At 62.2% G+C, this 54,815-nt stretch carries 53 protein-coding genes and 1 tRNA gene; 37 read left to right on the top strand and 17 right to left on the bottom strand.

Annotated elements, in window-relative coordinates:
- The first annotated feature begins 497 nt into the window (after positions 1 to 497).
- From AC0L3I_RS14085 to AC0L3I_RS14055, 7 genes are all read left to right on the top strand, one after another.
- Positions 498 to 1,586: a hypothetical protein gene (locus AC0L3I_RS14085; RefSeq protein WP_473527266.1), complete on the top strand. Its 1,089-nt coding sequence runs from the start codon at positions 498 to 500 to the stop codon at positions 1,584 to 1,586.
- A 35-nt stretch (positions 1,587 to 1,621) separates the two neighbouring features.
- Positions 1,622 to 2,767: a hypothetical protein gene (locus AC0L3I_RS14080; RefSeq protein WP_473527265.1), complete on the top strand. Its 1,146-nt coding sequence runs from the start codon at positions 1,622 to 1,624 to the stop codon at positions 2,765 to 2,767.
- A gap of 24 nt (positions 2,768 to 2,791) precedes the next feature.
- Positions 2,792 to 4,702, top strand: coding sequence for an AAA family ATPase (locus tag AC0L3I_RS14075; protein ID WP_473527264.1), 1,911 nt, complete (start codon positions 2,792 to 2,794; stop codon positions 4,700 to 4,702).
- A 219-nt stretch (positions 4,703 to 4,921) separates the two neighbouring features.
- Positions 4,922 to 6,226, top strand: a complete 1,305-nt coding sequence (locus AC0L3I_RS14070; protein ID WP_473527263.1) for a DUF6638 family protein — start codon at positions 4,922 to 4,924, stop codon at positions 6,224 to 6,226.
- A 34-nt stretch (positions 6,227 to 6,260) separates the two neighbouring features.
- Positions 6,261 to 7,403 carry a DUF2333 family protein gene (locus AC0L3I_RS14065; protein ID WP_473527262.1) on the top strand — a complete coding sequence of 381 codons (1,143 nt, stop codon included), beginning with the start codon at positions 6,261 to 6,263 and terminating at the stop codon, positions 7,401 to 7,403.
- A gap of 161 nt (positions 7,404 to 7,564) precedes the next feature.
- Positions 7,565 to 7,960 carry an ester cyclase gene (locus AC0L3I_RS14060; RefSeq protein ID WP_473527261.1) on the top strand — a complete coding sequence of 132 codons (396 nt, stop codon included), beginning with the start codon at positions 7,565 to 7,567 and terminating at the stop codon, positions 7,958 to 7,960.
- Positions 7,961 to 8,276: 316 nt separating this feature from the next.
- Positions 8,277 to 9,956, top strand: coding sequence for a formate--tetrahydrofolate ligase (locus AC0L3I_RS14055; RefSeq protein ID WP_473527260.1), 1,680 nt, complete (start codon positions 8,277 to 8,279; stop codon positions 9,954 to 9,956).
- 72 nt (positions 9,957 to 10,028) lie between these two features.
- Here the strand turns inward: AC0L3I_RS14055 and AC0L3I_RS14050 are convergent, their stop codons facing one another.
- The gene (locus tag AC0L3I_RS14050; RefSeq protein ID WP_473527259.1) at positions 10,029 to 10,676 is read right to left on the bottom strand and encodes a cysteine hydrolase family protein; all 648 of its coding nucleotides are present in this window, start codon (positions 10,674 to 10,676) and stop codon (positions 10,029 to 10,031) included.
- A gap of 131 nt (positions 10,677 to 10,807) precedes the next feature.
- Between AC0L3I_RS14050 and AC0L3I_RS14045 the strand changes: the two genes are divergently transcribed.
- The 3 genes from AC0L3I_RS14045 to AC0L3I_RS14035 all read left to right on the top strand — a co-directional run bounded on the left by AC0L3I_RS14045 (position 10,808) and on the right by AC0L3I_RS14035 (position 12,873).
- Complete coding sequence (locus tag AC0L3I_RS14045; protein ID WP_473527258.1) at positions 10,808 to 11,797, top strand: helix-turn-helix domain-containing protein; 990 nt, start codon at positions 10,808 to 10,810, stop codon at positions 11,795 to 11,797.
- 90 nt (positions 11,798 to 11,887) lie between these two features.
- Positions 11,888 to 12,367, top strand: a complete 480-nt coding sequence (parS, locus tag AC0L3I_RS14040) for a type II RES/Xre toxin-antitoxin system antitoxin (protein ID WP_473527275.1) — start codon at positions 11,888 to 11,890, stop codon at positions 12,365 to 12,367.
- Positions 12,364 to 12,873: an RES family NAD+ phosphorylase gene (locus tag AC0L3I_RS14035; protein WP_473527257.1), complete on the top strand. Its 510-nt coding sequence runs from the start codon at positions 12,364 to 12,366 to the stop codon at positions 12,871 to 12,873. Before parS ends, AC0L3I_RS14035 begins: the two co-directional genes overlap by 4 nt.
- Positions 12,874 to 12,920: 47 nt before the next feature.
- Here the strand turns inward: AC0L3I_RS14035 and AC0L3I_RS14030 are convergent, their stop codons facing one another.
- Positions 12,921 to 13,478, bottom strand: a complete 558-nt coding sequence (locus AC0L3I_RS14030; RefSeq protein WP_473527256.1) for a sugar O-acetyltransferase — start codon at positions 13,476 to 13,478, stop codon at positions 12,921 to 12,923.
- Between the two features lie 160 nt (positions 13,479 to 13,638).
- Here AC0L3I_RS14030 and AC0L3I_RS14025 point away from each other — a divergent pair, with 160 nt between their 5' ends.
- The 5 genes from AC0L3I_RS14025 (at position 13,639) to AC0L3I_RS14005 (ending at position 20,153) form a co-directional block, all read left to right on the top strand.
- A complete protein-coding gene (locus AC0L3I_RS14025; protein WP_473527255.1) occupies positions 13,639 to 14,100 on the top strand; it encodes a DUF4126 domain-containing protein in 462 nt (153 codons plus the stop codon).
- On the top strand, positions 14,097 to 15,473 hold the full coding sequence (locus tag AC0L3I_RS14020) for an FAD-containing oxidoreductase (RefSeq protein ID WP_473527254.1): 1,377 nt from the start codon (positions 14,097 to 14,099) through the stop codon (positions 15,471 to 15,473). Before AC0L3I_RS14025 ends, AC0L3I_RS14020 begins: the two co-directional genes overlap by 4 nt.
- A gap of 201 nt (positions 15,474 to 15,674) precedes the next feature.
- Entirely contained in the window at positions 15,675 to 16,745 is a 1,071-nt protein-coding gene (locus AC0L3I_RS14015; RefSeq protein ID WP_473527253.1) for a M14 family metallopeptidase, read from the top strand.
- A gap of 262 nt (positions 16,746 to 17,007) precedes the next feature.
- Positions 17,008 to 19,197: an anthranilate synthase gene (locus AC0L3I_RS14010; RefSeq protein WP_473527252.1), complete on the top strand. Its 2,190-nt coding sequence runs from the start codon at positions 17,008 to 17,010 to the stop codon at positions 19,195 to 19,197.
- 26 nt (positions 19,198 to 19,223) lie between these two features.
- Complete coding sequence (locus AC0L3I_RS14005; protein WP_473527251.1) at positions 19,224 to 20,153, top strand: cation diffusion facilitator family transporter; 930 nt, start codon at positions 19,224 to 19,226, stop codon at positions 20,151 to 20,153.
- A gap of 17 nt (positions 20,154 to 20,170) precedes the next feature.
- Here the strand turns inward: AC0L3I_RS14005 and AC0L3I_RS14000 are convergent, their stop codons facing one another.
- Together AC0L3I_RS14000 and AC0L3I_RS13995 are read right to left on the bottom strand one after the other, a co-directional pair.
- On the bottom strand, positions 20,171 to 20,380 hold the full coding sequence (locus AC0L3I_RS14000) for an antitoxin (protein ID WP_473527250.1): 210 nt from the start codon (positions 20,378 to 20,380) through the stop codon (positions 20,171 to 20,173).
- Between the two features lie 24 nt (positions 20,381 to 20,404).
- Positions 20,405 to 21,484, bottom strand: coding sequence for a hypothetical protein (locus AC0L3I_RS13995; protein ID WP_473527249.1), 1,080 nt, complete (start codon positions 21,482 to 21,484; stop codon positions 20,405 to 20,407).
- Positions 21,485 to 21,582: 98 nt separating this feature from the next.
- Between AC0L3I_RS13995 and AC0L3I_RS13990 the strand changes: the two genes are divergently transcribed.
- The 4 genes from AC0L3I_RS13990 to AC0L3I_RS13975 all read left to right on the top strand — a co-directional run bounded on the left by AC0L3I_RS13990 (position 21,583) and on the right by AC0L3I_RS13975 (position 24,400).
- Positions 21,583 to 22,017 (top strand): DsrE family protein, encoded by a 435-nt coding sequence (locus tag AC0L3I_RS13990; protein WP_473527274.1) that lies wholly within the window; start codon positions 21,583 to 21,585, stop codon positions 22,015 to 22,017.
- 69 nt (positions 22,018 to 22,086) lie between these two features.
- The gene (locus tag AC0L3I_RS13985) at positions 22,087 to 22,887 is read left to right on the top strand and encodes an SDR family NAD(P)-dependent oxidoreductase (protein WP_473527248.1); all 801 of its coding nucleotides are present in this window, start codon (positions 22,087 to 22,089) and stop codon (positions 22,885 to 22,887) included.
- 46 nt (positions 22,888 to 22,933) lie between these two features.
- Positions 22,934 to 23,242, top strand: a complete 309-nt coding sequence (locus AC0L3I_RS13980) for a putative quinol monooxygenase (RefSeq protein ID WP_473527247.1) — start codon at positions 22,934 to 22,936, stop codon at positions 23,240 to 23,242.
- 69 nt (positions 23,243 to 23,311) lie between these two features.
- On the top strand, positions 23,312 to 24,400 hold the full coding sequence (locus AC0L3I_RS13975) for an AbrB family transcriptional regulator (RefSeq protein WP_473527246.1): 1,089 nt from the start codon (positions 23,312 to 23,314) through the stop codon (positions 24,398 to 24,400).
- Positions 24,401 to 24,446: 46 nt separating this feature from the next.
- Here the strand turns inward: AC0L3I_RS13975 and AC0L3I_RS13970 are convergent, their stop codons facing one another.
- From AC0L3I_RS13970 to AC0L3I_RS13960, 3 genes are read right to left on the bottom strand one after another with little or no spacing between them, the layout of a single operon-like run.
- On the bottom strand, positions 24,447 to 24,761 hold the full coding sequence (locus AC0L3I_RS13970) for a nuclear transport factor 2 family protein (protein WP_123149353.1): 315 nt from the start codon (positions 24,759 to 24,761) through the stop codon (positions 24,447 to 24,449).
- On the bottom strand, positions 24,761 to 25,537 hold the full coding sequence (locus tag AC0L3I_RS13965) for an esterase family protein (protein ID WP_123149352.1): 777 nt from the start codon (positions 25,535 to 25,537) through the stop codon (positions 24,761 to 24,763). Before AC0L3I_RS13965 ends, AC0L3I_RS13970 begins: the two co-directional genes overlap by 1 nt.
- Before the next feature lie 5 nt (positions 25,538 to 25,542).
- Positions 25,543 to 26,709, bottom strand: coding sequence for an ATP-grasp domain-containing protein (locus AC0L3I_RS13960; protein WP_473527245.1), 1,167 nt, complete (start codon positions 26,707 to 26,709; stop codon positions 25,543 to 25,545).
- Between the two features lie 516 nt (positions 26,710 to 27,225).
- Between AC0L3I_RS13960 and leuA the strand changes: the two genes are divergently transcribed.
- From leuA to AC0L3I_RS13940, 4 genes are all read left to right on the top strand, one after another.
- Positions 27,226 to 28,902, top strand: a complete 1,677-nt coding sequence (leuA, locus tag AC0L3I_RS13955) for a 2-isopropylmalate synthase (protein ID WP_473527273.1) — start codon at positions 27,226 to 27,228, stop codon at positions 28,900 to 28,902.
- Positions 28,903 to 29,200: 298 nt separating this feature from the next.
- On the top strand, positions 29,201 to 30,979 hold the full coding sequence (locus AC0L3I_RS13950; RefSeq protein WP_473527244.1) for a tetratricopeptide repeat protein: 1,779 nt from the start codon (positions 29,201 to 29,203) through the stop codon (positions 30,977 to 30,979).
- A 122-nt stretch (positions 30,980 to 31,101) separates the two neighbouring features.
- A complete protein-coding gene (locus AC0L3I_RS13945; protein ID WP_473527243.1) occupies positions 31,102 to 31,923 on the top strand; it encodes an alpha/beta fold hydrolase in 822 nt (273 codons plus the stop codon).
- 121 nt (positions 31,924 to 32,044) lie between these two features.
- Positions 32,045 to 32,668, top strand: coding sequence for a hypothetical protein (locus tag AC0L3I_RS13940; RefSeq protein ID WP_258122543.1), 624 nt, complete (start codon positions 32,045 to 32,047; stop codon positions 32,666 to 32,668).
- Positions 32,669 to 32,880: 212 nt separating this feature from the next.
- On the opposite strand, the gene AC0L3I_RS13935 is transcribed toward AC0L3I_RS13940, so the two are convergent.
- The gene (locus AC0L3I_RS13935; protein WP_123149405.1) at positions 32,881 to 33,795 is read right to left on the bottom strand and encodes a metallophosphoesterase family protein; all 915 of its coding nucleotides are present in this window, start codon (positions 33,793 to 33,795) and stop codon (positions 32,881 to 32,883) included.
- A 53-nt stretch (positions 33,796 to 33,848) separates the two neighbouring features.
- On the opposite strand from AC0L3I_RS13935, the gene AC0L3I_RS13930 reads away from it, so the two are divergent.
- Positions 33,849 to 34,349 (top strand): NUDIX domain-containing protein, encoded by a 501-nt coding sequence (locus AC0L3I_RS13930; RefSeq protein ID WP_473527242.1) that lies wholly within the window; start codon positions 33,849 to 33,851, stop codon positions 34,347 to 34,349.
- A gap of 1 nt (position 34,350) precedes the next feature.
- Here AC0L3I_RS13930 and AC0L3I_RS13925 read toward each other — a convergent pair whose 3' ends face one another.
- Positions 34,351 to 35,340, bottom strand: coding sequence for a glutathione S-transferase family protein (locus tag AC0L3I_RS13925; RefSeq protein WP_473527241.1), 990 nt, complete (start codon positions 35,338 to 35,340; stop codon positions 34,351 to 34,353).
- A gap of 283 nt (positions 35,341 to 35,623) precedes the next feature.
- Here AC0L3I_RS13925 and AC0L3I_RS13920 point away from each other — a divergent pair, with 283 nt between their 5' ends.
- From AC0L3I_RS13920 to AC0L3I_RS13895, 6 genes are all read left to right on the top strand, one after another.
- Positions 35,624 to 36,160 (top strand): GNAT family N-acetyltransferase, encoded by a 537-nt coding sequence (locus AC0L3I_RS13920; protein WP_473527240.1) that lies wholly within the window; start codon positions 35,624 to 35,626, stop codon positions 36,158 to 36,160.
- A 70-nt stretch (positions 36,161 to 36,230) separates the two neighbouring features.
- Positions 36,231 to 36,992 carry a 3-hydroxyacyl-CoA dehydrogenase gene (locus AC0L3I_RS13915; RefSeq protein WP_473527239.1) on the top strand — a complete coding sequence of 254 codons (762 nt, stop codon included), beginning with the start codon at positions 36,231 to 36,233 and terminating at the stop codon, positions 36,990 to 36,992.
- Between the two features lie 6 nt (positions 36,993 to 36,998).
- On the top strand, positions 36,999 to 38,171 hold the full coding sequence (locus AC0L3I_RS13910; RefSeq protein WP_473527238.1) for a CaiB/BaiF CoA transferase family protein: 1,173 nt from the start codon (positions 36,999 to 37,001) through the stop codon (positions 38,169 to 38,171).
- Between the two features lie 39 nt (positions 38,172 to 38,210).
- Entirely contained in the window at positions 38,211 to 38,990 is a 780-nt protein-coding gene (locus AC0L3I_RS13905) for a HugZ family pyridoxamine 5'-phosphate oxidase (RefSeq protein WP_473527237.1), read from the top strand.
- A 155-nt stretch (positions 38,991 to 39,145) separates the two neighbouring features.
- On the top strand, positions 39,146 to 39,484 hold the full coding sequence (locus tag AC0L3I_RS13900; protein ID WP_123149342.1) for an ArsR/SmtB family transcription factor: 339 nt from the start codon (positions 39,146 to 39,148) through the stop codon (positions 39,482 to 39,484).
- 247 nt (positions 39,485 to 39,731) lie between these two features.
- Entirely contained in the window at positions 39,732 to 40,535 is an 804-nt protein-coding gene (locus tag AC0L3I_RS13895) for a TrmH family RNA methyltransferase (protein ID WP_473527236.1), read from the top strand.
- Between the two features lie 16 nt (positions 40,536 to 40,551).
- Here AC0L3I_RS13895 and AC0L3I_RS13890 read toward each other — a convergent pair whose 3' ends face one another.
- Both AC0L3I_RS13890 and AC0L3I_RS13885 read right to left on the bottom strand, forming a co-directional pair.
- A complete protein-coding gene (locus AC0L3I_RS13890; protein ID WP_473527235.1) occupies positions 40,552 to 41,727 on the bottom strand; it encodes a coiled-coil domain-containing protein in 1,176 nt (391 codons plus the stop codon).
- Positions 41,728 to 41,875: 148 nt separating this feature from the next.
- Positions 41,876 to 42,415, bottom strand: a complete 540-nt coding sequence (locus AC0L3I_RS13885; protein WP_245319184.1) for a DUF1134 domain-containing protein — start codon at positions 42,413 to 42,415, stop codon at positions 41,876 to 41,878.
- A gap of 447 nt (positions 42,416 to 42,862) precedes the next feature.
- On the opposite strand from AC0L3I_RS13885, the gene chpT reads away from it, so the two are divergent.
- Both chpT and AC0L3I_RS13875 read left to right on the top strand, forming a co-directional pair.
- Positions 42,863 to 43,492, top strand: coding sequence for a histidine phosphotransferase ChpT (chpT, locus tag AC0L3I_RS13880; RefSeq protein ID WP_473527234.1), 630 nt, complete (start codon positions 42,863 to 42,865; stop codon positions 43,490 to 43,492).
- 247 nt (positions 43,493 to 43,739) lie between these two features.
- Entirely contained in the window at positions 43,740 to 44,108 is a 369-nt protein-coding gene (locus AC0L3I_RS13875; protein WP_473486851.1) for a response regulator, read from the top strand.
- Positions 44,109 to 44,226: 118 nt separating this feature from the next.
- Here the strand turns inward: AC0L3I_RS13875 and ctrA are convergent, their stop codons facing one another.
- On the bottom strand, positions 44,227 to 44,922 hold the full coding sequence (ctrA, locus tag AC0L3I_RS13870) for a response regulator transcription factor CtrA (RefSeq protein WP_123149336.1): 696 nt from the start codon (positions 44,920 to 44,922) through the stop codon (positions 44,227 to 44,229).
- A 451-nt stretch (positions 44,923 to 45,373) separates the two neighbouring features.
- Between ctrA and AC0L3I_RS13865 the strand changes: the two genes are divergently transcribed.
- On the top strand, positions 45,374 to 45,751 hold the full coding sequence (locus tag AC0L3I_RS13865) for a flagellar export protein FliJ (protein WP_029349790.1): 378 nt from the start codon (positions 45,374 to 45,376) through the stop codon (positions 45,749 to 45,751).
- Between the two features lie 452 nt (positions 45,752 to 46,203).
- On the opposite strand, the gene sciP is transcribed toward AC0L3I_RS13865, so the two are convergent.
- Positions 46,204 to 46,479 (bottom strand): CtrA inhibitor SciP, encoded by a 276-nt coding sequence (gene sciP, locus AC0L3I_RS13860; protein ID WP_006203587.1) that lies wholly within the window; start codon positions 46,477 to 46,479, stop codon positions 46,204 to 46,206.
- 273 nt (positions 46,480 to 46,752) lie between these two features.
- Between sciP and mnmA the strand changes: the two genes are divergently transcribed.
- Positions 46,753 to 47,943, top strand: a complete 1,191-nt coding sequence (gene mnmA, locus AC0L3I_RS13855) for a tRNA 2-thiouridine(34) synthase MnmA (protein WP_473486852.1) — start codon at positions 46,753 to 46,755, stop codon at positions 47,941 to 47,943.
- A 48-nt stretch (positions 47,944 to 47,991) separates the two neighbouring features.
- Here the strand turns inward: mnmA and AC0L3I_RS13850 are convergent, their stop codons facing one another.
- Complete coding sequence (locus tag AC0L3I_RS13850; RefSeq protein WP_095491711.1) at positions 47,992 to 48,957, bottom strand: Gfo/Idh/MocA family protein; 966 nt, start codon at positions 48,955 to 48,957, stop codon at positions 47,992 to 47,994.
- Positions 48,958 to 49,303: 346 nt separating this feature from the next.
- Here AC0L3I_RS13850 and AC0L3I_RS13845 point away from each other — a divergent pair.
- Positions 49,304 to 49,380 (top strand) — tRNA-Met (locus AC0L3I_RS13845).
- Between the two features lie 678 nt (positions 49,381 to 50,058).
- Here the strand turns inward: AC0L3I_RS13845 and AC0L3I_RS13840 are convergent.
- Positions 50,059 to 50,985 (bottom strand): ABC transporter substrate-binding protein, encoded by a 927-nt coding sequence (locus tag AC0L3I_RS13840; RefSeq protein WP_473527233.1) that lies wholly within the window; start codon positions 50,983 to 50,985, stop codon positions 50,059 to 50,061.
- Positions 50,986 to 51,249: 264 nt separating this feature from the next.
- Between AC0L3I_RS13840 and AC0L3I_RS13835 the strand changes: the two genes are divergently transcribed.
- Positions 51,250 to 52,113, top strand: a complete 864-nt coding sequence (locus AC0L3I_RS13835; protein ID WP_473527232.1) for a hypothetical protein — start codon at positions 51,250 to 51,252, stop codon at positions 52,111 to 52,113.
- 47 nt (positions 52,114 to 52,160) lie between these two features.
- On the top strand, positions 52,161 to 52,748 hold the full coding sequence (locus tag AC0L3I_RS13830) for a YceI family protein (protein ID WP_077380229.1): 588 nt from the start codon (positions 52,161 to 52,163) through the stop codon (positions 52,746 to 52,748).
- A 131-nt stretch (positions 52,749 to 52,879) separates the two neighbouring features.
- Here AC0L3I_RS13830 and AC0L3I_RS13825 read toward each other — a convergent pair whose 3' ends face one another.
- Complete coding sequence (locus tag AC0L3I_RS13825) at positions 52,880 to 53,614, bottom strand: FCD domain-containing protein (protein ID WP_419694515.1); 735 nt, start codon at positions 53,612 to 53,614, stop codon at positions 52,880 to 52,882.
- Positions 53,615 to 53,723: 109 nt separating this feature from the next.
- Positions 53,724 to 54,578 carry an S-formylglutathione hydrolase gene (gene fghA / locus AC0L3I_RS13820; RefSeq protein ID WP_473527231.1) on the bottom strand — a complete coding sequence of 285 codons (855 nt, stop codon included), beginning with the start codon at positions 54,576 to 54,578 and terminating at the stop codon, positions 53,724 to 53,726.
- Between the last annotated feature and the right edge of the window lie 237 nt (positions 54,579 to 54,815).

Raw genomic sequence — 54,815 nt, 5'->3', positions numbered from 1 at the left:
TTGGGGGGGCTTTGTTCTTGTTTTTCTTCGCGGGCCCCCCCCCCCCCCCCCCCCAACACCCCCCCCCCCCCCCCCCCCCCCACTCACCCCCCCCCCCCCCCCCCCGCGCGCCCCCCCCCCCCCCCCCCCGCTTCAGTTCTCGTTGTTATGCGTGTCGTTGTCCCAAAACCGCTGCGCACTTTTGGGCGACATGCATCAAGCCTGACCAGCGCTATTCCGCGTTGCGTGCGCATCGAACGGTGCGAGGAGGAGGGGAAAGAACCGGCAAGAAGAACCGCGATCGGGGAGCTATTCGTTGCTTTGTGACGGCAGTTATGCTAGTAGTTTGGCCATGGTGCTGATTGCGCCGACGACCCGCCGCCGAGGCGGTTTTTTTGTGTCGGGTTTCGGCGCTATCCTTCGCAAACTCCTAATCTTCCGCCTTCCCTTCCCCCCATGCCACACATATATTCGCGGCGGTTCGCGACACGAAACAGATGCCGAAGCGGGAGGACCCTATGGCGACATTGCAGAATTTCGATGCCGAAATTGCCAAGACCAAGCAGGTCGTGCAGGACATGCGCACGAAAATCGAGCAGTCCGGCACGGTGCTCGACACGCTCGCCAAAACCGACAAGAAGATCGGCGACGCCAATTTCGACCTCGAGAACGCCCGCATCGAGGATGTGCTGAAGCAGCAGAAGGTGATGGAAGGCAACATCGCCGACCTGATCATCGGGCTGGAGGACGCCACCAACGTCTTCGGCGCCGAATTCGAGAGCATGAAGAACTACACCGGCTGGGAAAGCCTCGTCGGCATATTTTCCGACCAGAGCAAGCAACGCATGCGCACCGACCGCGTCCGTAACATGTCGCTGGCCGGCAATCTGCAGGAGCTTCTGGCGAAATCCGACACCATTGTCGGCATCCTCAAGGCGCAGAAGCAGATCCTCGACCAGCGTTACAAGACCTCCGAGGCCAGCCTGTCGCAGGTGATCGAGCGCCGCAAGGCGACCATGTCCAATCTGGAGACCGTGCAGAAGCGCATCGAGGAGCTCAATCCGATGCTGCTCGACATCGAGAACAAGATCGCCGCCTCGACCAGCCAGAAGGAGCGCACCGAGCTCGAAGGCGAGCGTTCGAAACTGGCCACGGAATACAACGAGAAGCAGGCCAAGGAGCAGGAACTGCTGGCCGAAAGCCAGACGCTGGAGCGCTACACCTCGATGTTCCAGACCTTCGTCGATTCGCTCAACAACCAGATCGCGGCGCAGTCGACGCTGATCAACAAGCTAACCATCGATACCGAGCAGCGCATCGTCCTCTACAAGGCGCTGGAAGACTCGCTGAAGACCGCCGCCCAGCAGGACGTCGCCCACAAGATCAACACGCTGGGCAGCCAGGTCGACAACACCGCCGAGGAGACCATGGCCGGCATCGGCGCGGCCTCGCAGAAGCACATCGGCGATCTCCTCGAAATGCACGAGAAGAACATGGTGGCGACCGCCGACATCCAGCGCCGCAAGAAGCTGGCCGACGATGCCTTTGCCCGCCGCTTCGACGACGTGCTGAAGAAACACAATGCGGCAAACTACGTGCAGTCGTAATTGCTGCACCCGCATCGCTCCGAAGGGCTGGCTGCATGACCCCCGAAAACGAAGCGGCAACGCGTTATTTCTCGGCGATCACCGCGGCACTCAGCGGCCTCGAAGTATTCATGCGCGACGATCGCTCGCCGCTCTACCGGCACGGCATCGTCGCCAAGATCGTCGCCGAATACATCGCGCGGCTCGACAACTCCTTTTCCTGCTGGCGCAACCGGCTGGGCTTCGTGGAGACGTTCCGCATTTCGCGCGCCGAAAGCGGCTTTCCGGTCTTCCAGAACGTGCTCGAACTGGAAAACGATCGCCGCCAGGCCGATACGCGTCTCGCCAACATACCGCTGGCCGACGAGTTGCGCGAGGAAATGGCCGACTTCATCCTGCGCCACAAGGAATTCCCCGAGGCGCTGCAGAAGTCGATGGCCGAGCGGCTCTATCTGGAGGGCGTCAGGAGCGAGACGACCTTCGGGCCGTTCACCTTGGCGCAGACGGCAAAAGTCTCGGTCAATCCGAAGACCGGGCGACCCTACTATCTCGTCCATTGGGCCGCCTTCGACGGCAGTGCCAACCTGCCGCTGGTCTACATGGTGACGGTCGAGGATTCCTCCGAAGAGATGATCGGGCAGCTTGTCGACCGCAATGGCAAGCTCAACGACAAGGTCGACATTCCGCTTCCCGTTGAAGGGCTGCTCAATCCTGAGCTCGCCCACCGTTTCGACGACTTCACCGAGAAGAATTCCGCCTACAGCCTGTCGCCGGCGACGATCGCGGTCAACCTCGACAAGGATTTCGAGCCGCTCCACCCCAAGCAGTTGCGCCGCGTCGTGCTCGGCCCGTTCTACTCCGCAGGGATCACCGACAACAATTCGACGGTGACCGACATTCTGGCCAAGGTGCGCAAGCCGGAAAACGCCTGGCTGCTGACCTGGACCATCCAGGAGGTCTATTCCAAGGCCGAAAAGCCCGGTCGTAAGGGTCTCTTCTCAAGCGAAAAGACGACACAGGAATTCTTCATCGACACCGACGATCTGGAGGCCGCGCGCCAAGGCGTATCGAGTTACGAGAAGCACGCGCTGATCCCGCATGAGGCCTACCAGGCGCTCTACGCCGCCGGCGAGGCGCAGAAGATCTTTTCCGGCTACAAGGTCCACATCCTGTCCAAAGGACAGGTCATCAGTGACGTCTGACCGTCAAACCGCGGAGCATCCTTCATGGACACCGGCCTGACCACGATTTCGGAAGCGGCAATCGAAAAGCACCGCGCCACGGCGCAGAGCTTCATCACCCGCATCGTCGTGCTGGAGGATCCGTCGCGGGAATCCGGAACGGCACTTGCCGGCACCAACCGCCGCTTCGTCTCGACCGTCTCGGTCGGCTCGGCGCGCCGCACACGCGAGGTCGAGCTTTCCAAGACCGTCGCCGCCGTCCATCCCGACGACCAGTTGCTGAGCATTGCACAGCACATGCTGCTGTTTCGCACCCGGCGCGGGCTGGCGATCGCGCTTGCCATCGCTGATGTCTTCGCCGAAGGCTCAGATCTCGAGAGCTTGAAGGCGAAAAACGCCCGCGCCCCGCTCGAAGGCGACGAGGCCGCCACCTTCAAGAAGCTGCTGTCGGCTTCGGCCTATATTTCGGCCTTCAGCCTCGCCTCCTATCTGTTCCAGCTGATCGACAGCGACGGCGAGGCGCCGAACGATACGCCCGAGCCGGACTTCCTGTTCGACACGCCGCAGGATGCAGTGAAGTCGATTGTTGCCGGCCTCGACAGGGCGATATCAGGCGCGAAGGACGACGCCGACCTGATGACCCGGGCGCGCGCCTTCGCCCGCGTCGCCATCGACGGGCTTTTGGCGCGAAAGGGCCGCTTCGACGGCATCGGTTCGTTCGAGAACGCGCATATCCGCATCGACGTCGACGACTTCACCCTCGACGGCTTCGACGTCGCACCGGGCAAGCGGTCGAAGCCGCTGGTGATGACCTTCAAGAAGCCGGAGGAGGTCGTCGGCAACCACATCGCCAAGTACCAGTCGGTCAAGCTCGCCAAGATGCTGATAGCTTACGATTTCGAACGCGAGCTGAACCCGTTCGTCGAGCTCGGCGGCTTCCTGTTCACCTTCATCGGCGACGGCGCGCCCGGCACCGGCAAGACGACGCTGATCCAGATGATCGCCGGCCTTGTCAACGGCTACTGCCAGGTCGCCGGCTATCCCTTCGCCTACGAGAATTTCGGCGTCGACCAGATTTCCTCCTACCAGGGCAAGTCGGGGCAGAACTGCCGCCAGTTCATCAACAATGTGCTGAACCCGCGCGTCATCGGCTTCGGGACCATCGACGATATCGATCAGGTGGCTGCCCGACGGTCCGACGATCGCGCCTCGGCCGGCCAGCAGGAAATCACCGGTGTCCTGATGGACGCGTTCGGGGGTGCGGCCACCGTGGTGCGCGGCAACTGCTCTTTCGGCATGTTCTCCAACTATCCCGAAAACGTCGACGACGCGCTGCGCCAGCGCGCCGGCGCCCGCTGGCTGGTCGATGGGCCCCAAACGCGCGACGACTACATCGACATCTTCGTGCTGCTCGCCGGCAAGAACCACAAGATCCCGCTCGGCGACCACAAGCTCTACGCCGCCCAGGAAATCCAGCGCGCAGTGATGGAAGCCTACGAAGAGCACGAGAAGCCCAGGGAGGACGGGCTGATGAAGGTCTATGAGCGCTACATGAAGGAGAACGGCGCACCGAAGTCGATGGCCGACATCGGCACCTATCTGCACATGATCAAGGAGGCCGAGCCGCGCTTCACCGGCCGCGCCATCAGGAACGTCACCGATGCGATCAAGATGCGCGCCATGGACATCGAGCTGCCGGACGAATGGTTCGAAAAGCCTGAAGTCTTCATGCACAAGAGCTACGACGACAAGAAGGCGATGATCGAGAAACTGCGCGGCCCGTTCTCGATGGACATGGTCATGCAGGAGGTCAACCGCTACGCCGACTCGGAGTTCCGCTATTCGGACAAGTCGGACGACGCGGCGGTGACCAAGATGATCCGCGACACCCGCCTGCGCGATCGCGCGGTGCGCGAGATCGAAGAGCTGAAGAAGAAGGGCCTGTGGAATGCGTGAGATGCTCCGACGCTCCCTTCTCCCCTTGTGGGAGAAGGTGTCGCCGAAGGCGAAGGATGAGGGGTGCTCCAGCTTGGCGCCGATGGCGCTCCGTCCAGCACCCCTCATCCGTCTCGGCGCTGCGCGCCGATCCACCTTCTCCCACAAGGGGAGAAGGGATGCCCGCGCCCCTCATCCGCCCTTCGGGCTCCTTCTCCCCGTAAACGGGGAGAAGGAAGAATGAGCCCCGCCAGGAAATCCGACCTTTTGCGCGAGAACGAGCTGATCTACGGCCGGCTGCTGACCATCGACGAGCCGCATCTCATCCAGCGCTACAACAAGGCTTTGATCGCCTTCGGCCTGAAGCCGACGAAGCTGAAAAGCTTCGAGATCGACCGCACAGGCTTCTCGCCGCAGGTGGCCGAGGAATGCGGCGACTATAACTACCTCGATCCCAACGAGATCAACCGCCGTTTCATCATCCTGACCCCGTCGCAGATCGATCTGCCGGTGGTCCACACCGCCTTTTCCAACACCTCGCAACTGATGTTCGAGTTCATGTCGACGAACCAGCGCGCCATCGACGCGCTGACCATCAAGGATGTCATCTACGGCGAGATCGAGGATTCGGTTCCCAAGGTCGACGACATCGAGGATCTGCTGTCGATCAACCAGGTCGAGTTCAAGGTGCTGTCGGCGGAGGACGTGCTCGGCAAGGCCGCCGAACTCGGCAAGCTCGTCGACCAGCTGAAGCAGGAGCCGGACGCCTGGCGCGACAACGCCATGCTCACCCGCATGGTCGAGCTTGCCAAGATCTGCGGCGACATCCGCGAGAACGCGCTGGTGCCGGATCAGGTGATCTTTCGCCACAGCGCCTATTGGACCAGCCATTTCGGCGGGCTCTATGTGTTCATCGACCCTGATATGACGACGGTGATCAGCGACCCGGCAGCACCCGGCTTCCGCCGCTCGCGGCCGTGGCAGGTAAGCTACCTCTCGATCAACGATGCCGACAGGGTGTTCAAGTTCCTCGCCGCGACCGGCCGCATCGAACTGCCGCGTGCCTCATGGATCGAAACATCAGGCTATCTCGAACATCGCGCTGAGATGGTGGTGCGCGCGCTGATCCGCGACGCCGAGCCCGACCGCAACCTGACCGACGTCGACAAGGTCTGGCTGCAGACCTGGATCCACGGCCATGCCGACCTGATCACCAGGGACGGTAATTTTCCCTTTCTCAACGCCGCCAAACGCGAGATCGCTCACCTCGGCTATCTCAAGATCGAGGACGTGTTCCCGCAGCAGCGTTTCCTGGCGATCCGGGCCAAGCCCGGCCATCCCGACGCCTGGCTGACCAACCAGTTGATCTCGGATTTCGTGCCGCAGGACTTCGTCTCGCGCTACGTGTTCAACAAACCGGGCTTCTACAGGGACTATGACGGCTTCAGCGACGCCTGGCGATCGCATGTTGTGGACGTTCTGAAAACCACATATCTGAAAGACAAGGTGGCGTTTCGCACACGCCTCTACGGCCTTACCGATTGAATGACCGGCTGACTGACGAGGGGGTGACATCGCCATGCTTGATCCGATCGTGAATTTCTTCACACGGATTTTCCAGTGGATCGGCCGCGGTATCGGCTTCGCCATCGGCGTGATCCTGTGGCCGTTCATGTGGGCTGGGCGCTGGTACACGCAGCGCGGCTGGATCCTGAAGGCGGTGCTCGGCCTCGCTCTGCTCATGCTGGTCGGCCTCTACGGCTACTTCATCTGGAACACGCAGGTCTGGAGCAATTTCAATCCCGCGTATGCGCAGGCATATAATTTCACACAGCCGGCCGGAACCGCCCCGCCGCAGCCCGCTCCTTCTGCCACCGGGGAAACCGCTGGCGTCGAGGGAGAAGTCAAGACCTGCACCAACTCGGCCATTGTCCAGGTCGCGGCCGATCTCATCGATTTCAACGTCAACGAGAACGCCTGGATCTCGTCGATGATACTCTACAAGCTCGGGTTCTTCGGCATGGACTGGGACCACACGCCGTTTCTCGACAACAAGGCCTCCTTCCAGCGCGGGGTCAATCAGGCCATCCGGCGCACCGCGGTCGAGCTTGTCGACACGCTGGGCCGCGTCCGCGGCACCAGCCAGATCGACCAGAACCTTCAGGATGCGCGCGGCGCCATCACCTTCGACGAGGAAACCTGGTATTTCGGCCTCAGGCCCTTTGGTCCGAAAACCCCGACGCCGAGTTTCTATCGCACGGCGGCGAGCAGCCTTCGCGCCTTCAACGACCGGCTGATGAAATGCGAGGTTGTCTTCAACGCGCGCGCCGACAATCTGTTGCAGTTCGTCGACCGTATCGCGAGTGACATAGGCTCGACGTCGGACATGATCCGCGACCGTTCGCAGAACTTCAACAGCGGCTGGTTCGACACGCGCGCTGACGACCGCTTCTGGTTCGCCTACGGCCAGCTCTACGGCTATTACGGCATCCTGACGGCGGCGCATCACGACTTCCAGCAGATCCTCGACAATCGCGGCCTCACGCCACTGTGGAACAGCGTAGAAGGCCAGCTCAAGGCAGCGCTCGCCATCCGGCCTTTCATAATCTCCAACGGCCGCGAGGACGGCTGGATCATGCCCACCCACCTCACCACGATGGGATTCTATGTGCTTAGGGTGCGATCGAACCTCGTCGAGATCAGGTCCGTTCTGGATCGGTGAAGCAAGCGACTGGTGGAAGACGCCCTGGCTTGAAATCACTGCCGGTACTGGTCGGGATCCAGCAACCTTCTGTCGCAGTGGTTCAGTTGCGCATTGCAGGGAGCGGAACCTGATCGTCTCGTCGTCGTTCAATCGTGGGCGGCAGCCAGCGAGGACACGCGATGGATATCCGCGAAATTGCTCGAAATTTCTATGCCACGATCGATGCGCAAGACTGGGATAAACTGGCCAGTCTGGTCTCTCCGGATTTCGCCGTTCATCTCGCCAGCGCCAACCCGATCGGCTTCGACGACTGGCGCAAATCGCTGACCGAGTTCTTTGTCGGATTCCCGGACGGACATCACGTCATCGACGACTATGTCAGCGATGCCGTCAAGGTGGTCACGCGCGGCCGCTTTCAGGGCACGCACACCGGCATCTTCCATGGCGTCGAACCGAGCGGAAATTGCGTCTCGGTTGGTGTAATTAACATTGATCGCGTCGAGAACGGCATCGTGGTCGAACATTTCGGCCAGCTTGACGGCTTGGGGCTGATGCACCAGATCGGCGCATTCTAGCGCGACCGCTCGAAGCGCCGACCAGCGCTCGAACCCTGTCGCATTCCGTGCATTCCGCGGCTGTTTTGAGACGGCAGAACGACGCGTGCTCTGGCTTCTATACGGCGCGACAACCGGACGCGAAGACCCGGGACAGGTCGACCGGGAAACACCAGAACCTTTCTTCATAGGAAACATAGTTGCATGCAAGTTGACGCCACGGCAGCGACAGGGTTAGAACGTGCCCTCGCCTGCAGTGCCGGGCTGTTTCGAACAGGCTTGCGACCACACTGATCAAACCCGTCCCCTCCACCGTCCAATCCAGAGGAAAGCCGCCATGGCCGAAGTGAAGTCCGACATCGAGATCGCGCGCGCCGCCGACAAGAAGCAGATCCAGGAGATCGGCCAGAAGATCGGCATTCCGAGCGAGCATCTTTTGCCTTACGGCCACGACAAGGCGAAGATCTCGGCCGAGTTCATCAAGTCGGTGAAGGCAAACAAGGACGGCAAGCTGATTCTCGTCACCGCCATCAACCCGACGCCGGCCGGCGAAGGCAAGACGACGACGACGGTGGGCCTCGGCGACGGTCTCAATCGCATTGGCAAGAAGGCCATCGTCTGCATCCGCGAGGCCTCGCTCGGCCCGAATTTCGGCGTCAAGGGCGGTGCTGCCGGCGGCGGCTATGCGCAGGTAGTGCCGATGGAGGACATGAACCTCCACTTCACCGGCGATTTCCATGCCATCACCACGGCGCATAATCTGCTTTCGGCGCTGATCGACAACCACATCTACTGGGGCAACGACCTTGGCATCGACATCCGCCGCGTCGTCTGGCGCCGCGTCATGGACATGAACGACCGGGCGCTGCGCGAGATCATCTGCTCGCTCGGCGGCGTCGCCAACGGCTTTCCGCGCGAGGGGGGCTTCGACATCACCGTCGCCTCGGAAGTCATGGCGATCCTGTGCCTCGCCACCGACCTGAAGGACCTGGAAAAGCGCCTCGGCGACATCATCGTCGCCTATCGCCGCGACAAGTCGGCCGTCTATGCCCGCGACCTCAAGGCCGACGGCGCCATGGCCGTGCTGCTCAAGGACGCCATGCAGCCCAACCTGGTGCAGACGCTGGAGAACAATCCGGCCTTCGTCCATGGCGGCCCCTTCGCCAACATCGCGCATGGCTGCAACTCGGTCGTCGCCACCACGACGGCGCTGAAGCTCGCCGATTATGTCGTCACCGAAGCCGGTTTTGGCGCCGATCTCGGTGCCGAAAAATTCTTCGACATCAAGTGCCGCAAGGCCGGGCTGAAGCCGGCGGCAGCGGTCATCGTCGCCACCGTGCGGGCCATGAAGATGAATGGCGGCGTCAAGAAGGAAGACCTCGGCAAGGAGAACGTCGAGGCGGTCAAGAAGGGCTGCGCCAATCTCGGCCGTCACGTCGAGAATATCAGGCAGTTCGGCGTGCCGGCGGTGGTCGCCATCAATCATTTCTATTCCGACACCGACGCCGAGATCCAGGCGATGAAGGACTACGTCGCCTCGATGGGCGAAGAGGCGGTCCTGTGCAAGCACTGGGCCAAGGGATCGGCCGGCATCGAGGAGCTCGCCAGCAGGGTGGTGGCGCTGGCCGAATCCGGCGTGTCGCAGTTTGCGCCGCTCTATCCCGACGCCATGCCGCTGTTCGAGAAGATCAACACCATCGTCCAGCGCATCTATCGCGGTTCCGAAGCGATCGCCGACAAGTCGGTTCGCGACCAGCTCCACGCCTGGGAGCACGCCGGCTACGGCAACCTGCCGGTCTGCATGGCCAAGACGCAATATTCCTTCTCGACCGACCCGAACCTGCGCGGCGCGCCGACCGGCCACACCGTGCCGGTGCGCGAGGTCAGGCTGTCTGCCGGCGCCGGCTTCATCGTTGTCATCTGCGGCGAGGTCATGACCATGCCCGGCCTTCCGAAGGCGCCGTCCTCGGAAAAGATATTCCTGAACGAGATGGGCCAGATCGAAGGGCTGTTCTGAGAATTCTGAAGGCCGGAATGACGAGGGCGCCGCATCGCTGCGGCGCCCACTTTGCTTCTCCGCGACAATTTTCTAAGCGGCGCTCCGCGCCAGCGCGCGCTGGTTGGAAGCGTGGATCGTGTCGCGTTCGGGCAGCGTGCCGGTCTTCAGGCAGTCGATCCATTCGGCGGTCCTGAGAACGGCGGCGAAGCGCGACTGCAAGATAACAGTCACCACGCGGTGGATATCCTCGGCCGAAGCGTAGCCGGCGCTGTTGGCATAGGGCACAGAGCCGGTGGCGTCGGACAGGAACTCCACGGCAAAACCCATATGGACAGCGTGGATGACTGTCGACAGATCGCAGTTATGCGTCATGTAACCGACGACGGTGACCGTATCGATGCCGTTGGCGCGCAACCAGTCCTCTAGGTCGGTACCGGTGAAGGCGCTCGGCAAGGTTTTTTCGACATAATGATCGCGGCTTTGCCGTGATATCTCGGGATGCAATTCGGCGCCATGGCTGCCCTTGGCGAAGACCGGTGACGTTTCCGGCGCCAACTGCTTGATGACCACCACCTTAACGCCCGCCTCGGCCGCCGCGTCCATGGCGCGCGCCACATTGGCGACACTGTCGCGGAAGGGCGGGTGCTTGATGGCGAGGTTGCCACCGTCATAGTCGTTCTGGATGTCGACGACGATGAGGGCACGGCGTGGCGCCTTGCCTTTTGCTGATTCCGACATGGGGTTTTCCTTTCCCGTTTGACATTGATGGGTCGAGGATAGGCTCGGCATTGGATCGCAAAAAGTGTCCCGATTGACATTGATCGAAAGAATTGGGACAATCCAGGCACCAACCCTCATTGGTGCTCGTCATGGCCGATCCGATCGTTGCCGCCATCGCCTTCGATGGCATCAGCCCGTTCCACCTTTCCGTGCCGTGCCTTGTATTCGCAGAGGATCGCACGGCGCTCGGCCTGCCGCGCTTCGACTTCCGCGTCTGCGCGATTGAGAACGGGCCGATCCGCACCGATGCGGGGCTGACCATCAGCGTCCCCCACGGGCTTTCCGCGCTCGATGGCGCCGACATCGTCATCGTGCCTAGCTGGAAGAACCTCGAAGTCCCACCGCCACCGGCACTGATCGAGGCGCTGCGTCGCGCGCACCGGCGCGGCGCGCTGATTGTCGGACTGTGCTTGGGAACGTTCGCTGTTGCGGCGACCGGACTGCTTTCGGGCCGGCGAGCCGCGACGCACTGGGCCTACACGGATCAGCTGCAGGCACTTTATCCCGACATTCTCGTCGAGCCGGAGGTGCTCTACGTCGACAATGGTGATGTCGTGACTTCGGCCGGTGTCGCCGCCGGGCTCGACTGCTGCCTGCACATCGTGCGGGCCCGCTGCGGGGCCGAGGCGGCGCTGCGCCTCGCCCGGCAAATCGTCCTTTCTCCCCATCGGCAGGGTGGGCAGGCGCAGTTCATAGAACGTCCCATCGCCAGGACCGGCAATGCCGACCGCTTCACACAGGCCCTCGACGCGGTGCGCAAGACGCTGGGCGAGACGCACAGCCTGGACAGTGTCGCCGACGCCGCCGGCCTCACTCGCCGGACTTTCACGCGCCGCTTTCAAAAATCGATCGGCACCAGCTTCGGCGACTGGCTGACCGATCAGCGCGTCGCGCTGGCGCAGCGGCTGCTGGAAGCGACGGAAAAATCGATGGATTCGATCGCCTTCGAGGCCGGTTTCGGCAGTGCCACGTCGCTGCGCCAGCACTTCGCGGCGCGGCTCAGAACCACGCCAGCGCAGTACCGGCGCGAATTCTCGAAGAACGCTCAGCAGGAGCTCGTGGCGCAAGCGCCGAGGTGATGGTCAATCGATCCTGCCCCTTCTTGAAAGGGCTTGCGTCATCTGTCATATATAAAGCGACAGATGACGTTAGGAGGCAGGCTCGTGGCGATGGCATTGGAAAAGGCAGCTGCAAAGCCAAAAAACAATGAACTGCAGAAGGTGGCCAGATTGCTGGGCGGCACCCGCATTCTATCGCGGCACCTCCGGAGTGCGTTGGACGCCCATGAGCTGCTTGTGCACGGCCTGCCGGGTTCGGCGCTGGACCATCTCATTGGGCAGCTCGTCTTTATCCAGAAGACGGATTCGCTCGAGAAGGCCGTCGGCATGAGCTTGCGCACCTACCAGCGTCGGAAGGATGCCCCTTCCAAGCCTCTCAGCCAGGATCAGAGCGGTCGAACCTGGAAATTTGCGGAGATCCTGTCGAAAGCGACCGACGTGTTTGGTTCACAGGCGGAAGCCGAGCAATGGCTGGAGCGCCCGGCGATCGGGCTCGACCAGCGTCGTCCCATCGATCTTCTGGCAACCCCGGCGGGTGTCGAGCTTGTGGAAGACTATCTCGAGCGTCTTGAATACGGCGTTTATGCATGACGCCGCTGCCGGCGGTGCTTGGCGGCTCCGACCTCATTGGCTGGCGTCTCGATCAGGCTGCGTTTGCGCCTACATGGGACAGTGGCGAGGGCGCATACAGGGTCGGCGGACGATGGAACAGCAGGGGCGTGCGCGCGGTCTACTGCTCAATCGATCCTTCGACTGCAATTCTCGAAGTTGCAGTCCATAAAGGTTTTAGGGCGCTCGACACGATCGCGCATGTGATGACTGCGGCAATAATCAGCGATGTCACGGATGTGCATATCGTCGACCCTGCCGCCGTTCCGAACCCTAACTGGCTGCGTCCGGGCATCCCGAGCTCTGGGCAACAGGCATTCGGCGACAATCTTCTCAAACAACATCGGTTCGTGGTGATTCCGAGCGCGGTGTCGCAGAATAGCTGGAATCTGATCTTCGAGGCGAGCGTCGCGAAGGGCGCCTATGCGATGAAGATACAGGAGGCCTTTGCGCTCGATACGCGATTGCATCCACCTCCTGCTAAGTGACCGTGCTAATCTCGCCGCTTCGCTGATCCAGCTGGAACAAAGGATGCTCAGCCACGCCTGACCGGCCGCGCCGGGTTGCCGACAACCCTGGTGTTTGCCGGCACATCGCTCGTCACCACAGCACCCGCTCCGACAATGGCGCCGGCGCCGATGCTGATCCCGCCGAGGATGATGGCACTGCCGCCGATCCAGGCATTGTCACCGATCTCGACCGGCTTCGCGATCTCCAGCCCGGCCTGTCGACCCGCCGCCTCCTTGTGGTGCTCGGCGCAATAGATCTGCACATTGGGGCCGAGCAGCGTTCCCTTGCCGATGCGGACTGGCGCCGTATCGAGGATGGTGCAGCCGGCATTGAGAAAGACGCCGTCGCCGAGAAAGAGATTGAAGCCGTAGGCGCAGTGGAACGGCGCTTCGATCCGGGCGCCCTCGCCCACAGCGCCGAGCAGCGGCTTCAGGGCCGGTCCGACGTCGCCACGTTGCCGGGGCGGCAAGGAATTGTGTTCGAACACCGCGTCGCGTGCGACGATGCGCAGCGCCTCCAGCTCTGCGTCGAGGCAAGTGTACCACTCGCCCGCGGCCATTTTTACGCGCTCGCTTCTGTTCAAGGCGATGCCCTCCTGTCCTACCCTGCTGTTTCAACGTGGTGTCAAAGCACAGTCCATAAAGATCGGGTAACGCCAGACATCGCAGGCCTCTGGTCAAATGCCGATCCTATGCTAGCCTGCCTCGGCTGGGCTGTCCCAGGCCGTGATCGAGGGGTCAACCATGCTGTACATTCTTGCACTTTTGATCGGCGTCGTTGCCGGCCTTCGCGCCATGACCGCGCCTGCCGCCGTCGCCTGGGGCGCTTATCTCGGCTGGCTGCCGGTCGCCGGAACCTGGGCTGGTTTCATGGGCCACTGGATCATCGTCGGCATCTTCACCATCCTGGCCATCGCCGAGCTGATCACCGATCAGTTGCCGTCGACGCCGAGCCGCAAGGTCCCGCAGCAGTTCGGCGCACGCATCGTCATGGGCGCCTTCACCGGTGCGGTGATCGGCGCGACCGGCGGCGCGACCATCGGCGGCCTGATTGCCGGCGCTATCGGCGCGGTGATCGGCACGCTGGGCGGCGCCGAGCTGCGCAAACGTCTGGCGCTGGCTTTCGGCAAAGACCAGCCCGCAGCCTTCATCGAGGACGCGGTGGCGATCATCGGCGGCCTGCTGATCGTGGCGGCGGTGGCATGACGGCAAAGACATTCGACGCCATCATCATCGGCGCTGGACAGGCCGGCCCGCCGCTCGCCGGCCGGCTGACGGCGGCCGGCATGAGCGTAGCACTGATCGAGCGAAAGCTGGTCGGCGGCACCTGCGTCAACACCGGCTGCATGCCGACTAAGGCCATGGTGGCCAGCGCTTATGCCGCGCATCTTGCCCGCCGCGCCGCCGACTACGGCGTGACGCTCTCCGGTCCGGTCGGCGTCGACTACAAGGCGATCAAGGCGCGCAAGGACAAGGTGTCGAACGACGCCCGCGGCAACCTCGAGAGCTGGATTGCCGGCATGGACAAATGCACGCTTTACCGCGGCCATGCGCGCTTCGAATCGGCCAACACCGTGCGCGTCGGCGACGACCTGCTGAGCGCCGAGAAAATATTCATCAACACCGGCGGCCGTGCCTCGGTGCCCGACCTCCCAGGCGTCAACGACATTTCGTTCCTGACCAACTCGTCGATGATGGATCTCGACGTGCTGCCGCGCCATCTCGTCGTCGTCGGCGGCAGCTACGTCTCGCTCGAATTCGCTCAGATGTTCCGCCGTTTCGGTTCGGAGGTCACGGTGATCGAAAAGAGCCCGCGGCTGATCGCCCGCGAGGACGAGGATGTCTCGGCCGCCATCCTGTCCATCCTCGAAAACGAAGACATCACGGTTCATCTCGGCGCCGACGACATCGGCTTTGCCAGGCAGGGCAGCGACATTGCCGTGTCCTCCTCTGCCGGCAAGGCGCCGGCTGTCGGCTCGCATGTGCTGCTGGCAGTGGGCCGGACGCCCAACACCGACGATCTCGGCCTCGACAAGGCCGGCATCGAGGTCGACAAACGCGGCTTCATTGTCGTCGACGACCAGCTGCGCACCAGCGTGCCCGGCATCTGGGCGATGGGCGACTGCAACGGCAAGGGCGCCTTCACCCACACCTCCTACAACGACTACGAGATCGTCGCCGCCAATCTGCTCGACGACGATCCGCGCAAGGTGAGCGACCGCATCGAAGCCTATGCGCTCTATACCGACCCGCCGCTCGGCCGCTGCGGCATGACCGAGACGGCGGTAAGAAAGTCCGACCGTCGCGCGCTGGTCGGCCAGCGGCCGATGACCCGCGTCGGCCGCGCCGTCGAAAAAGGCGAGACGCAAGGTTTCATGAAGATCCTGGTCGACGCCGACACCAAGGAAATCCTCGGCTGTTCGGTGCTCGGCCCCGGTGGCGACGAGGCGATCCACTGCGTGCTCGACCTGATGTACGCCAAGGCGCCGGTCAGCACGCTCGCGCGCGCCATGCACATCCACCCCAACGTCTCGGAACTTCTGCCCACCATTGCCCAGGAATTGAAGCCGCTGGCATAGGCTACGACCGCAAGCGGCAAGCGCACAACGGCGCGGTTTTGGCGCCGCTGGCGATCGCCGTGGCGGTGTCGCAGACGTTGGACCGCCAGCTGCTGGTGACGCACGCCGCGCAATAGTTGCGCCCATAGCGCAGCAGACTGGACCAATCGACAGCGTATCGGCGAAAGGGCATGTGTTCAGCCTCTTTCCTGGAGGAGTATCATGCAGAAATCGATCGAGCGCATTGCCGGCGACAGCGAGGGCGTTTGCTACGAATTCCCAGTGTTCCGCTTCGAAGGGTTCCGCTTTGACGGCAGCGACAAGGCCGCACCTTCGGCCTATCTGCAGGCGGCACTGCATGCCGGCGAACTGCCGGGGGTCGTCGCCATCGACGCGCTGATGCCGATGCTCGAAAACGCCGAAGCGGAAGGCCGCATCAAGGGCGATATCACCATCGTACCCCAGGCCAATCCGATCGGCCGCGCCCAGTATCATTTCGGCGAGCATCAGGGCCGTTTTCACTTGGGCACCCGCACCAACTTCAACCGCGGCTTTCCGCTGCTGGCCGCGCCTGACCCGACGCTCTTGCCGGACGCCACATTTGGCACGGCCGACCAGCGGCTGAAGACGCGGCTGCTGCAGCTGTCGATCGGCCACGACATCGTGCTCGACCTGCACTGCGACGACGAGGGCCTCGCCTACCTCTATGTCCATGCCAGCCTATGGCCGGCCATGGCGGATTGTGCGGCGGCCATGGGCGTCGATGCGGTGATCCTGTGGGGTGAGGACACCGACGGCACCTTCGAAGGCGCCTCGATCACACCGTATCTGAACGTCCCTGCCGATGTGGCCCGGTTCGACCGGCGCGTCGCCACCACGGTCGAGTATCGCGGCATCCTCGATGTCGACGGCGCTCTGGCCGGCTCCGATGCCGAGGGGCTCTATCGGCTGCTGGTGGGGCGCGGCGTGGTCCTGGACCAGGCCTTGTCCACGCCCAGCAGCTTCACCGGTATCGTTGCACCGCTCGAAAACATCGACATGATGCCGGCGCCTCGGGCGGGCGCGGTCCTCTACGACGTGAAGCCCGGCGACCGTGTGGCAAAAGGCGCACTGCTCGCCACCATCGTTCATGCGCCGGGTGAAGCCGGCGGCCGCACGCAGGTGTTTGCGCCGCAAGCAGGCATCATCCTGACACGGCGGTCCCGCCGCATCATCCGTGCCGGCGAAGATCTGCTGAAGCTGGTCGGCGACAGGAAGAGCGCCGATGCAAGGTCGGGAACGCTGGAGGATTGAGGGGCTCATGCCCTTCTCCAAGCCTTCCATTGAATCCAGTTGCGTGGCCGTGCAATCGCCGCTATTGGAATCGCTATGAACATGCGCTCGATCAAGACCGTTTGGTGGTGGGCTCGCTGACAGCGGCCTGTTCGAACGCGTGCGCGTGAAAATAGAAGGTGGCCGCAACGGAATGTCCGGGCGGCCATTTGTTTTTTCAAGCCATGCCCCGGGTCCGTTGCCCCAAGACGCTGAAATAGCCAAGACGCTGATGGAGACGGCAATGACGACGAAAATTCTGGAGAACGGGGCGGAGCGCTTCGTCACGGCGGGTGGCGTGACGATTACCCGCGAGCGCCATGATCGGCCTTATGAAGGCGCGATCGACGCCTATATCGACGGGCTGAATTCACGTCGTGGCGCCGTGTTTTCCTCGAATTACGAATATCCCGGCCGCTATACGCGTTGGGACACCGCCATGATCGACCCGCCGCTGGTGATCTCGGCGCGTGGCCGCGCAGTGCACATCGAGGCGCTGAACAGCCGCGGCGAGGTGCTTCTGCCGGTCATCGGCAAGGCGCTTGGCGGGCTTGACGACGTGACGATCGCCGAGACGTCGAGGAGACTGATCCGCCTCGATGTGGCCAAGCCAGGCCGTGTCTTCACCGAAGAAGAACGCAGCCGCGTTCCCTCCGTCTTCACCGTGCTGCGCGCCATCACCGCCTTGTTCAAGACGGAGGAAGACGCCAATCTCGGCCTCTATGGCGCCTTCGGCTACGATCTCGCCTTCCAGTTCGATCCGGTCGACTACAAGCTGGAGCGCCAGCAAAGCCAGCGCGACCTCGTGCTGTTCCTGCCCGACGAGATCCTGGTCGTCGACCACTATTCGACCAAGGCCTGGACCGACCGCTACGATTATTCCGGCGACGGGTTTTCGACGGAGGGATTGCCGCGCGACGAAATCGTCGAGCCGTTCAAGACCGCCGACCGCATCCCGCCGCGCGGCGACCATGCGCCCGGCGAATATGCCAATCTGGTGCGCAAGGCGATGGAGAGTTTCAAGCGCGGCGACCTGTTCGAGGTGGTGCCCGGCCAGATGTTCTACGAGCGCTGCGAGACACCGCCCTCCGACATCTCCCGCAAGCTGAAGAGCATCAACCCCTCGCCCTATTCCTTCTTCATCAATCTCGGCGAGGGCGAATACCTGATCGGCGCCTCGCCCGAAATGTTCGTGCGCGTCAACGGCCGCCGTGTCGAGACCTGCCCGATCTCCGGCACGATCAAGCGCGGCGACGACGCCATTTCCGACTCGGAGCAGATCCTGAAGCTGCTCAATTCGAAGAAGGACGAATCCGAGCTGACCATGTGCTCGGACGTCGACCGCAACGACAAGTCGAGGGTCTGCGACCCAGGCTCGGTGCGCGTCATCGGCCGCCGCCAGATCGAGATGTATTCGCGGCTGATCCACACCGTCGACCACATCGAGGGACGGCTGCGCGAAGGCATGGACGCCTTCGACGCGTTCCTGTCGCATGCCTGGGCGGTCACCGTCACCGGCGCACCGAAATTATGGGCCATGCGATTCATCGAGCAGAACGAGAAGAGCCCGCGCGCCTGGTATGGCGGGGCGATCGGCATGGTCAATTTCAACGGTGACATGAACACCGGCATGACCCTTCGCACCATCCGCATCAAGGACGGCATCGCCGAGGTGCGCGCCGGGGCCACGCTGCTCTTCGACAGCATTCCCGAGGAAGAAGAAGCCGAAACCGAACTGAAGGCATCCGCCATGATCTCCGCCATCCGCGACGCCAAATCAGGCAATGCCGCCGACACCGAACGCGCTACCGCGCGCGTCGGCGACGGCGTCAACATCCTGCTGGTCGACCACGAGGACTCCTTCGTCCACACGCTGGCCAATTATTTCCGCCAGACCGGCGCCAATGTCTCGACCGTGCGCACGCCTGTGCCGGACGAGGTCTTCGACCGGCTGAAACCCAATCTGGTCGTGCTGTCGCCCGGTCCCGGCACGCCGAAGGACTTCGACTGCGCCGCCACCATCAAGCGAGCCCGCGCGCGCGACCTGCCGATCTTCGGCGTCTGCCTCGGCCTGCAGGCGCTGGCCGAGGCCTATGGCGGAGAGCTGCGGCAGCTGCACGTGCCGATGCATGGCAAACCGTCGCGTATCCGCGTGTCGAAGCCGGGCATCATCTTTTCCGGCCTGCCCAAGGAGGTGACGGTCGGCCGCTATCACTCGATCTTCGCCGATCCGGTCCGCCTGCCCGACGGCTTCGTTGTCACAGCCGAGACGGAAGAAGGCGTCATCATGGCCTTCGAGCACAGCAAGGAGCCGATCGCTGCGGTGCAGTTCCACCCGGAATCGATCATGACGCTCGGCCACAATGCCGGCATGCGCATCATCGAGAACATCGTTGCGCATCTGCCGCGCAAGGCCAAGGAAAAGGCGGCTTAGCTCCGGTTTCGGCGGCCGGAAGATCAATGACCGCTATCGATTCGAAAAACGCCGCCAAGCGCAAGGTCGCCAGCCTCGCCTTCTGGTCGATCATCGTGGCTTTCGTCGTGCTCGGCCTGAAGCTGGCGGCCTGGTACATCACCGGTTCCGTGGCGCTGTATTCGGACGCCCTGGAATCGATCGTCAACGTCATTGCCTCTGCCGCCGCCTATTGGGCGATCCAGGTCAGCCACAAGCCGGCCGACCAGGATCATCCCTTCGGTCACCACAAGGCCGAGTATTTCTCGGCTGTTTTGGAAGGCGTGCTGATCGTGCTGGCAGCCCTTCTGATCCTCAACGAAGTGTGGTGGTACTGGCGGCATCCCGTCCCGCTCGAACAGCCCTGGAGCGGCCTTGCCATCAACGGCGTCGCGACGGCGATCAACGCCTTCTGGGCCTTGACGCTGATCCGTGCCGGCCGTGCCGAGAAGTCGCCAGCACTGGTCGCCGACGGCAGGCACATCATGACCGACGTGGCGACCTCGGTCGGCGTGTTCATTGGTCTGGCCGGCGCCGTGCTCACCGGCTGGCAAGTGCTCGATCCCGCTCTTGCCGTCATCGTCGCGCTGAACATCCTGTTTCAGGGCTGGCACGTGATCGGCTCGTCGATGAACGGACTGATGGACCGTGCCGTCGACACGCACGAGCACATGCACATCCGCGACATCATCTCGGCCAATTGCAAGGGAGCACTGGAGGTCCACGATCTGAAGACACGCATCGCCGGCCGCGCCACCTTTATCGAGTTCCATCTGGTCGTCGATGCCGATATGTCGGTGGGCGCCAGCCACGTCATCTGCGACCGCATCGAAGATGCGCTGAAGGCCGAAAACCCCTCGGTGCGCGTCACCATCCATGTCGAGCCGGACGACGAGGCAAAACTGCCCAAGGGCACGACGGCCGTGCCGTTCGCGTGAAGCGGCGATCATCAGATCTATGTCGGCCGTTCTAAAGCTGCCTCGACAAAGTCGTCGTCAAGCGGCCCGGTCACCTGGTCGAGCCAGGCCCAATCCTGCGCGAGCGGCTCTAGGATGACCGCCCGGCCTTGACGGTGGATCGAAACCTCCTCGGTTTCGAAACGAAATTCCTTGGGCAGACGCACCGCCTGCGAGCGGCCTGACCAGAACACCTTTGCCTTGTTCATATGCCGTCCTTTCTGACCCAAGTGTCAAGGCGCGCAGGCAGCCTGCGGCATCGGCTCCAGCCGGTAGACCTTGTCGTCGGATGCGGTCTCGCCTCCGGCCGCCTTCGAGCACAGGTCAACGATCGGCAGGCTGCTGTTGGGGTTGGCCAGCATCATCGTGCCGTTGGCGCCGCGCCGCAGATAAATCTCCCTGGCCACGATATCGCAGGAAAAGTCGCTTGTCTTTCCGCCCGCCACACAGCGCCACTGGTCCGCTTCGCCTTCACAACTGTAGCTCTGCGTGACCTTGGCCGCCTTGTGGCGCGTGGTGACGGAAACAGCTATGTCGGCACCACTCGGCCAGGTTGTGGGATCGCCGTCCTTGGCGAAGGCGGCCAGTTCGATCGGGCCCCGGAAAACCCGGATGGTGTGGGTAAGCTGATCGGGATGCGAGCCGAGATGCGCGGCATCGTAGTCGCGCCCGTAGCAGAACGGCTGGTCCGGTTTCAGCCGCTCACGCAGCGGGGCTCCCAACGCCGGATCGACCGGATCGATGCGTGCGAATTCGGCCTTGCAGGTCTGCGCCGGCATGCGGTCGAGCCGAAAGCCGTCATCTTCCGTGCCGAGTGCCTGCTTGGTAAACTCCTTTTCGCCCAGCTCATCCTCGGCGCCGGCATCGAGATAAAGGTTGCGATGCACGCCGGAGACGATCAGCCGGCCTTTTTCATCGACGTTCAGTAAGGCCATGGTGCGGTCGCATTCCATGCCGCAATGGATCTCGCCCGATTGCGAGTCATCCTTGCCGCACCAACCGCCGACCCATTCGGGCTTTTTGGCGCTGCGCACCGTCGTCGCCATGAAGCCGTTGTAGCCGGACGGAGCGCTGCTCGGCTCCTCGTTCGGGTGGCTGACCGGATCGCTGCCATAGTAGAAGAAAATCCGTCCCACCTTCTGGTTCGGATGTACCTTGAGATGCGCGGCATCATAGACACGCCCGAAACAGGCATCCTTGCCGTCCCGGCTGAGTTCGGTGAGCTCAGGCGTATCGTCGGCAAGGGCCGTGCCGGCAACAGCGGCAAGCAAGGCGCCACCAAGTCCGGCGCCCACAATGGTCCTAGATGTCATGTGCCCCTCCTCGCCCGACAGGACGTGACTTCAATTTATGCTAGGATCGAGGCCGAAGCCACGCAATTTGCGAGGACTGCATACTGGAGAACGACATGATGCGACGCCGCGATATTTTCCGTGTGGGCCTTGCCGGGGCCGCTGGCCTCTTCGGGCTGCGCCAGGTGAAGGCGGCAGCCGTGGAAGAAAGGCAGAAGGTCGCCTATCACCTCAGTGATCTCGACAAGGTCGGCTTCGTTTTGGGCAATATCAAGAACCATTATGAGGGCACCGGCGGCAAGGTCGACATCGTGCTGGTCGTGCATGGACCGGCCCTCGCCGCCTTCAAGTCGAAGAGCGCGTCAGCTGCCATTTCCAGCCGTTTTTCCGGCCTGGTCCGCGACGGGCTGACCCCGCATGCTTGCGCCAACACCATGCACGGTATGGATGTTGCGCTCACCGATCTCCTCTATGGCTTCCATGCCGCCGAGACCGGCGGCGTCGTCAAGCTCGCCGAATTGCAGCGCCAGGGCTACGCCTATTTGCGGCCCTGAACCTCTCCGGACTTGAACATGAGGGCGGCGAGGCCCTACGAAGAGCGGGAGAGTCCCGGAGGAATAGACGTGCCAACCACCACAACCGCCCTTCTCACCCCCACGTTGGTCATCCCCGATCTCGCCGGTAAGGCGGTGCTGATCACCGGCGCTTCGACCGGCATCGGGGCGGCACTTGCACTGGCCTACGCCGCGCAGAAATGCCGCGTCGCGCTGCATTACAATTCAAGCCGGGCGGCTGCCGAAAACCTGGCCGTGACCATCCGCAACGGCGGCGGCGAGGTATTCCTGATCCAGGGCGATTTCTCGATCCCCGCCGATGTCGAGCGCGTCGTCGAAGACAGCGCGCAACATTTCGGCCGGCTCGATGGACTGGTCAACAATGCCGGTGGCATGCTTGGGCGCGTGCCCTATGCCGAACTAACCGAGGCGCATTACGACGCGGTGATGGACCTCAACGCCCGCTCCGTGCTGACCGCATCGCGCAAGGCGATGCCATGGCTGAAGCGCCAGGGCGGCTTCATCGTCAACACCTCGTCGATTGCGGCGCGCAATGGCGCCGGCGGCGGCGCCGGCCTTTATGGCTCGGCCAAGGCCTTCGTCTCCAATGTTACCCGCGGCATGGCCAAGGAACTGATCGGCTTCAACATCCGTGTCAACGCGGTGGCGCCGGGCACCATCGCCACGCCTTTCCACGAGCGCTATTCGACCGAGGAGCACATGAAGGCCATGGTTGCTACCATTCCGCAGGGCCGCGCCGGCACGCCCGAGGACTGCGTCGGCGCCTATCTGTTCCTCTCGTCCGCTCTGCTGAGCGGTTACATCACCGGCCAGGTGATCGAGGTGAATGGTGGCCAGTTGATGCCGTGAGCGGCGACCTGCATACTTGTCGCGGAAGCCAACGGAGAAAACGGCAATGTACGGTCTGATCGGCAAGATGCGGGCGACGCGCGGCCAGCGCGACGCAATGATGCATGTCCTGCTTGCCAGCACCGGCGCCATGCCTGGCTGCCTGAGCTACATCATCGCCACTGACCCGGCCGATGCCGACGCGATCTGGGTGACCGAGGTGTGGACCGACCAGGCAAGCCACAAGGCTTCGCTGCAACTGCCGGAAGTCCAGGCGGCGATCGCCAAGGCGCGGCCGATCATCGCCGGCTTCGAATTCCAGGTCGAGACCCAGCCGGTAGGTGGCTTCGGCCTGCCCACCGTTAAAACCGACTGACGCCTGAGCGGACACATTTTTCGCCGCCGCGGGGTTCGCATCTCCCCTCTTCGGGTCTAAGACCGAAAAATGGATTCCCTGCCAGACCAGCCGACCGTCGAACGCATGGCGCGGATATCCAAAGCCTGGCAGTGGCTGGCCCTCCCGATCTTCTCGATCCTGTTTGCCGGCGCGCTGGAATTCGCCGCCTTGCCGGCGGCGCTGCTGATCGGGCCGATGCTGGCGGCGATCCTAGCCGGCACCAACGGCGCCACGGTGCGCGTGCCGCGCCCTTTGTTCGGCGCCGCCCAGGCGATCGTCGGCTGCCTTGTCGCCGCTTCGATCTCCGCGGACATCTTTCCGGTCTTCTACAGGGAATGGCCGCTGTTCCTCGGCACCGTGGTGGCGACCGTTGCTGCGTCAAGCCTGCTCGGCTGGCTGATCAGCCGCTGGCGTATCCTGCCCGGCACCACCGCAGTCTGGGGCTCATCGCCGGGCGCGGCCACCGCCATGGTGTTGATGGCAGGCGCCTTCGGCGCCGACCAGCGCCTCGTCGCCTTCATGCAATATCTGCGCGTCATCTTCGTCTCGATGACTGCGGCCCTTATCGCACGCATGTGGGTCGACACATCGGGTATCGAGATTCCGCCCATCGTCTGGTTTCCACCGATCGATCCGCAGGCCTTCGCCGCCACCATCGGCATCGCCCTCGTCGGTGGCCTGATGGGAAAGCTGTTCAGGCTGCCGTCGCCCTTCTTTCTCGGCACCTTCATCTTCGGCGCGGTGATTCACCTCGGTCTTGGCGTGCCGATGCAATTGCCAAACTGGCTGCTGGCCGTCAGCTACGCGATGGTCGGATGGTCGATCGGACTGAACTTCACGCGGCCGATCCTGCGTCACGCGACGCGGGCGCTGCCGCAGATCGTCGGCTCCATCATCGCGCTGATCGCCTTTTGCGGCGGTCTCGGCTTCATGATCAGCCATTTGCTCGGCGTCGATCCGCTGACCGCCTATCTGGCCACCAGCCCCGGCGGCATGGACAGCGTCGCCATCATCGCCGCCGCCGCGCAGAACGTCGACATCTCCTTCGTCATGGCGCTGCAGTCGGCCCGCTTCCTGGTCGTTCTGCTGGTCGGGCCGAGCGTGGCGCGGCTGGTGGCAAGAAGCCTGAAGGAATGACCCGCTCGCGCAGATGTGTTCCGCCGCACCGTTACGGCGCGGACAGTCACGCAATCACCAGGCTGGAGATGAGATCGCCGTCCAGCGTGAAGGTCATGTCGCCCTCACCGTTGAAGCCATTGCCCTTCACGGCAATGCGAACCTCATAGGTGCCGTCCACAGCTGCGACGCAGACAATGCTGAGATGGGACTGCATGCCGATATTGTCCGACTGGTTCCAGCGCGCGATCTCTGCGCGCCCCTTGAAGGTGCGGCCCCAGTCGCTCAGCAATGCATCCGCCGTGAACGTGTCGAGAAACGTCGCAGTGTCACCTTCATTGGTGGCCTCGACGAAGCGTCGGATGGGATCGGGCGGGGTCATCAATCCAGCCTGTGCATCAGGTCATCATCCAGCCAGCGGGCGAAGAAATAGACCAGTTGCTTGTGCCACCATGGCCAGTCATGGCTGACATCGCCTCCCCAATAGTCGACCCAGGCGGGAATGGACTTTTCGCGCAGCACCTGTTCCAGCGCCCGTGTCTCGACCAGCATCCGTTCTTCCCATGCCCCCTGCCCGCAACAGAAGATCAGCCTCAGCGCCTTCAGCCGGCCGAGCAGTTTCTGGTCGACGATGCCAGGCAGATAGTCGAGCGGTGAGTTGAAGAAGATGTTGCCGTCGAGCGCCTCTCCGAAGAAGTCGCGGGTCGAATAGACCCCCGACAGCGCAATCACGCCGCTGCCCAGTTCCGGAAATCGGAAGACGAAGTTCGACGCATGATAGCCGCCCATCGAACAGCCTGAAAACAACGGCTTCAGCGTGCGCCCGCCATTGGCCTCGGTCGCTGTAGAGAGAACTTCCGGCATCGCCTCTTCGCGCACATAGCGGAAATAGGCCTCGTGGCGAGCGATGCGGTCGGCCGGGTCGGTATGCTTGGCGAAGAAGGATTCCGAATCGATGCCGTCGAGGGTGAAGAGTTGGATGCGGCCAGTGTCGATAAACTCCGAAAGCACTGCGACCCCGCCGGAATCCTCGAACTGGTAGAACCGTCCTTGCGAGGTCGGGAACACCACCACCGGCCGCCCGGCATGGCCGTAGCGCTTGTATTCCATGTCGCGGCCAAGGTTGCGGGCAAAACCCTTGTGATAAGAAATATCCATCGGCCTCACGCCTTTTCCGCGTGGATGTAATTGACCGCCTGGCGCAGCGCTTGGGCGTCTTTGGAACGCATCTGATAGGCGTAGTGTCCCATGGCGCGGCTGAAAACCTCTTCGATGGCCTGATGGTGGACGATCTTGTCGCCGTGGGCGGCTAGCACGTCGGCATGGCTATGCAAATAGTGGAGGTGCCGTTTGCGGCTGGCATAAGCGGTGAAGTACTTGCCCTTGTAAGGCCCGCCAGCGGCATCCCTGACCACCATCTCGGCCCACGCCGCATAGACGTCGATGTCGAACGTATAGTTGATGGCGTCGGTCATCCAGGCGCCGGGTGGCCGCATGTTGACCTCAAGCGCGATGATGCGGTCGTCCTTGGTCTCGAACAGCTCGATATGGAAGAAGCGCTCGCGCACGTCGAAGGCCATGAGGATCTTTCTGCCGGCCTCCTCGACTGCCGGGCTGATCTCAGGAAAGCAGGTGTAGCTCATGTGGCGATCACGGTTGACCACCTCCATGACGCTCTGGTCGTAGCGGTGGCTGGCCGCCAGCACCACTTCGCCGTCGCGGTTGACCAGCCCGTCGAAGGTCACCACCAGCCCCTCGATGAACTGCTCCATGACGAAGCTGACATCTTCCGGCTTGTCCTTGAAAAATTGGTCGAGTTCCCTCGTATTGGAAATCTTGAAGGTGTTCGAGGCGCCGGAGCCGGAGTCCGGCTTCACCACCACGGGATAGCCGACGCGGCGGATGAAGGTCATGGCACCGGCCCGGTCGGAGCATTTGCGCTGCGGTATGGTCTCGACGCCGCTCTTGCGGAAGAAGGCGCGCATGCGGCTCTTGCGCTTCAAATTCTTCACGAAATCGAGTTTGGTGCCAAAGATGTTGAAGTCGGTACGGATGTTGGCTTCCAGTTCCAGCCAATGCTCGTTGAGCGACTCGAAGCGGTCGATGCGGCCCCATTTGTGGATGAAATGGCCCATCGCCCGGAACACCGGCTCGTAGTCCTCCATGTCGGCGACGCGATAATACTCCGACAGCGCCGTCTTCAGTTTTCCGTTCAGCGCTTCATAGGGCGCGTCGCCGATGCCGAGCACGGTGGCACCGGCCTTCCTCAGCCGATCGCAGAAGTCGGCGCCGTTAGCGGGAAAATGCGGCGAGAAGAACACGAAATTCATGGACGGCCTCCCCCGGCATTGTCACCAAGTCGACAGCCCAGTCTGGCGCATTTGCCGCGTGTGGGGAAGGGCGCGCACAGCGCCGCCATGCAGCCCACTTGCCTCTCCTTAGCCGCTCCTGTATGAAAACCGCCATGATCAACCGCGCCACCTCCGTCGCTTCCCGTCAGACCGGCTTTGCTGGCGAGACCGTGCGCGCGCTTGCTTCCGCTCTGCTGCTTCTCGGCCTTATCGGCGATCGCCGGGTTCGCTGAAGGAGCGCCCGGCGGTCGAACCGCCGCTCACGCGCATGCTCCTTGGCCAGTCTCAAAATTGGCAAGTCACATCAAGCGAATGAACATCTGGTAAAGGCGCCGCTCGGCACCAAATCCGCCTGAAGGCGGACCCCGCGAGCCGCCGGGAGAGACGACAATGAACGCACGAGAAGAGATCCGCGCAGACAGCGGGGAGATGGGCAAGGATGCAGCCCGGGGCATGCCGGAGGCAGCCCGGGGCATGCCGGAGGCAGCCCGAGGCATGCCGGAGGCAGCCCGGAAATATCAACCCTACCCGACGGTCGGTCTCACCGACCGCATTTGGCCTTCGAAGGTCATCGACAAGGCGCCGATCTGGTGCTCGGTCGACCTGCGCGACGGCAACCAGGCGCTGATCGACCCAATGGGCCACGAGCGCAAGGCGCGCATGTTCGCCCTGCTCCTCGACATGGGCTTCAAAGAGATCGAGATCGGCTTCCCGTCTGCCTCGCAGACCGATTTCGATTTCGCCCGCCGGTGCATCGAAGAAGGCAATGTCTCAGCCGATGTCTCGCTGCAGGTGCTGGTGCAGTGCCGGCCGGAACTGATCACCCGCACCTTCGAGGCGCTGCAGGGCGCCACCAACCCGATCGTGCATTTCTATAATTCGACCAGCGAATTGCAGCGCCGCGTCGTCTTCGAGAAGGACGTTGCCGGCATCAGGCGGATCGCCACCGATGCTGCCAAGATGATCACCGACATGGCGGCGAAGGCCGGCGGCGGTTATCGTTTCGAATATTCGCCGGAGAGCTTTACCGGCACCGAGCTCGAAGTGGCGCTGGAAATCTGCAACGCCGTCACCGAAATCGTGAAGCCGACGGCGGAAAACAAGCTGATCATCAACCTGCCGTCCACTGTCGAGATGTCGACACCCAACATCTATGCCGATCGCATCGAATGGATGTGCCGCAACCTCGACAACCGCGAGAACCTGCTCATTTCGCTGCATCCGCACAACGACCGCGGCACCGGCGTCGCCACCACCGAGCTCGGCCTGATGGCGGGCGCGGACCGCGTCGAAGGCACGCTGTTCGGCAATGGCGAGCGCACCGGCAATGTCGACATCGTCACGCTGGCGCTCAACATGTACACGCAAGGCGTCGATCCCGAGCTCGACTGCTCCGACATCAACCGGATGAAGGACGTCTATGAATATTCGAACCAGTTGAAGATCCCCGAGCGCCATCCCTATGTCGGCGAGCTCGTCTACACCGCCTTTTCCGGCTCGCACCAGGATGCCATCAACAAGGGCATGAAGGCGTTGCGCAAGGCCAACACGCCGTACTGGGAAGTGCCCTATCTGCCGATCGACCCGGCCGATGTCGGACGCAACTACGAGGCGATCATCCGCATCAACTCGCAGTCCGGCAAGGGCGGCATCGCCTATGTGCTGCAGGCGGACTACGGCCTTAACCTGCCGCGCAACCTGCAGATCGAGTTCAGTCAGGCGATCCAGGCGATCACCGACGCCGAAGGCAAGGAGGTGCCGGCCAAGCGCATCTACGAGCGCTTTCTCGAAACCTATGTCGATCAGCCCGGCGCGCGGCTGAAGTTCCTTGACCACCACACCTATCCGGACCTCGAGACCAAGGGCCGGCGTGCGGTGGAGGCGGTCATCCTGGACAGGGGCAAGGAGGTGACGATTTCAGGCTCCGGAACCGGCCCGATCGACGGCTTTGTCGACGCGCTGTCGCGTCATGTCGGCGTGCCGATGTCGGTGCTCGACTATTCGGAGCACTCCATGCAGCGCGGCTCGAATGCGTCGGCCATCTCCTATGTCGAGATGGAGCATCCCGGCGGCAAGCTGTTCGGCGCCGGCATCAACACCAACATCGTGGCCGCTTCGCTGGAAGCCGTCGTTTCCGCCGCCAACCGCATCGTCGGCCGAAAGGTCGACTAGAGCAATTCCAGGAAAAGTGCGTAGCGGTTTTCCGTCCGGAATTGCGCAAAACGAATACTTAGAGCGGTTCGGCGGTTCTATCAAAAAGCTGAACCGCTCTAGACAAGCTGTCGAAAGCTAACAGCGCTGGAGCAAGATGAACCCGGACGGTATCATCTTGCTCTGGCCTTTCGCGCCGTTAACCACCGGAGAATTATCCGGTGGGGTACGCGATCGCGTAATGGGTGCATGCTTGTATGGCAGGGCAGGCTCTATATGATTGCGTCTTAACCTGTGCCGACTTCGAAAGGATCGACACTTGCAGCATGCCACGCCTGCCGCCCCCGCAGTGCGCGAGACGTTGGAGCGATTGCTAGCCAGCGAAACGTTCGGGAGATCCGAACGAGCGCGTAAGCTGCTTCGCTACCTGGTCGAGCGCGAGCAGGCAGGCGAAGCCGACAAGCTCAAGGGCTTTTCCATCGCGATGGATGTTTTCGGCAAGGACGGCGATTTCGATCCGTCGACCGACGCCGTGGTGCGGGTGCAGGCGGGCAGGCTGCGCGAGCTTCTGCAGCATTACTTCGCCAATGAAGGTGTTGCCGAGCCGATCCGCATCGCCATTCCGCGTGGCGGCTATGTTCCATCCTACGAACTCAACGCGATCCGCCTGCCGGTCGAGCCGGAGCCGGAGGAACACACCGAGGCGGCTGCCACCTTGTCGAGATCGCTCGAGGAACCCGGCATGGCCGCAGGTGCCGCATCGTTGATGTCCCCTGTCGTTCGCGAGCCGGCACCGTCGCTGCTGCGCCATCTCCAGTTCTTCTGGCTGGCGATCGCTCTGGTCATCGCCATGCTGGGCGTGCTGATCCTTCGTCAGGGAAGCGGCGCATTGCTGGCGGGAAGCGAAACCGCGTCGACGATCGAAAATGCGGTGGCAACCGGCAGCATTGCGCCATGGGCTCCGATTGAAAGCCTGCCGCTCGTCTACATTGCGGTGAAAACCAACAGTGCCGAGGCTGCCCGCGTCGCGGCATCGCTGCGCGCCGGGCTCAGCGGCTTCGATACGGTCAACTTCATCGGTCGGGACGCCGACGGCCCGCCCGATCCGGTCACCGATGCAATCAGCTTCGTATTCGATGTCTTGCCGGGACCAACGGCAGGCGATGTCACTCTGGAGCTTCAAAGCGTGGCGACTGGACGGGTCCTGCTGTCACGCAACTTGACTGCCGGCGACAGCACACCCTCCGCCGTCGAGGACAGTGTCGCCGCCATTTTGAGTTCGGCCGTTCCCGCCTCTGGCACGATCTACAACTATATCGAACAGAGCGATCTTCAGACCGGCCTGACGGAATGTCTGCTGCTCAACGACAAGTACTATCTCGACCAGGGCGCGAAAACCCATGAGGCTGCCTATCGCTGTCTCGAAAACCTGATCAATCGGGATGCGAAATCGTCGCTCGTCTATTCGGAGCTGGCGACCCTGCATCTCGAGGCGGCCACAGATCACTACGCCTATCCAGCCGGCGCAACGATCGAACAGGCGATGTCGCATGCCCGTCGCGCCGTGCAGATGGGGCCGACCAGCCCCTATGCGCACCGTGCCTATGGCTATCTCAATTCCCGCCTGGGCAATTCGGAGGAATCGATCCGCTGGATGCACAAGGCCTACGAACTCAACCCTTACGACCTCAGCATGGCAGCAGCTTACGCCTATGGGTTGATTTTCGCCGGCAGGTACAGGGAGGGAACACCGATCCTTGCTCACGCCGCCGAAACCTCCAGCGCGCATCCGACCTGGTGGGACTACGGGCTTTTCGTCGGGCAGTTCATGGCGGGCGATATGAACAAGGCCGCGCTTGCCAGCGATGCGCTGCAAGCGACGCCGACGAAATCGCACTATCTGGCTGCGCGGCTGATCGGCGCGAAGGCGACCGGCCGCAATCAACTGGCGCATGAACTTGTGGACGAGATGACTGTCAAATTCCCGAAATTCGCTGCCGATCCGCGCGCGACCTTTGTCGAGCGGAGATACCCCGCCGATCTGACCGACCGGCTGGTCGAGGCGTTGCGTGCCGCCGGGCTCGGCAATGCCAGCTAGCTTTCTAAATTAGCACAGCTGATCGCGAAAATTTTACTGGCCATCGGCTGGGACAAGGCGCAATCCAGCCACAATCTGGAATTTCGCATCCTGTTGATTTTGCAATAAAACCATAAAATTGCATGATTTCATCCCTTTACGCTGCCGAACGGGGCGCCGGTCCGAAGACGGTTGTCTTCCTGCATGGCTTCGGCGGTTGCCACGACGACTGGCATGAGGTGATTTCGATACTGGCACTTGGTTCACGGACGCTGGCCTATGATCTTCCGGGCCATGGGCTATCCCTCGATTTTCCGGGTGGCGGTCCGGCCAAGGCGGCCGCCCGGGCCGTTCTTGCAGATCTCGCCGCACGCAGAATTAGGAGGGTGCATCTCGTCGGCCACTCGATGGGCGGAGCGGCGGCAGTGCTGATGGCATTGGCCGAGCCCGAAAGGATAGCGTCGCTGACGCTTCTGGCGCCGGGCGGTTTTGGGACTGAGATCAATGGCCCGCTGTTGCGCCGTTACGCCGCCGCTGCCGGCAAGAGCGAACTTCGCGCCTGCCTCGCCGCCATGTCCGGACCGCAAAGCCTGCCCTCGGAGCGCATCGTGGATGTGCTTGGCGAAATGCGTGCGCGTCCCGGCCAGTTGCAGAAACTTGTCGAGATCGCGGCTGTCATGACCAAGGGTGATCGGCAGGGCGTCATCCCGCGCGAACGGCTCGAAACGCTCACCATGCCGGTGATGGTGGTTTGGGGGACAGACGACGCGGTGCTGCCCTTCACACAGGCCGATGGTCTGCCGGCGCATTTCCACCTGCACCACGTGTTGGAGGCCGGCCATATGCTGGTCGAGAAAGCGCCCGGCCTGATCGCCGAGATCGTCCGCCGCAACATGAAACGTCGCGCCAGGCCGCTTCGTCCAAAATCCGCCGCGGCGAATCGATCCCTCCCTGCCAAAGACTGAGGGCACGGCTTCGGGCCGGGTTTTGTCTGGTAAGCCGCTTAAAGGCCTGTCGATCTCGCAAGTGCATTTTGCCGACGGCTGTGTTAATTCGGTGTTAACCAAACCCGCGAGGCAAACGCCGATGAAGGATGCAGGCGAGAACATAACCCAGATCGATCAGTCGCGAAAACTGTCCGACGCCATTCGCGACGTGAAAAACGCCTTCGCCGACCGCGACGACGTCGTGGTCGACATGCGCGAGGCGCATCGCATGCGGCTGGAATTGCTTGCCGCCGAACTCGCGCCCATCTTCGCCGACGTGCCCGCCGACATGGACAATTTCGACTTCGCCGTCTCGTCCGGGCTGCAGCCGCGCCTCTGGATCGACGCCGTCAGCCATGTCGCCATGGGGCGCGACCGCCGCACCTATCGCTTCCTCAGGGATACGCGCATCGGCCGGGTGGTGCTCGCCGAATCAACCGAGATGAAACCGGTTGCCGATCAAGTGACGCGCTACGTCGCGGAGCGCGTCGTCGAACGCCAGAGAATGATGGAAGGCGGGGTCGAGCAGGCTGTCGCCGGCCTGAAGCGTGCCTTGGTCCCGGAAGCCGAGCCGCCACTGCGATCCGTCCCGCGCGGCAAGCGTTGGTCGGCGTTTCTCTCGGGTCTCGGCCTGATCGCCGCAGGCGCCCTGGTCGGGCTGGCTGTATCGATCGTGTTGTTCTGGGACCGCCTTGTTGCGATGGGACTGAGCTTTGGACCATGATCCTGAACCGAAGGTCCGCGTAGCGAAAAGTGGAAACCGGTTTTCGGAAAAGATCATGGTCAAACAAAAAGATAGAGCTCCATCCCAATTCTATCGGATGGAACAGGCTCTAATGCATGTCGCGCAAAAGTGCGCAGCGGTTTTGCGATAACGACATGTATAAAACAACAACCTGAAGCGCGTCGCGCGAGGCCGATCGAACACGACGCGCTTCAGGCCATAGCGTCCGCGCCAAGCTCCAGAATCTCCAGATCGGAAGGCGGGATGGCCGGCCCGGTCAGGCCACGTCGCGTCAGCCTGATCCGCCAATTGTCCTTTTCGCCATCGATCTCCAACAGATTATATTGCGCCGCCGGCCGCCTGCCGCCTGGCGCCTGCCCTGCGGCGGCGACGCCGACCACTGGAATTTTGGCGCCGCGCCCATTGATGGAAAACAGCGTCGGCTCGTGCGAATGGCCGTGCAGCACAAGCTCGGCCCCGTGCCGCTGAACGACCTTGTGGAAGCGGGCAATGCCGAACAGCCGCTTGGGCTGCGAAACGGCGCCACGCACTGGCGGATGGTGGATCATGATCACCCGGAACAGTCCGCGCTTGGCCGTAGCATCGAGCACTTCGCGCAGCCTTTCCGCCTGGTCTTCCAGAAAGAAGCCGTTGGCCATGAACGGAGCCGTGGCCCGCGCCGTCGTCACACCGATCAGCGCGACGTTGCCACGCACGCGCAGATACGGAAAGGCGTCGCGGTCGATCGGCGTATTGACGCCGTCGCCGGTCATCCATGCCGTCCACGACCGGCAGGCCTTGTCGAAGGCGCCAGGCACATAGGCGTCGTGGTTTCCTGGAACGACCGACACATCATCGGGAGAACCCAGTGTCTCCAGCCAGTGCTTGCCCATCTCGATCTCGCCATCGAGCGCCAGATTGACCAGATCGCCGGTGACAGCAAGGTGATCCGGTGCGCTCGCCTTGATATCGGCGACGATCGTGTCGATGACGGCATCGCGCATATGGCGGCGGCGGTTGCGCTGCCAGTTGACGTAACCGACCACGCGCTTGGAGGCGAGATCGCGATAGGTTACACCGGGAAGCGGTCCCAGATGGATATCGGAAATATGCGCGAGCCTGAACATCCTCTCTTCATAAGCGACGCGCGCGCTGCTTTCCACCCACGGTTTCGTGGGTGGTGACGCGGCCCGATCCGGAGCAAGCTTTCCGCCAGGTCGGCTGGCCGGGTCTCAGGGCAAGGCTGTTTCATCTGTATTTCGTGCTGCGGCGGCCGATGACGCTCGGGGTGCGCGGCTTGATCCACGACCGCACGTCCAATTCCGTCTTCCTCATTCGCCACACCTATGTACCGGGCTGGCAGCTTCCCGGCGGTGGCGTCGAGCTGGGCGAGACGATGATCGAGGCGCTGGCGCGCGAGCTCTCGGAGGAGGGCAATATTGCATTGACCGCGCCGCCGTTGCTGAGATCGATGCATTTCAACCGTCGGGCCAGCCGCCGCGACCATGTCGGGCTCTATTTGGTCGAGCAGTTCAATCAGACGGCGCCGAAGCTGCCGGACCGCGAGATCGCCGCAGCCGGTTTCTTTCCGCTCGACCGCCTGCCGGACGGAACGACGCAGGCCACGTTGCGACGGATTGGCGAGATTTTTGGCGGCGCGGCGGCGTCGCCCTACTGGTAGGTCACGCCGCCTTCCTGAACCGATTGCGGTCATGCGGCGCGGCGTAGTCCAGTTCCGGTCCGACCGGCACGATGTGCGTCGGGTTGATCGTTTCGTGGCTGCCGTAATAGTGCGCCTTGATGTGGTGCAGGCTCACCGTGCCAGCGACGCCCGGGACCTGATAGAGATCGCGCAGATAGTTCGACAGGTTCGGATAGTCGGCGATGCGGCGCAGGTTGCACTTGAAATGGCCGACATAGACCGGGTCGAAGCGGACCAGCGTGGTGAACAGCCGCCAATCGGCCTCGGTGATGCGGTCACCGACGAGATAACGCTGGCGAGATAGGCGATCCTCGAGTTTATCGAGCGCCGAGAACAGTTCGCCAAACGCTTTCTCATAGGCCGCTTGCGTCGTGGCGAAGCCGGCGCGGTAGACGCCGTTGTTGACTGAGGGATAGACCAGCGCATTGACTGCGTCGATTTCGCCGCGCAGTGCTTTCGGATAGAAATCGAGGCTGGCGTCGCCCCATTTGTCGAAGGCTGAATTGAGCATCCGGATGATCTCGGAGGACTCATTGGAGACGATTGTTTGTTCTCGCCTGTCCCACAGGACCGGCACCGTCACGCGGCCGGAATAGGCGGGATCGGCCTTGGTGTAGATCTGATGCAGGAAATCGAAACCGTAGAGCGTGTCTCCGGTGGCGCCGTCCTCGGCCAGGAAGGTCCAGCCGTTGGCGCCCATGAAATGATGGACGACCGAGACGGAAATCACGTCCTCGAGTTTCTTCAGTGCTCGAAAGATCAGCGTCCGGTGCGCCCAGGGACAGGCAAGCGAGACATAGAGATGGTAGCGGCCCGGCTCGGCCTTGAAGCCGCGCTTGCGGCCTTCGGCCGGCGTACCGTCAACGGTGACCCAGTCGCGCCATTGCGACTGTGCCCGCACGAACTCGCCGTCGCTGCCCTTGGTGTCGTACCCGCGGTCCTGCCATTTGCCGTCGACAAGCAATCCCATGCGATGTCCTTTCGTCTTCATAGGGATGTAGGCACATACAGACGATGCGGAAATCGCCAGGCGTTGAACAGTTCGTCAATCGCCAGGGCAGCAAACGAAGGGCGCCAGTGGAAACGGCCGATTGCAGTGGCTGAAGATTGGTGCTAGCGGAAAATCCGCATGTTCGACATTGCTTTGATCCGGTTCGACCGACGACGAAAGGGCGCCCGCGCTTGATGAAGCGCTGACTGGCGAACGCTGCCGTTTGCAGCAAACCTTTCCCGTATACCGGAACGCAAAGACCATGAGCCTTGCCGACGTGAAATACCTGCCGGAAACTCCGGCGCATGACCCCGAAATCGAATCCATTAACGACGAAGCCTTCGGGCCGGGCCGTTTCGTGCTGGGCGCCTACAAGATCCGTGAGGGCGGCCCGCATGAACGCGCTTTGTCCTTCGTGGCCGTCGATGGCGATATCGTTGTCGCCTCGGTGCGCATGACGCGCATCGCGGCCGGCGCCGGCCGCGCGCTGATGCTCGGACCGCTTGCCGTACGGCCGGCCTTCAAGAACCTCGGCATCGGCCGCCGGCTGGTGGCGATCGCGCTGGAAGCCGCCGCCAAGGCCGGCATGCCGGCGGTGGTGCTTGTCGGCGACGAGCCCTATTACGGCCCGCTCGGCTTCAAGAGAATCCCGCGTGGGCAAATCTCCATGCCGCGCCCGGTCGATCTCGACCGGCTTTTGTCGCATGAAATCGTGCCGGGCGCGGTCGCAACGCTGGTGGGGGAGGTTTGCCACGCCGATCAGGCAAGGATTACCGCGCACATCGCCGCGATGGCGTGACCCTCCCGATGCTGTTGCGCCTTCCCGTCGGGCTTCGTAGCATGTGCCCGGCAGGATGGAGGACGCCGGCATGAACCCGAACGGCCAGATTGCGATCGTCACCGGCGGCGGCTCCGGCCTCGGCGAAGCGACGGCGCGCGCACTGGCCGCGAAGGGCGCCAGCGTTGCCATCCTCGACCTCGGCATCGAGCGTGCGGCGAAGATTGCGGCCGATATCGGCGGCATCGCCGTCCAATGCGACGTAAGCAGCGCCGACGGCGGTGCTGCTTGCGTGGCGGAAGTGGCAAAAAAGCTCGGCGAACCTCGTATCCTGGTGAATTGCGCCGGCATCGCCATCGGTATGAAGACGATCGGCAAGGACGGTCCGCACCCGCTCGACCAATACCGCAAAGTGATCGAGGTCAATCTGATTGGCACCTTCAATATGATCCGCCTCGTCGCCGACCGCGCCGCAAAGCTTGAGCCGCTGGAGGGCGGCGAGCGCGGCGTCATCGTCAACACGGCATCGGTCGCCGCCTATGACGGTCAAATCGGCCAGGCCGCCTATTCAGCCTCCAAGGGCGGCGTCGTCGGCATGACGCTGCCGGTGGCGCGCGATCTTGCCCGGTCGGGCATTCGCGTCTGCACCATCGCGCCCGGCATCTTCAAGACGCCGATGATATCAGGCATGCCGCAAGAGGTGCAGGATTCGTTGGGCGCCGCGGTGCCCTTCCCGTCCCGTCTCGGCGAGCCTTCCGAATATGCGGCCCTTGTGCTGCACATCGTCGAAAACCAGATGCTCAACGGCGAGACCATCCGCCTCGACGGCGCCATCCGCATGGCGCCGAAGTAGCCGATCATGAGTGCCGAAGTCTCGCCGCAGGCGAAGACCGGCCCGCTCGCCGGCCTGACGGTGATCGAGATGGCCGGGATTGGACCGGTGCCGCTGGCCGGCCTGATGCTGTCGGAGATGGGAGCCGAGGTGCTGCGCATCGAGCGGATTGGGTCGACCCAGCCGTTCCTGTCGCTACCGGATGAATACGACATCGACCGTCACGGCCGCTCCATCCTGCGGCTTGACCTAAGGCGCTGGGAAGGCGCCGAACTGGTGCTGCGCCTTGCCGAAAAGGCCGACATTCTGGTCGAAGGGTTTCGTCCCGATGTCATGGAGCGGTTTGGTCTCGGGCCGGATGCGGCATTGGCGCGTAACCCGGCGCTGATCTACGGCCGCATGACGGGGTTCGGCCAGGACGGACCGCTATCGGGTCGTGCCGGCCACGACATCACCTACCTCGCCTATTCGGGTGTGCTGCACGCCATCGGCCAGGAAGGAAGCCGGCCAGTCCCACCGCTCAACCTCGTCGCCGACTATGGCGGCGGCGCCGTGATGCTGGTTGCCGGCGCACTGGCCGCCCTGTTTGAGCGTTCGCGCTCCGGTAGGGGCCAGGTGATCGATGCCGCGATGATCGAGGGCGCTTCGATGCTGGCGACACCTGTGCACGCCTTGATGGCGGCGGGCCTGTGGAGTGACACGCGCGGCGCGAACCTGCTCGATTCCGGCGCGCCCTTCTACGATACCTATGAGACGGCGGACGCACGCCACGTCGCCGTCGGCTGCCTTGAACCCCGGTTCTTCGCTGAATTCGCAAGACTGCTGCCGCTCGACAAGCGTTTTGTGCACGGCCAATACGACAGGAATTTGTGGCCGCAGATGCGCGCTGCCATTGTCAATCGGGTCGGGCAGAAGACACGGGACGACTGGGACCGTCTCTTTGCTGCGACCGATGCTTGCGTTGCACCGGTTCTGTCGTTGCGGGAAGCCAGGGATCATCCGCACAATCGCGCTCGCAACGCCTTTGTGACGTCGGGTGCGCTTGAACGCCCCGCCCCGGCCCCGCGCTTTTCGCGCTCCCGGCCGACGCTTGCCGCCATGCCGGCCGATCACCATTGTCAGGCGGCGACCGTGCTGGCACGCTTCGGCCTTTCGGAAAGCGAAACTGAGGCCCTTGTCAAATCCGGTGTGATAGGTTGATTACCGGAGAATAAAAATCAGCTTAAGACGGTGTGGATTTTGGCCGACCGAAAAAAGGACGTGATCCGCGAGACCGACGCCGAAGCGATCAGGCTGGCAAAGACGCTGATCCGCAGCGCCCGTTTCGGCGCGCTGGCGGTGATCGAGCCCGGGACCGGTTCGCCGCTGGCCAGCAGGGTTGGTGTCGCCACCGATATCGACGGCGCGCCGATGATCCTTGTATCGATGCTGTCCGCCCATACCGGCGCGATCCTTGCCGACCCGCGCTGTTCGCTGCTTGTCGGCGAGCCCGGCAGGGGCGACCCGCTGGCGCACCCGCGGTTGACGCTCGTCTGTCGGGCAGCACGGCTTGAGCGCGGGTCCGGCGAGCATGCCCGCGCCGAACGGCGCTATCTCAACCGCAACCCCAAAGCGAAGCTCTATGTCGGACTTGGCGACTTCTCGATCTTCCGCCTCGAGCCGGAGCGGGCCAGTCTCAACGCCGGCTTCGGCAAGGCCTACTTGCTCGAGCGCACCGATCTGGTCACGACCGCTCCGATCGTCGAAGACCTTGCCGCTGGTGAACAATCCGCCCTCGACCATATGAATGCCGACCATAGCGACGCAATTGCCGTCTACGCGCGCCATTTCGCCAAGGCCGCAGGCGACGGCTGGGTCATCACCGGCTTCGACGCCGACGGCATGGACCTGGCATTGGGCGACGATGTCTGCCGGGTCTTCTTCCCCGAGCCACTGAGGGCGGCGCGTGAGCTCAGGCATGTTCTGGTCGACATGGCAAAGACCGGCCGAGTTGCAGACGAAACACAGTCCGACAGTTAATCGTGTCGGATCGAAAGCAAGTCTTGAGGTTTGAGTGAAATGTTCTACCCTTTCTCGGTAGCGTTGAATCGCCAGCGCACATTCGCGAGTGAGTCTATGGAATCAGACGCTATTGCCCCCATAGCGCCGGATGAGCAGGAAGGTGTGGGGGATCGATGGTCTCGAAAAAGCTAATCGCCAATGCCGAATCAGCGGCTGCGTTTCTGACGCTGATGGGCAACGAGAAACGACTGTTGATCATGAACTATTTGGCCGACGGTGAAATGTCGGTCGGTGCTATCGCCGAGAAGGTTCTGCTCAGCCAATCCGCCCTGTCCCAGCATCTGGCCAAACTGCGGGCGCTCGATCTCGTCGAGACCCGGCGCGACCGGCAGATGATCTACTATTCCTGCAAATCCGATGCCGTGCGCGAACTTCTCAACACGCTGGACGGGATTTTCGGCGAAGGTGAGTTGTCGCAGATGGCGTACCGCCTGCGTCGCTCCGGGACTTGATCGGCCAATGCATGTCGCCCAAAGCCTGCCCTTGGGCTTGACCCAGGGCTTGACCCGAGGGTGCGAAGCGGTTTTGGGATAACGACATACATAACAACAAGAACCGGCCCAAGCACCCCCTACCTCGCTGACGGTTCTTAGAGCGACTTGCGTCCACTTGGACGCAGGAAGTACTTTGGATCCACGCATCGAGCTGTCCGAAAACCCACTGCGATTTTCGGGGCGATGCGTGTCCGCCGAGGCAAGCATGCGCCCCATTCGTATCGAAGACCCGCAAGACCCGCGCGTCGCCGCCTATCTCGACATCCGCGAGCGCGATCTTGCCGGCCGGCAGGGCCGCTTCGTCGCCGAAGGCAAGGTGGTGCTCGAAATGCTGCTCGCGGCCAAACGCTTTTCGGCCGAATCGGTGCTGGTACTCGAAAACCGGCTGGCAGGCCTCGACGGAACCCTGCGCAAGGCACCCGCGGACCTTCCGGTCTACGTCGCGGCCAGCGAGGTCATGGACAGGATTGCCGGCTTTCACATGCATCGCGGCATATTGGCGATCGGCCGCAAGGGCGCGGCGCAGCCTGCAGAGGCCTTGCTTGACACCTTGCCCGCCCGCGCGTTGATCGTCGTGCTGGTCGGCATCGCTAACCATGACAATATGGGCTCGATCTTTCGCAACGCCGCCGCCTTCGGCGCCGATGCGGTGTTTCTGGACGCGACCTGCTGCGATCCGCTGTACCGCAAGGCGATCCGCGTCTCGGTCGGCGCCGCGCTGAAAGTTCCCTTCGCCTCCTTCACTGAGACCATCGGCTTCACCGCGGCGCTCGACCGGCTGGGCTTCGGCCAGTTCGCTTTGTCGCCACGCGGCCAAACCGGCATCCGCGATGCGAAAGGGACTGAACGGCTGGCGCTCTATCTCGGCACCGAAGGCGAAGGCCTGCCCGAAAGTCTGCTCGCCCGCCTGCGGACGGTGCGGATCGATATGGCAGAAGGTTTCGACAGCCTGAATGTCGCCGCCGCGTCAGCCATCGCCCTACATCATTTTTCGGCAAGCAGGACCTGAGCCGCAGAAGACAGCATCACTGCCTGGGCTCAATGCGCCGATTCGGCCTCTGCAGCGCCCGCACGCGATCGGCAAGGCTGCGTTCGCCGCTTCCCGGTGGGTTGGGTGCCGCAAGAGCCTTTGCGATCGGCGACTCCGGCCCGTCGAGCTTCGCCGTCAGGGCGACGACTTGCGCCGCCAGGTCGCTCATCTGCTCACGCAATGCAGCGCTGGCGCGGCGCGCATCGTCGCCGCCTTCGGATTTGGATGCCTCGAAGGCGGCAAGATCCGTTTTCAGTTTCTTGTTCTCGCGGGCCAGTTCCGTCAGCCTCGCCTCCAACCGCTCGCGGTCGTTGTCGAGCTTGGCGATGGCTTTTTGGGTGTCGTCCTTGACGGCCGCATCGGCCTGACTGCCTTGCACTCCGACGAAACGCACCGCGGAGGCGTTTTCCACGCGTTCGCTTTTCGACTTTTCGCGAAGCCGCGCGATTTCCTTGTCGCGGCGGTCAAGCTTGTCCTCGCGATCGGCAAGCGTGGCGAGCAGGCGCTCGACCTTCTTGTCCAGTTCGCCGGTCCTTTTCTTCTCGGCCTTCAACGCGTCTCGTGCGGCCTTGCTCTCGGCCGCGATCTCCTGTTGGCGCCTGTCCGCCTCCTTGCGCTGGCCACGCAGCACCGAAATGTCGTCGGCCAGCTTTTGCAGTTCGGACTCGCGCGCCACAAGTTCGATCTGACGGCTGCTCGAAGAAAAGCTGGCGTCGTCATACATGTGCTCCAGTTTTTTCAGCTCGAGCACACGCTTTTCCAGGGCATGCTCGGTTTGAGCAAGTCGATCTGACAAAAGCTGCAACTGGTCTTCGCGCTGCCGAAGGTCTTCGCCCTTGGCCTCGAGTTCGGAAACGGCCTGTTTCTTGTCCTTCCGCTCGAGCGCCAGCTCCTTCAGTGCCTCGCGGCCGCGGCTGATCTCGACAAGCTGTTCGGCCGATTTCTCGCGCAGCGACTTGACGCTCATCTCGAGCCGGCGCGTCGACATGGCGAACTCGGCGCGGATGCGATCCTTCTCCGCCTGGATCTCGGCCAGCGTCAGCGGCATCGAGCCCTCGACGCGTTTGCGCGTCAGCATCACGGCCCGCCGCCAGATGGCCGGGGCAATCATCAGCGCCACAAAGCCGGCGCAGAGAAAGCCGAGGACAAAGAACAGGACCGACTGAACCAAGGTGACTATCCGTTATGGACGGCAAACAACCGTAAGCGACTGTGCCACGTTCGCATGACGGAATTCCAGCGCTGCGGCAAGGGTCTGCCGCAGCAATGTTCAGATCGTCGACCTTGGAGCCAGTCGAGACGGCGAGGCAACCGCTTGCTCAGAATGGATTCCAGGTGGCGCGCTGGGTAAGCTTCAGATAACCGAGATTGACGCCAAGCCGGGCGCCGACGCCGGTGCGGATCGGCACCAGCAGCACATTGTTGTTCTTCATCACGTTGAAGCCGACGCCAGCCACGAGATAGGCCGAGCCGGCAACGCCGCCGAAACGATTGTAGAGGCTGTTCACGTCGTCGAGATTATAGACCAGCATCATCACCCGCGAGCCCTCGCCGCCAAAATCCCAGCCGAGCGACGGGCCCTGCCAGAACACTTTGTGATCGCCGGCGTTCTTGGTGTAGAGCGTGCCTTCGCCATAGGTCAGGCCACCGATCAGCGCGCCCGAGCCCTCCTCGCCAAGCAAATAGCCATTGGGCAGGCCGTAGGAGGCGAAAATCTTCTCGACGACGGTGGCGAGCCCGCCCGACGTCGCGCCGAAGAATTTATGACCGGAATCGACGATCTCCTGAGCGGTGTATTCCTGGGCCCGCGAAGGCGAGGTCGAAAAGACGATGACAAGGCCCATGAGAGCGATCGCCATTGAGAGGACACGGAAGAAACTCCGGTCAGAGATGACACGGAAAATCCGGTCAGAGGTGACACGGAAAAAACTCCGGTCGTAGTATCGGGAAAACATGCTTCCAATCTCCGTCAGGGAGCACTTTCGCCGACGCCTCACATCCGTGCGGCTCTTTGGCGGCCGCTAAGGATGACTGTTATGGGCAAACTATGCCGTAATCCTTTTTCAACCATTAAGCTTTCACATGAAGATGGCGGTTAGAAGGCTGGTTTCGAGCTGATTTCGCGTCGCCCCGCAGTATCCGCACCCTGCGTGAACACACCATTTTCGATAACGACAATTCCGGATTTGTTGCTGCACGCTCAGGCGCTGTGTATTCAAGGCCTTGGAGAGAGCGTGATTCGTGTTGGCAGGCGTGATCATTTATCGCGCGGCCATTCCAGTGAAATTTTGCAGGGACTTTCGCCGATGGCCGAGCTTTTCACCCTTTCCGCACCCGATCTCGCAGCGCTTTTGTGCAGCCGGGTCTGCCACGACATCATTTCGCCGGTCGGCGCCATAAACAACGGGCTTGAGCTGCTCGACGAAGGCGGCGCCGACGAAGATGCCATGAAATTGATTCGGCAGAGCGCCAGAAACGCTTCGGCCCGCCTGCAATTCGCCCGCATCGCCTTCGGCGCAGCCGGTTCTGCCGGCATGATGATCGACACGGGGGACGCCGAGGCCGTTGCGATCGCCTTTTTGAGGAACGAGAAGCCGGAACTGGTCTGGAACGGAACCCGTGCGCTGCTGCCCAAGAACAAGGTAAAGTTGCTGCTCAATCTCATTCTCGTCGCCAACGCCGCCATTCCGCGTGGCGGTAAGCTTACCGTTACGCTTGAAAACCTCGACACAGAACCCCGCTTTGCGCTCGCCGCGAGCGGTCCGATGCTGCGCGTGCCGCCCAAATTCCTGGAGCTCCATTCCGGCAACAGGCCTGAAGAACCGATCGACGCGCATTCGGTGCAGCCCTACTACACGTTGCTTCTGGCGCGCGAGGCGAACATGACGATATCGATCCGCGCAACCGCAGAAGAAATCGTACTATCGGCTGCTTGAAGTTACTAAGAAATGATTGAAAAGAACAGATAAGAGGTTTTAGACAATATTTACTACCCCCTCACGGTCGAATGAAGCGAGCCTTCCAGGCTAGTTCGGCCGAAGCATTGGTCAAGAAGTTTCCGTAAAAGCTGTTCTTGCAAAAATTTTACCTATCGGCTTTTCAGCTTCTTTACCGGATTGATCCTACCGTGCCTTTCAGTACCGCGACGCTGCCGGATTGCCGCATGGCAAAGAGGGACCGGAAATGAAACGCTGCATGTTCATCGACGATTCGAGCGTCATCAGGAAGGTCGCAAAGCGCATCCTGGGTGGTTCCGACATGCTGGTCATCGAAGCTGCCAGCGGGTTTGACGCGGTCGAGATGTGCACTGCCGACATGCCGGATATCATCGTCGTCGACGGCGCCTTGCCGGACATGCAGGCGGAGGACGTCATCCGCCGCATACGCGCCATGGAAAGTCCGATACAGCCCCAGATCCTGATTTCGCTGGTTGAGGTCGACGTCGCTTCGATCATGCGGGCAAAGCGCGCCGGCGCTCAAGGCTATCTGCTGAAGCCGTTCAATCGGCCGCAACTTCTCGAATGCTTCCGCACCTTGAGAATTGCAGCCTGATTCGCCGATCCCTGGCGCATCGCCCCCGGAAATTGGCGCTCCATGTCTGCGATACAAACGCAAAAGTCCGGCCGAAGCCGGATTTTGTCGGAAAATCGATCGGATCGGCGTCGTCAGCTCAGGCGCTGACGCGGATATCTTCCGGCTCGCGCAGCACATAGCCGCGACCCCAAACCGTCTCGATGTAATTCTGGCCGCCGGAAGCGTGGTCGAGCTTCTTGCGCAGCTTGCAGATGAAGACGTCGATAATCTTCAGTTCCGGTTCGTCCATGCCGCCGTAAAGGTGGTTGAGGAACATTTCCTTGGTGAGCGTAGTGCCCTTGCGCAGCGAGAGCAGCTCCAGCATCTGGTATTCCTTGCCGGTCAGATGCACGCGCTGGCCACCGACCTCAACGGTCTTGGCATCGAGATTGACCACCAGGTCGCCGGTGGTGATGACCGACTGGGCATGGCCCTTGGAGCGCCGCACGATAGCGTGGATGCGGGCGACCAGTTCGTCCTTGTGGAACGGCTTGGTCATATAGTCGTCTGCGCCGAAGCCGAGGCCGCGTACCTTGTCCTCGATGCCGGCCATGCCGGAGAGGATAAGGATCGGCGTCTTCACTTTGGAAAGGCGAAGTGTTCTCAAGACCTCGTATCCCGACATGTCGGGGAGATTGAGGTCGAGAAGGATGATATCGTAGTCGTAGAGCTTGCCTAGATCGACACCTTCTTCGCCAAGATCGGTCGTATAGACGTTGAAACTTTCCGATTTCAGCATCAGCTCGATGCTTTGTGCGGTTGCACTGTCATCTTCTATCAGCAGAACACGCATTTCATTCCCCTTTTCTGCTGCCGGACCATTTCACGACCCGTCCAGGACCGGAGCAGTGATTGCCTGAGCAGAGGCTGCCATCGAATGGTTAACAAAACCTAATTCCGTGCCGCTGACGGTATCAGATTTTTTAACCCCTTTCTACACCTTGTTGAATCTAATAGTGAATCACAGAACCAAACCGCTAATGCAAAACATTAATAAGCCAGACTAAGTGACTCTTTGGACTCGCTGGCCGTGCTTCCGCATCGAGAGCCGGAATTTTTACCCGGCCTTAAGTCCTGAGCCCTATGATTAACAATGCCCGTAAACGAATGGTTACCGCCGGCAAAAAACTTTAGGAATTTGTTTCCCATAGTTCCTGTAAAGTCGGTGGAAACGGGTGAAGCCTGCGGTTTGCCAGGTGGATTGGACGATATGTGCAGGTGTGCGTTTCCAGGAGTACCGAATCATGAAGTCACGTGAAAACCTCGTTCGGCTGAAGCAGTTCCAGGTGAATGAGAAGCGGCGGCAATTGCTGCAACTCGACATGATGATCGCTGAATTCGAGCGCATGGCTGTCGAACTGGAGCTCCAGATCACTGCCGAAGAAAAGAAAGCCGGCATCACCGACATCAACCATTTTGCCTATCCGACCTTCGCCAAGGCAGCGCGCCTGCGCCGCGACAATCTCAGAAACTCGCAAAGCGACCTCGCCCAGCAGCGAAGCGTTGCCGAATCACTGCTCGGCGAAGCCGAAGCGGAGCTTTCCAAAGCGGAAATGCTCGAATCGCGCGACACCAAGATCCGCGACGCCGAGACCGGCGGCCGCAGCGCCATGATCGGCTGAAAACAAGGCTTTAAGCCGGTCAACACCCAGCGATCAGGGCGTTGCTCATCTGGAACGTCGCCGCTCATTGGTCGAGCAGCCGCCAGTTTCAGGCCTGCGCTACCAAATCCCCTTCATGTTCCGCGACGCCCGCATCCGGGCATCCCTGATGTCGGGCGCAGGCGGTTACGGCCAGGACCTTATCTGATTGAGCAGCCCACCGGTTCTGGCCGAGTTCGGCGCGTCGAGCGGATGTCAGTCGGGCCCGACCGCGCCGGCTTGTGGAACGTGGCAAGGTCGACGCGAAAAAGCTTGTCGTCCCTGTGGCAAAGACCCGCTCGAAGAAGCAGGCGCCGCTCATGCCTTTCTCGGCCGATCGGCAGGTGGTGCTGACCGTCTGAAGCAGAGAGAACCGTTGCGGCAAAGCAAAAAGGGCGCGGATTGTCGCGCCTTTTGACTTCCTTGAACCAGCCTTAATGCCGATATTGCTGGATACGCGTCGTGCGCAGGCCGGCAAGGCCATATTCGTCGATCGACGCCTGCCAGGACAGGAATTCCTCGGTGGTCAGCTTGTAGCGCTGGCATGCCTCTTCGAGGCTCAAAAGCCCACCCCGTACAGCCGCCACCACTTCCGCCTTGCGCCGGATAACCCAGCGACGTGTGTTCGTCGGCGGCAGATCGGCAATCGTAAGGGGGCTGCCGTCAGGCCCGATAACATATTTGACGCGTGGTCTAACAAGATCGGTCATCGTACTCTCTACTAAAAACTCAAAGACCCAATCCCCACCACATTACCGCCACAGCTTTAAAAATTGCCTAAGCGAACCCTAATAGCTAGGTAAGGATCATGAACGCCGCGTTAGTCTTTTCGTCGGCATTTGAGATATCTGCCCGCGAGCGCCGAATCCGTTCAAAAAAAACGGCCGGATCGCGAAGCTGGCGCGCCCGGAAAGCTTGACCTATATTCCGGCCATTGGCATTCAAGCGCCCTCATCCAGGGCGCCGTGCAGAACGAAAGAACCATGAACAGCCTCGACCTTCCCGGACGTCCCGAAAACACCCGCGTCGTTGTCGCCATGTCGGGCGGCGTCGACTCGTCGGTCGTTGCCGGTCTTTTGAAGCGCGAAGGCTATGATGTCGTCGGCGTCACGCTGCAGCTCTACGACCATGGCGCGGCAACGCACCGGGCCGGCTCATGCTGCGCCGGCCAGGACATCGACGATGCCCGCCGCGTCTCCGAGACGCTCGGCATTCCGCACTATGTGCTCAATTACGAGGAGCGCTTCCGCAAGGCGGTGATCGACCCCTTCGCCGAGAGCTATGTGGCCGGCGAAACGCCGATCCCTTGCGTTTCCTGCAACCAGACGGTGAAATTCGCCGACCTTCTGGCGACCGCCAAGGAGCTCGGCGCCGACGCGCTGGCCACCGGCCATTACATCCGCTCCGGCGCCAACGGCGCCCATCGCGCACTGTACCGGCCGGTCGACGCGGAGCGCGACCAGAGCTATTTCCTGTTCGCCACCACGCAGGCGCAGATCGATTATCTGCGCTTTCCGCTTGGCGGCCTGTCGAAGCCGCAGGTTCGCGCCATCGCCGAGGAAATGGGGCTGACGGTCGCTGCCAAGCAGGACAGCCAGGACATCTGCTTCGTGCCACAGGGCAAATATTCCGACATCATCGCCAAGCTGAAGCCGACTGCTGCCAATCCGGGCGACATCGTCCATATCGACGGCCGCGTACTCGGCCGCCATGAAGGCATTTTGCGCTACACGATCGGTCAGCGCCGCGGCATCGGCGTCGCCTCGGGCGAGCCGCTCTACGTCGTCCATCTCGACGCCGATCGAGCCCGCGTCGTCGTTGGCCCGCGCGAGGCGCTGGAGACGCACAAGATCTATTTGCGCGACATGAACTGGCTGGGCGACGCTGCGCTGTCCGACATCCCGGCGGCCGGGCTGGAGCTTTTCGCGAAGGTCCGCTCGACACGCCCGCCGCGCCCGGCCGTGCTGCATCACAACGCCGGCATCACTTCGGTGGAACTGGTCGACGGCGAGTCCGGCATCGCGCCCGGCCAGGCCTGCGTGCTCTATTCCGACGACGGCAACCAGGCCCGCGTGTTCGGCGGCGGCTTTATCGAGCGTTCCGAGCGTGGCGCCGAGGCCGAGGCGATGCTGACGCGGCTGGCAGCCCGCCCGGCGCAGATTCCCGCGGAATGATCCCGATCCTATCGGGATGATCAGGCTCTAACACAGCGGCACTTTCTCTCAGGAAGACGATCCAGTGTGGGTAACCGTGCCAGCGGTCAGGATACGCAGCACCCTGATGGCTTCCTCGCCACTGGTGCGCGGTTCTGCCCGCGTCTCGATGCACTGGATGAAATGCTCGAGCTCTCGCGTCAGCGGCATGCCCTCGCCCACCGCCACATAGGACGGCTCGTTGGTGGTGAAGGCCCATTGGCCGCTGTCTTGCCACACCGCGTGGCGGTAGACGGCGAGCTTGCGCTCCCACGGCTCGACATCGTCGAACACCGCCATCGCCTTGGTGCCGACCACGGTCAGCCGCCGCTCGCGGTAAGGGTTGAGCCGCGACGCGAAGAGATGGCTGCGCAGACCGTTGGGAAAGCGCATGTGCAGATGCGCGAAATCGCTAAGATTGTCGAGGAGCGCTGCCCCCTCGCCGCGCACCTCGATCGGTTCCGTGCCGGTGATGGCGAGGATCATCGACAGATCGTGCGGCGCAAGGTCCCACAGCGCATCGTTCTCGGTGTGGAACTTGCCGAGCCCGAGCCGGTGCGAATGGATATAGCGGACCTCGCCGAGCTCGCCATTGTCGATCAGCGCTTTCAACGTCTCGAAGGCTGGATGAAAGCGCAGTACATGGCCGACCATGAAGACGCGGCCATTGTCGGCCGCCGCCTTCACCGAGCGCTCGGCATCCGCCACCGTCAGCGCGATCGGCTTCTCCACCAGCACGTCCTTGCCGCCCTGGACGGCGCGCACCGCCATGTCGGCATGGAACTGCGGCGGCAGCGCCATGACGATGGCATCGACGTCGCTGCGGACAAACAGCGCCTCCGGCTCGATCGCCAGGCAATCCTGCTCACTGGCGAAGCCTTCGGCGCGGGCAGGGTTGACGTCCGAGACCGCGTGCAGCGCGCCGAGCGCCTTGAGGGTGCGGATGTGGTTGCTGCCCCAGTATCCGCAACCGAGGACTGCAATGCGCGGTTTCATCAATCCCAACTCTAGAATTTCGTGGCCGAGACATAGCGGCGCGCCCCGCCGAACTCAACCCCGGCATTTCTGTGCCCGATTATCTGCCCGGCAAAGCTTTCCGGCCATTAGAGCGATGTGCGTCCGCCTGGACACACAAAGTACGCGTCTCAAGTCCGTGAAGCTTCGCATCGTTCCGGAAGATCGATTCCGATTTTCGGAAAGCACGATCCGATGGAATGTGCCGGCATGCCGGCTGCATCGATGCTTGACAGGCTTGGCGTCCCAACCTTATATCCGCCCGACCTTGGCGAACGCTTCGACATGCCTTCTGATTTAAGGCGGATTTCGGACCTTTCGCCGCCCTGGCGGGGTAGCTCAGTTGGTTAGAGCACGGGAATCATAATCCTGGGGTCGGGGGTTCAAGTCCCTCTCCCGCTACCAAAACTCCTTAAACCATTGAAATAGCAAAAAAATCTATGCACAATGGTAGCGCTTCCAATTGAAATTGATCAATAATTTCAACGTGGCGCCCTCGTTTTCCACGCGCCAGGTGATTTCAGAGTCGAGGAAGAGCAGCACGCGTTTTACTCCTCCCTGAAAGCGCGCTCGATCCGATCAGCAAGGGCTTCACGATACAAGACAACATCGTGCGCCTGCCGGTCGAAAAGGGACACCTCGACCTTGCATTCCAGGCGCCGGCGTCAATCCTTCGGGTCTGGCGAGACCCGTGCGCAGCAGACTGCCAGCTAGTTGACGCACTTTCCAGGGGAACAGGACATTCACATTCAAATTGGTTTTTGGATACCTATCGGAATCTGAATGAGTTTCCAAGCTCTGGACTGTGTCCTCCCAGGCCCACGACCGGACCGGATCCCAGCCAGCTTAGCTGGCGCTCGTTTGGGAGGATTGCTTGGCTTTCCGCACGGCTTCTCACCGCGTGAAGCGAGCGCCATGCCGGCACCGCGGCGGATGGTTGCGCTGGAAGACACACTCGCAGGACGGGGGCGCCGCATTGTTCTGAGGTGAACTTTGCCGAAGCCCACGCCACACCGGCAGCTTCTTCATGTGTGTGGCGTTCACGATGAACCCGCCGATCGAAGATTCGCCGGCCGCTGGTGATCAGGCGGCGCCTTCCAGATAGCGCCTTTCGAAGACGCCTTCGGCAGCATCGCACTTCGACTTGTCGAGCAGGTTCGCCCTGACCATCAGGTCGATCGTCGTCTTGAGCGCCTTGTCTGGCACGGCCAGGCCCTGCGGCCACATGCCCATGCCACGCATATATTCCAGGCCCCGTCGCGCCAGGGATTCGCTTTCGGGTGTGGTAATGCGCTGGAAGATCGGCAGGGTGATGCCATGGTTGGCCGCTTCATTCGTGACCGAATGCGCCTCGATCAGCGCCTTGAGGAAGCGGATCACGAGATCGCGGTTCGCTGCGAGCCAGGATGCCTTGCCGATGACAGCGGTGAAGACGATCTCGGGGATTGCGGCGCTGACTTCCCCGAGCAGATTGTAGCCCTTGTCCTGCGCGAGGAAATTCCAAGGTGCGGGCTGCGGAGCGCAGTCGATTTCGCCTGCCTGCAGCGCCTCCCACCGCTTGGTGTGAATGCCGGCCAGGGCAAACTCATAGTCGCCGGGGTAGTGCAGCCCTGCCGCGGCCAGCATGATCTGCGTGTAGATCGCGGTGCCCTCCGTCAGCGAGGACGTGCCGACTTTCTTGCCCCTCAGCTCGGCAAGCGAGCCGATGCCCGGACGCGCCACGATCGACATCGGCAGGCGCACGGCGTTGGCTGCCACGATACGCAGCTCTCCTCCCCTGACGAAGTCGGCAACGGCGCCTTCCGGCGGCGTAATCGCCAGATCCGCTTCGCCGTCGAGAACGGCCGCGGTCGCCTTTTCGACGCTGCCCATGCGCTTGTAGTCGATCTGGATGCCGTGCTTTTCGAAAAGGCCCTGTTCATCGGCGACGAAGACAGGAAGCCAGTTGAACCCCTGCGCGCCGCCCGCGAGCCGAAGATCGGCGAGGCCGGCAGATTCCTGGTCAGTCATGGCGATATCCTCCGTTGAAACTTCCGGCGCCGGCCTCTGTCTGGCGAGATGCGGTTCGGTTCTACGGCCGTGATGCCGTGGGACATTGACAGACGCATAATAATTTGAGATACCATCTAGTATCTAAAAAACATACGGTATGTCAATATGCCGAACGACGGACTGGGCTGATGCAACATCGAGCCGAAGGAGGAAACATGCGCCCCACCAAGAATGTCGCCGATATCAGCAGCCGACAGGTCGACGCGCTGCGGAACAGCTGACATGAGCGGCCTGGCGCGATCACCACAGGAAGCGATGTTCCTCGGCATGGTTACGGCTGGTTTGCTCGCGCTTGTGGCAGCTGGGCTGCTGCGCTGGTTTCGCGCCGGGAAGCTCTGGACGGACCTCCTGGTGCCCGCTTCCTTCCTCGTCGCTTACTGGCTGGCCTACAACAAGGTGCCGTCTTTCCCGCCAGTAGGTGCGGTCAATAAGGTCTTTTTAGTCTCCGTGATTGGAACGGCGCTCGGTGTCCTGGCCGAGGCCGCAGGCCGTGGCATGCCGGGTCGCGCACTTGTCCTTGCCCAGCCGATCGCGTCCGCCGCCTATATAGGAGCGGCTCGGCTGCCCGATGCGCTCCCGGAAGTGGCGGTGGCCGCGTTATGGGGCCTGCTGGTAATGCATGGCCTTTCCGGTGGAACAGACCGGGCCGCGGACGAATCCGGCACAAGGCGCGTCGTCTCGCTCGGCATCGCATGCGTCGGTTTCGCGCCGATCGCGCTATTGGGGGCATCGTCCTCGAGCTTTCAGCTCAGCCTGCTTTTCGCAGCCGCCCTAGCGGCCATTGTCGCCACCAATATCTCAAATCCGGATTTCGGATTCCGCTCCGCATCCCTCTTGGGAGGAGCAGGTGGCATGATAGCGGTCGCGCAGACCGTCACGCTGATCACGCGCAAGACCGACATGCCAGCGCTGGCCGTGCTGTCATTGATCTTTGTCGCGCCGTTTATCGTCGATCCGGTTTTGCGCCGGATCCACGTCACGAACAAAGCCGTCCGCCTCGCCGCATTTGTCGGGATTTGCCTGCTGCCAGTCGGCGCATCCCTGGCGATTGTGATCGCGCGGTATGGCTCGAGCTTCCCGGTATGACCCGGAAGAGAACTGTCGGAAACCAGTTTAGGGAGGAAGTTACACCTATGTCGAAACTACTGCGGACCACCTTGCTTGCCGCCACGATCGCCTGGTTGCCGCTAGCCGCCGAAACAGCCGCGGCCGGGACTTTCGAAATCGATCCCGTGCATTCGGGCATCGCTTTCTTCATCGACCATCTCGGTTTCTCGCAAGTGATCGGAACGGCGAAGGAGTTCTCGGGCACGTTCGCGTTCGACGCCGCCCACCCGGCTGACAGCAGCCTCGACGTTGCGGTGAAAGTTGCCGGCATCTCGACCAACAACAGCCAGCGCGATAGCGACATCCAGGGCGCCGACTGGTTCAATGCAACCGAGTTCCCGCAGATCACCTTTGTCGGGCGGGAATTCAAGGCGGTCGATGCCAAATCCGGAACGATCACGGGCGATCTCACGATCGCAGGGGTGACAAAGCCGGCCACGCTGGACGTCACCTTCAACAAGGAAGGCGAGAACCCGTGGGACAAGAGCCACGTCGTCGGCTTCAGTGCGCGAACTTCGATCAAACGCAGCGACTTCGGCATGAAGGCCGCGCTCGGAATGATCGGCGACGACGTGAGCCTCGTGATTCAGGTTGAAGGGCGTGCCCGTTCATAACTCACGGTGACCATCCGGCAGGCTGTCGCCTGCCGGATGGCTCGATGGAAGCGGATCCCATCGGCAGCGTTCGTTCAGGCAGATTCGGCCACCATCACCCACGGATTGCGCCAAGTGAAACTTGCCGCGGCCTACTCTGCGGCCACGGGATCCGGACGCCTGAAGGCATCGGCCGTCCCACCTTGCGCGAAAAGGTGGCTTGCATGAGCAATGACGTTCTCGGTCGTCTCGCGGATATGCCGGTCGACCAGATCCTGCGCCGTGGCCGTGTCGCGGGCGATGACCCTATCCATGATCATCTTGTGCTCGACGTCCTTTGCGCGCCATTGCGGGCGAAACTGCGAGGACATCCTGCGGTAGCGGTGGGCGCGCTCAAAGAGCTTCTGCCGGATCTCGAGCAGATTCGGCGAACCGCATGCCGCGACCAGCGACAGGTGGAACGCACTGTGCAACGTGGCCCATTCGTCGGAGAGATAGTAGCTCGCACCAAGCCGGCTTTGCAGGCGATCCATTCGATGGAAGGCGGCCATGATGTCCGCCTCCCAGCGATCGTCGCCACGATCGATTGCCAGCTTGATGCACTGCCGTTCAACGAGCACACGGACATCCGTCAGATCGTTGAGATCAAACAGCGAGACTGGCGCGACCAGGAACCCGCGCTGCCCCTCCGCCACAACCAGGCCTTCGGCCACCAGCCGCGACAGGGCCTCGCGCAGAGTGGAGAAGCTGACTTCATACAACTCCCTCAGCGTCTCGAAGCGCAGCTTGGTTCCCGGTTTCAAGGCACAGCTGATGATGTCGCTCCGCATGCGCGCCAACACATCCCCGGCGCGTGTCTCTCCGGCGGGCTTGAGGGTGTTACCCATGCATACGACTCCGTATTGAATTATCGCGGAGATTACTGCGGATTTTCGAAATAATCAAACCTGTCGCGTCGAAGTGGCGCGATACCGGCCAGGGCGGGCGTGTTGGGTCTCAGCCGTTAAGCAACAACCTCTGGGCATGCCAGCGCAGATGGTCGTCCATGAAGCTCGAAATGAAGAAATAGGAATGGTCGTATCCATCCTGCATGCGCAGTGTCAGCGGAATGCCGGCCTTGGCGCAGGCCCCCTCCAGGAGCCAGGGCCTTAGCCCGTCATTCAGGAACCCGTCCGATGTCCCCTGGTCGACGAGAAATTCCTGAAAGCGGTGCCCATCCTCAATGAGCGATGTGGTGTCGTAGATCCGCCACGCGGCTTCATCCATGCCGAGGTATTTTTCGAGGGCCGGCCTCGACCAGCCGGCTGTGCCTGGCTGCACGATCGGCGCGAAGGCCGAGCAACTCCTGAACCGCTCCGGGTTCTTCAAGGCAATCGTCAATGCACCATGCCCGCCCATCGAATGGCCGGTTATGGCTTGGCGCGACATGTCTGCCGGAAAATTCGCAGCGATCAACGCCGGCAATTCCTCGACGATGTAGGAATACATCCGGTAGTTCTCCGCATAAGGCTCCTGCGTCGCATCGAGATAAAAGCCGGCGCCGCAGCCAAACTGCCAATTGTCCTTCTCATCTGGGATGTCGGCGCCGCGCGGACTGGTGTCCGGACAGACGACGATCAGCCCCAGTTCGGCGGCCATGCGCCTGTATTCGCCCTTGTCCATGACATTTTGATGGGTGCAGGTCAGTCCCGACAAATACCACACCACCGGGCAAGGCGTTTCCCGGGCCTGTGGAGGCACGAAAACGGCAAACGACATGTCGCAGGAGCAACTTGTCGACAGGTGCGAATAGACGCCCTGCACGCCGCCATGGGATTTTGCCTGGGAGATCGTCTTCATGGGTTCCGGCATGTAGTCTCCACCAATTTTAGGCGCCAATGATAGCCATCTATGGCATCCGCCGCGGCCGCGGCAACCCTGGTGGATCAGGTTGCCCGATATTGGGCGGCACCAGCAGATGATTGGCGTGGGGGCGCGCGGAATGGCGGGCCCCCCCCCCGGGGGGGCCGCGGGGGGGCGCAAAGACGATTGTTTTTTTTTTAGGTTTTTGGGGGGGGGGGAGAACCCACCACAAACCCCGAGCAAAAA

This window comes from Mesorhizobium sp. WSM4840, assembly GCF_055811755.1.
The sequence above is the reverse complement of the archived record's forward strand: the minus strand, read 5'-3'. Positions and strand labels throughout refer to the sequence as shown.

Coding starts and splice junctions, on each gene's coding strand:
- AC0L3I_RS14085 (WP_473527266.1), top strand. CDS start 498: ATGGCGACATTGCAGAATTTCGATGCCGAAATTGCCAAGACCAAGCAG.
- AC0L3I_RS13945 (WP_473527243.1), top strand. CDS start 31,102: ATGATTTCATCCCTTTACGCTGCCGAACGGGGCGCCGGTCCGAAGACG.
- AC0L3I_RS13940 (WP_258122543.1), top strand. CDS start 32,045: ATGAAGGATGCAGGCGAGAACATAACCCAGATCGATCAGTCGCGAAAA.
- AC0L3I_RS14035 (WP_473527257.1), top strand. CDS start 12,364: ATGACGCCGCTGCCGGCGGTGCTTGGCGGCTCCGACCTCATTGGCTGG.
- AC0L3I_RS14065 (WP_473527262.1), top strand. CDS start 6,261: ATGCTTGATCCGATCGTGAATTTCTTCACACGGATTTTCCAGTGGATC.
- mnmA (WP_473486852.1), top strand. CDS start 46,753: ATGAACAGCCTCGACCTTCCCGGACGTCCCGAAAACACCCGCGTCGTT.
- AC0L3I_RS13970 (WP_123149353.1), bottom strand. CDS start 24,761: ATGACCCCGCCCGATCCCATCCGACGCTTCGTCGAGGCCACCAATGAA.
- AC0L3I_RS14060 (WP_473527261.1), top strand. CDS start 7,565: ATGGATATCCGCGAAATTGCTCGAAATTTCTATGCCACGATCGATGCG.
- AC0L3I_RS13935 (WP_123149405.1), bottom strand. CDS start 33,795: ATGTTCAGGCTCGCGCATATTTCCGATATCCATCTGGGACCGCTTCCC.
- AC0L3I_RS13965 (WP_123149352.1), bottom strand. CDS start 25,537: ATGGATATTTCTTATCACAAGGGTTTTGCCCGCAACCTTGGCCGCGAC.
- parS (WP_473527275.1), top strand. CDS start 11,888: ATGGCATTGGAAAAGGCAGCTGCAAAGCCAAAAAACAATGAACTGCAG.
- fghA (WP_473527231.1), bottom strand. CDS start 54,578: ATGCCGGAACCCATGAAGACGATCTCCCAGGCAAAATCCCATGGCGGC.
- AC0L3I_RS13865 (WP_029349790.1), top strand. CDS start 45,374: ATGAAGTCACGTGAAAACCTCGTTCGGCTGAAGCAGTTCCAGGTGAAT.
- AC0L3I_RS14070 (WP_473527263.1), top strand. CDS start 4,922: ATGAGCCCCGCCAGGAAATCCGACCTTTTGCGCGAGAACGAGCTGATC.
- AC0L3I_RS13885 (WP_245319184.1), bottom strand. CDS start 42,415: ATGGCGATCGCTCTCATGGGCCTTGTCATCGTCTTTTCGACCTCGCCT.
- AC0L3I_RS14050 (WP_473527259.1), bottom strand. CDS start 10,676: ATGTCGGAATCAGCAAAAGGCAAGGCGCCACGCCGTGCCCTCATCGTC.
- AC0L3I_RS14010 (WP_473527252.1), top strand. CDS start 17,008: ATGACGACGAAAATTCTGGAGAACGGGGCGGAGCGCTTCGTCACGGCG.
- ctrA (WP_123149336.1), bottom strand. CDS start 44,922: ATGCGTGTTCTGCTGATAGAAGATGACAGTGCAACCGCACAAAGCATC.
- AC0L3I_RS14025 (WP_473527255.1), top strand. CDS start 13,639: ATGCTGTACATTCTTGCACTTTTGATCGGCGTCGTTGCCGGCCTTCGC.
- AC0L3I_RS13875 (WP_473486851.1), top strand. CDS start 43,740: ATGAAACGCTGCATGTTCATCGACGATTCGAGCGTCATCAGGAAGGTC.
- AC0L3I_RS13835 (WP_473527232.1), top strand. CDS start 51,250: ATGAGCGGCCTGGCGCGATCACCACAGGAAGCGATGTTCCTCGGCATG.
- AC0L3I_RS13895 (WP_473527236.1), top strand. CDS start 39,732: ATGCGCCCCATTCGTATCGAAGACCCGCAAGACCCGCGCGTCGCCGCC.
- AC0L3I_RS13995 (WP_473527249.1), bottom strand. CDS start 21,484: ATGACATCTAGGACCATTGTGGGCGCCGGACTTGGTGGCGCCTTGCTT.
- AC0L3I_RS14045 (WP_473527258.1), top strand. CDS start 10,808: ATGGCCGATCCGATCGTTGCCGCCATCGCCTTCGATGGCATCAGCCCG.
- AC0L3I_RS13925 (WP_473527241.1), bottom strand. CDS start 35,340: ATGGGATTGCTTGTCGACGGCAAATGGCAGGACCGCGGGTACGACACC.
- AC0L3I_RS14080 (WP_473527265.1), top strand. CDS start 1,622: ATGACCCCCGAAAACGAAGCGGCAACGCGTTATTTCTCGGCGATCACC.
- AC0L3I_RS14015 (WP_473527253.1), top strand. CDS start 15,675: ATGCAGAAATCGATCGAGCGCATTGCCGGCGACAGCGAGGGCGTTTGC.
- AC0L3I_RS13915 (WP_473527239.1), top strand. CDS start 36,231: ATGAACCCGAACGGCCAGATTGCGATCGTCACCGGCGGCGGCTCCGGC.
- AC0L3I_RS14075 (WP_473527264.1), top strand. CDS start 2,792: ATGGACACCGGCCTGACCACGATTTCGGAAGCGGCAATCGAAAAGCAC.
- AC0L3I_RS13900 (WP_123149342.1), top strand. CDS start 39,146: ATGGTCTCGAAAAAGCTAATCGCCAATGCCGAATCAGCGGCTGCGTTT.
- AC0L3I_RS13850 (WP_095491711.1), bottom strand. CDS start 48,957: ATGAAACCGCGCATTGCAGTCCTCGGTTGCGGATACTGGGGCAGCAAC.
- AC0L3I_RS13920 (WP_473527240.1), top strand. CDS start 35,624: ATGAGCCTTGCCGACGTGAAATACCTGCCGGAAACTCCGGCGCATGAC.
- AC0L3I_RS13990 (WP_473527274.1), top strand. CDS start 21,583: ATGCGACGCCGCGATATTTTCCGTGTGGGCCTTGCCGGGGCCGCTGGC.
- AC0L3I_RS13830 (WP_077380229.1), top strand. CDS start 52,161: ATGTCGAAACTACTGCGGACCACCTTGCTTGCCGCCACGATCGCCTGG.
- leuA (WP_473527273.1), top strand. CDS start 27,226: ATGCCGGAGGCAGCCCGGAAATATCAACCCTACCCGACGGTCGGTCTC.
- AC0L3I_RS13910 (WP_473527238.1), top strand. CDS start 36,999: ATGAGTGCCGAAGTCTCGCCGCAGGCGAAGACCGGCCCGCTCGCCGGC.
- AC0L3I_RS13975 (WP_473527246.1), top strand. CDS start 23,312: ATGGATTCCCTGCCAGACCAGCCGACCGTCGAACGCATGGCGCGGATA.
- AC0L3I_RS13840 (WP_473527233.1), bottom strand. CDS start 50,985: ATGACTGACCAGGAATCTGCCGGCCTCGCCGATCTTCGGCTCGCGGGC.
- AC0L3I_RS14005 (WP_473527251.1), top strand. CDS start 19,224: ATGACCGCTATCGATTCGAAAAACGCCGCCAAGCGCAAGGTCGCCAGC.
- AC0L3I_RS13960 (WP_473527245.1), bottom strand. CDS start 26,709: ATGAATTTCGTGTTCTTCTCGCCGCATTTTCCCGCTAACGGCGCCGAC.
- AC0L3I_RS13825 (WP_419694515.1), bottom strand. CDS start 53,614: ATGGGTAACACCCTCAAGCCCGCCGGAGAGACACGCGCCGGGGATGTG.
- AC0L3I_RS14020 (WP_473527254.1), top strand. CDS start 14,097: ATGACGGCAAAGACATTCGACGCCATCATCATCGGCGCTGGACAGGCC.
- chpT (WP_473527234.1), top strand. CDS start 42,863: ATGGCCGAGCTTTTCACCCTTTCCGCACCCGATCTCGCAGCGCTTTTG.
- sciP (WP_006203587.1), bottom strand. CDS start 46,479: ATGACCGATCTTGTTAGACCACGCGTCAAATATGTTATCGGGCCTGAC.
- AC0L3I_RS14055 (WP_473527260.1), top strand. CDS start 8,277: ATGGCCGAAGTGAAGTCCGACATCGAGATCGCGCGCGCCGCCGACAAG.
- AC0L3I_RS14000 (WP_473527250.1), bottom strand. CDS start 20,380: ATGAACAAGGCAAAGGTGTTCTGGTCAGGCCGCTCGCAGGCGGTGCGT.
- AC0L3I_RS13980 (WP_473527247.1), top strand. CDS start 22,934: ATGTACGGTCTGATCGGCAAGATGCGGGCGACGCGCGGCCAGCGCGAC.